48 protein-coding genes (1 of these 48 running past the window's edge) are annotated in these 57671 nt (G+C 52.0%); 20 read left to right on the forward strand and 28 right to left on the reverse strand.

Annotation, left to right across the window (positions count from 1 at the left end):
* Window positions 1–375: 375 nt before the first annotated feature.
* From MRY86_RS24735 to MRY86_RS24765, 7 genes are all read right to left on the reverse strand, one after another.
* Entirely contained in the window at window positions 376–2004 is a 1629-nt protein-coding gene (locus tag MRY86_RS24735) for a GldM family protein (protein ID WP_293567028.1), read from the reverse strand.
* Between the two features lie 48 nt (window positions 2005–2052).
* A complete protein-coding gene (locus MRY86_RS24740) occupies window positions 2053–2664 on the reverse strand; it encodes a gliding motility protein GldL (protein WP_293567029.1) in 612 nt (203 codons plus the stop codon).
* Between the two features lie 323 nt (window positions 2665–2987).
* The gene (locus MRY86_RS24745; protein WP_293567030.1) at window positions 2988–4229 is read right to left on the reverse strand and encodes an SUMF1/EgtB/PvdO family nonheme iron enzyme; all 1242 of its coding nucleotides are present in this window, start codon (window positions 4227–4229) and stop codon (window positions 2988–2990) included.
* Window positions 4230–4532: 303 nt separating this feature from the next.
* A complete protein-coding gene (locus MRY86_RS24750; RefSeq protein ID WP_293567031.1) occupies window positions 4533–5507 on the reverse strand; it encodes a type IX secretion system membrane protein PorP/SprF in 975 nt (324 codons plus the stop codon).
* A 26-nt stretch (window positions 5508–5533) separates the two neighbouring features.
* Window positions 5534–7585 carry a thioredoxin domain-containing protein gene (locus tag MRY86_RS24755; RefSeq protein WP_293567032.1) on the reverse strand — a complete coding sequence of 684 codons (2052 nt, stop codon included), beginning with the start codon at window positions 7583–7585 and terminating at the stop codon, window positions 5534–5536.
* A gap of 79 nt (window positions 7586–7664) precedes the next feature.
* Window positions 7665–8132, reverse strand: coding sequence for an ankyrin repeat domain-containing protein (locus tag MRY86_RS24760; protein WP_293567033.1), 468 nt, complete (start codon window positions 8130–8132; stop codon window positions 7665–7667).
* A gap of 119 nt (window positions 8133–8251) precedes the next feature.
* On the reverse strand, window positions 8252–8971 hold the full coding sequence (locus tag MRY86_RS24765) for a LexA family transcriptional regulator (RefSeq protein WP_293567034.1): 720 nt from the start codon (window positions 8969–8971) through the stop codon (window positions 8252–8254).
* Window positions 8972–9101: 130 nt separating this feature from the next.
* Between MRY86_RS24765 and MRY86_RS24770 the strand changes: the two genes are divergently transcribed.
* The 3 genes from MRY86_RS24770 (at window position 9102) to MRY86_RS24780 (ending at window position 13578) form a co-directional block, all read left to right on the forward strand.
* Window positions 9102–9899, forward strand: coding sequence for a glucosaminidase domain-containing protein (locus MRY86_RS24770; protein WP_293567035.1), 798 nt, complete (start codon window positions 9102–9104; stop codon window positions 9897–9899).
* A gap of 171 nt (window positions 9900–10070) precedes the next feature.
* On the forward strand, window positions 10071–12392 hold the full coding sequence (locus MRY86_RS24775; RefSeq protein WP_293572002.1) for an acyl-CoA dehydrogenase: 2322 nt from the start codon (window positions 10071–10073) through the stop codon (window positions 12390–12392).
* A 49-nt stretch (window positions 12393–12441) separates the two neighbouring features.
* Window positions 12442–13578, forward strand: coding sequence for a trypsin-like peptidase domain-containing protein (locus MRY86_RS24780; protein ID WP_293569211.1), 1137 nt, complete (start codon window positions 12442–12444; stop codon window positions 13576–13578).
* Window positions 13579–13582: 4 nt separating this feature from the next.
* Here MRY86_RS24780 and manA read toward each other — a convergent pair whose 3' ends face one another.
* Window positions 13583–14791, reverse strand: coding sequence for a mannose-6-phosphate isomerase, class I (manA, locus tag MRY86_RS24785; protein ID WP_293569213.1), 1209 nt, complete (start codon window positions 14789–14791; stop codon window positions 13583–13585).
* Window positions 14792–15428: 637 nt separating this feature from the next.
* On the opposite strand from manA, the gene MRY86_RS24790 reads away from it, so the two are divergent.
* A complete protein-coding gene (locus MRY86_RS24790; protein ID WP_293563057.1) occupies window positions 15429–15749 on the forward strand; it encodes a rhodanese-like domain-containing protein in 321 nt (106 codons plus the stop codon).
* 21 nt (window positions 15750–15770) lie between these two features.
* Here the strand turns inward: MRY86_RS24790 and MRY86_RS24795 are convergent, their stop codons facing one another.
* From MRY86_RS24795 to MRY86_RS24805, 3 genes are read right to left on the reverse strand one after another with little or no spacing between them, the layout of a single operon-like run.
* On the reverse strand, window positions 15771–17126 hold the full coding sequence (locus MRY86_RS24795) for a glycosyltransferase 87 family protein (protein ID WP_293563056.1): 1356 nt from the start codon (window positions 17124–17126) through the stop codon (window positions 15771–15773).
* A gap of 6 nt (window positions 17127–17132) precedes the next feature.
* Window positions 17133–18725, reverse strand: coding sequence for a cellulose synthase family protein (locus MRY86_RS24800; protein WP_293563055.1), 1593 nt, complete (start codon window positions 18723–18725; stop codon window positions 17133–17135).
* A gap of 26 nt (window positions 18726–18751) precedes the next feature.
* Complete coding sequence (locus tag MRY86_RS24805) at window positions 18752–19450, reverse strand: glycosyltransferase family 2 protein (protein WP_282779456.1); 699 nt, start codon at window positions 19448–19450, stop codon at window positions 18752–18754.
* A gap of 211 nt (window positions 19451–19661) precedes the next feature.
* On the opposite strand from MRY86_RS24805, the gene MRY86_RS24810 reads away from it, so the two are divergent.
* Both MRY86_RS24810 and hutH read left to right on the forward strand, forming a co-directional pair.
* The gene (locus MRY86_RS24810; RefSeq protein WP_293563054.1) at window positions 19662–21161 is read left to right on the forward strand and encodes a hypothetical protein; all 1500 of its coding nucleotides are present in this window, start codon (window positions 19662–19664) and stop codon (window positions 21159–21161) included.
* A 23-nt stretch (window positions 21162–21184) separates the two neighbouring features.
* On the forward strand, window positions 21185–22741 hold the full coding sequence (gene hutH, locus MRY86_RS24815; protein WP_293563053.1) for a histidine ammonia-lyase: 1557 nt from the start codon (window positions 21185–21187) through the stop codon (window positions 22739–22741).
* On the opposite strand, the gene MRY86_RS24820 is transcribed toward hutH, so the two are convergent.
* Window positions 22738–22980, reverse strand: a complete 243-nt coding sequence (locus MRY86_RS24820) for a hypothetical protein (protein ID WP_293563052.1) — start codon at window positions 22978–22980, stop codon at window positions 22738–22740. The two genes, hutH and MRY86_RS24820, sit on opposite strands and share 4 nt — an antisense overlap.
* Before the next feature lie 73 nt (window positions 22981–23053).
* Between MRY86_RS24820 and MRY86_RS24825 the strand changes: the two genes are divergently transcribed.
* Window positions 23054–23872 carry an SDR family oxidoreductase gene (locus MRY86_RS24825; protein ID WP_293563051.1) on the forward strand — a complete coding sequence of 273 codons (819 nt, stop codon included), beginning with the start codon at window positions 23054–23056 and terminating at the stop codon, window positions 23870–23872.
* Here the strand turns inward: MRY86_RS24825 and MRY86_RS24830 are convergent.
* From MRY86_RS24830 to MRY86_RS24845, 4 genes are all read right to left on the reverse strand, one after another.
* On the reverse strand, window positions 23869–25158 hold the full coding sequence (locus MRY86_RS24830; protein ID WP_293563050.1) for a serine hydrolase: 1290 nt from the start codon (window positions 25156–25158) through the stop codon (window positions 23869–23871). The two genes, MRY86_RS24825 and MRY86_RS24830, sit on opposite strands and share 4 nt — an antisense overlap.
* A gap of 195 nt (window positions 25159–25353) precedes the next feature.
* Entirely contained in the window at window positions 25354–25650 is a 297-nt protein-coding gene (locus tag MRY86_RS24835) for a type II toxin-antitoxin system RelE/ParE family toxin (protein WP_293563049.1), read from the reverse strand.
* Window positions 25651–25652: 2 nt separating this feature from the next.
* Window positions 25653–25889: a hypothetical protein gene (locus MRY86_RS24840; RefSeq protein ID WP_293572004.1), complete on the reverse strand. Its 237-nt coding sequence runs from the start codon at window positions 25887–25889 to the stop codon at window positions 25653–25655.
* A gap of 142 nt (window positions 25890–26031) precedes the next feature.
* Window positions 26032–26883 (reverse strand): DUF2911 domain-containing protein, encoded by an 852-nt coding sequence (locus tag MRY86_RS24845; RefSeq protein ID WP_293563047.1) that lies wholly within the window; start codon window positions 26881–26883, stop codon window positions 26032–26034.
* Between the two features lie 181 nt (window positions 26884–27064).
* Between MRY86_RS24845 and MRY86_RS24850 the strand changes: the two genes are divergently transcribed.
* A complete protein-coding gene (locus MRY86_RS24850) occupies window positions 27065–27427 on the forward strand; it encodes a methylglyoxal synthase (protein WP_363325357.1) in 363 nt (120 codons plus the stop codon).
* Between the two features lie 45 nt (window positions 27428–27472).
* Entirely contained in the window at window positions 27473–28915 is a 1443-nt protein-coding gene (locus tag MRY86_RS24855; protein WP_293563045.1) for a transporter substrate-binding domain-containing protein, read from the forward strand.
* Here MRY86_RS24855 and MRY86_RS24860 read toward each other — a convergent pair.
* The gene (locus MRY86_RS24860; RefSeq protein WP_293563044.1) at window positions 28912–32088 is read right to left on the reverse strand and encodes a PKD domain-containing protein; all 3177 of its coding nucleotides are present in this window, start codon (window positions 32086–32088) and stop codon (window positions 28912–28914) included. The two genes, MRY86_RS24855 and MRY86_RS24860, sit on opposite strands and share 4 nt — an antisense overlap.
* Window positions 32089–32177: 89 nt before the next feature.
* Between MRY86_RS24860 and MRY86_RS24865 the strand changes: the two genes are divergently transcribed.
* The 4 genes from MRY86_RS24865 (at window position 32178) to MRY86_RS24880 (ending at window position 35677) form a co-directional block, all read left to right on the forward strand.
* Window positions 32178–32936, forward strand: coding sequence for a DUF3667 domain-containing protein (locus tag MRY86_RS24865; RefSeq protein WP_293563043.1), 759 nt, complete (start codon window positions 32178–32180; stop codon window positions 32934–32936).
* Window positions 32937–32946: 10 nt separating this feature from the next.
* Window positions 32947–33522: a TIGR00730 family Rossman fold protein gene (locus MRY86_RS24870; RefSeq protein WP_293572006.1), complete on the forward strand. Its 576-nt coding sequence runs from the start codon at window positions 32947–32949 to the stop codon at window positions 33520–33522.
* A gap of 124 nt (window positions 33523–33646) precedes the next feature.
* Window positions 33647–34960: an adenosylhomocysteinase gene (gene ahcY, locus MRY86_RS24875; protein ID WP_293562974.1), complete on the forward strand. Its 1314-nt coding sequence runs from the start codon at window positions 33647–33649 to the stop codon at window positions 34958–34960.
* Window positions 34961–35065: 105 nt separating this feature from the next.
* Window positions 35066–35677: a HupE/UreJ family protein gene (locus MRY86_RS24880; protein WP_293562973.1), complete on the forward strand. Its 612-nt coding sequence runs from the start codon at window positions 35066–35068 to the stop codon at window positions 35675–35677.
* Here MRY86_RS24880 and hemC read toward each other — a convergent pair.
* The gene (gene hemC / locus MRY86_RS24885) at window positions 35674–36573 is read right to left on the reverse strand and encodes a hydroxymethylbilane synthase (RefSeq protein ID WP_293562972.1); all 900 of its coding nucleotides are present in this window, start codon (window positions 36571–36573) and stop codon (window positions 35674–35676) included. The genes MRY86_RS24880 and hemC overlap by 4 nt on opposite strands.
* Window positions 36574–36763: 190 nt before the next feature.
* On the opposite strand from hemC, the gene MRY86_RS24890 reads away from it, so the two are divergent.
* Window positions 36764–39667, forward strand: coding sequence for a malectin domain-containing carbohydrate-binding protein (locus MRY86_RS24890; protein ID WP_293562971.1), 2904 nt, complete (start codon window positions 36764–36766; stop codon window positions 39665–39667).
* Between the two features lie 120 nt (window positions 39668–39787).
* On the opposite strand, the gene MRY86_RS24895 is transcribed toward MRY86_RS24890, so the two are convergent.
* Together MRY86_RS24895 and MRY86_RS24900 are read right to left on the reverse strand one after the other, a co-directional pair.
* Window positions 39788–40852: an acyltransferase gene (locus MRY86_RS24895; RefSeq protein ID WP_293562970.1), complete on the reverse strand. Its 1065-nt coding sequence runs from the start codon at window positions 40850–40852 to the stop codon at window positions 39788–39790.
* Window positions 40853–40904: 52 nt separating this feature from the next.
* Entirely contained in the window at window positions 40905–42032 is a 1128-nt protein-coding gene (locus MRY86_RS24900; protein WP_293562969.1) for a hybrid sensor histidine kinase/response regulator, read from the reverse strand.
* A 144-nt stretch (window positions 42033–42176) separates the two neighbouring features.
* On the opposite strand from MRY86_RS24900, the gene MRY86_RS24905 reads away from it, so the two are divergent.
* On the forward strand, window positions 42177–42935 hold the full coding sequence (locus MRY86_RS24905; RefSeq protein WP_293562968.1) for a LytTR family DNA-binding domain-containing protein: 759 nt from the start codon (window positions 42177–42179) through the stop codon (window positions 42933–42935).
* A gap of 279 nt (window positions 42936–43214) precedes the next feature.
* Here the strand turns inward: MRY86_RS24905 and MRY86_RS24910 are convergent, their stop codons facing one another.
* A complete protein-coding gene (locus MRY86_RS24910; RefSeq protein ID WP_293562967.1) occupies window positions 43215–45383 on the reverse strand; it encodes a M56 family metallopeptidase in 2169 nt (722 codons plus the stop codon).
* 134 nt (window positions 45384–45517) lie between these two features.
* The gene (locus MRY86_RS24915) at window positions 45518–45919 is read right to left on the reverse strand and encodes a BlaI/MecI/CopY family transcriptional regulator (RefSeq protein WP_293562966.1); all 402 of its coding nucleotides are present in this window, start codon (window positions 45917–45919) and stop codon (window positions 45518–45520) included.
* 228 nt (window positions 45920–46147) lie between these two features.
* Here MRY86_RS24915 and MRY86_RS24920 point away from each other — a divergent pair, with 228 nt between their 5' ends.
* Window positions 46148–47083 carry a hypothetical protein gene (locus tag MRY86_RS24920; protein WP_293562965.1) on the forward strand — a complete coding sequence of 312 codons (936 nt, stop codon included), beginning with the start codon at window positions 46148–46150 and terminating at the stop codon, window positions 47081–47083.
* Between the two features lie 100 nt (window positions 47084–47183).
* Window positions 47184–47681, forward strand: coding sequence for a CesT family type III secretion system chaperone (locus tag MRY86_RS24925; RefSeq protein ID WP_293562964.1), 498 nt, complete (start codon window positions 47184–47186; stop codon window positions 47679–47681).
* A 23-nt stretch (window positions 47682–47704) separates the two neighbouring features.
* Here the strand turns inward: MRY86_RS24925 and MRY86_RS24930 are convergent, their stop codons facing one another.
* Genes MRY86_RS24930 through MRY86_RS24940 form a run of 3 tightly spaced genes read right to left on the reverse strand, consistent with a single transcriptional unit; the run spans window position 47705 to window position 51653 of the window.
* Window positions 47705–48775 (reverse strand): aromatic ring-hydroxylating dioxygenase subunit alpha, encoded by a 1071-nt coding sequence (locus MRY86_RS24930; protein WP_293562963.1) that lies wholly within the window; start codon window positions 48773–48775, stop codon window positions 47705–47707.
* A gap of 11 nt (window positions 48776–48786) precedes the next feature.
* Window positions 48787–49698, reverse strand: coding sequence for a gliding motility-associated C-terminal domain-containing protein (locus tag MRY86_RS24935; RefSeq protein ID WP_293562962.1), 912 nt, complete (start codon window positions 49696–49698; stop codon window positions 48787–48789).
* A gap of 50 nt (window positions 49699–49748) precedes the next feature.
* Window positions 49749–51653: a hypothetical protein gene (locus MRY86_RS24940; RefSeq protein ID WP_293562961.1), complete on the reverse strand. Its 1905-nt coding sequence runs from the start codon at window positions 51651–51653 to the stop codon at window positions 49749–49751.
* 288 nt (window positions 51654–51941) lie between these two features.
* Between MRY86_RS24940 and MRY86_RS24945 the strand changes: the two genes are divergently transcribed.
* The gene (locus tag MRY86_RS24945; RefSeq protein WP_293562960.1) at window positions 51942–53648 is read left to right on the forward strand and encodes a GMC family oxidoreductase; all 1707 of its coding nucleotides are present in this window, start codon (window positions 51942–51944) and stop codon (window positions 53646–53648) included.
* A 2-nt stretch (window positions 53649–53650) separates the two neighbouring features.
* Window positions 53651–54241: a gluconate 2-dehydrogenase subunit 3 family protein gene (locus tag MRY86_RS24950; protein ID WP_293562959.1), complete on the forward strand. Its 591-nt coding sequence runs from the start codon at window positions 53651–53653 to the stop codon at window positions 54239–54241.
* Window positions 54242–54290: 49 nt separating this feature from the next.
* Here the strand turns inward: MRY86_RS24950 and MRY86_RS24955 are convergent, their stop codons facing one another.
* Together MRY86_RS24955 and MRY86_RS24960 are read right to left on the reverse strand one after the other, a co-directional pair.
* Window positions 54291–54539: a GlsB/YeaQ/YmgE family stress response membrane protein gene (locus tag MRY86_RS24955; RefSeq protein WP_293562958.1), complete on the reverse strand. Its 249-nt coding sequence runs from the start codon at window positions 54537–54539 to the stop codon at window positions 54291–54293.
* A 22-nt stretch (window positions 54540–54561) separates the two neighbouring features.
* Complete coding sequence (locus MRY86_RS24960; RefSeq protein ID WP_293562957.1) at window positions 54562–55776, reverse strand: NAD(P)/FAD-dependent oxidoreductase; 1215 nt, start codon at window positions 55774–55776, stop codon at window positions 54562–54564.
* Between the two features lie 157 nt (window positions 55777–55933).
* On the opposite strand from MRY86_RS24960, the gene MRY86_RS24965 reads away from it, so the two are divergent.
* On the forward strand, window positions 55934–56464 hold the full coding sequence (locus MRY86_RS24965; protein WP_293562956.1) for a hypothetical protein: 531 nt from the start codon (window positions 55934–55936) through the stop codon (window positions 56462–56464).
* Window positions 56465–56466: 2 nt separating this feature from the next.
* Here MRY86_RS24965 and MRY86_RS24970 read toward each other — a convergent pair whose 3' ends face one another.
* A protein-coding gene (locus MRY86_RS24970) for an ATP-dependent DNA helicase (protein WP_293562955.1) crosses the window boundary here: on the reverse strand, window positions 56467–57671 show its 3' portion. 1957 nt of this gene lie beyond the right edge of the window; 1205 of the gene's 3162 nt are visible here — the last part of the coding sequence; the start codon falls outside the window, past its right edge — the gene reads right to left on this strand; the stop codon is at window positions 56467–56469.

A 57671-nucleotide genomic window follows, 5' to 3' on the forward strand; every position in this document is an offset into this window, starting at 1 on the left:
ATACGAAGTGGTTTGCGACATCGGAGCAAGCCACTTCCCAGCGTAAATGCTGACATTGAGTAGGTTTGCTGTGGCAAACCACTTAATCGTCAGTATAACCTGTTACAGTGGTGCGTTCTTGGGAATTATTCCGGCTAGATTGGATGTATAGTTTTCTGCTACGCACCAGCTTTTCCATGGCAAACCACTAAAAGCTTTTCTGTAATAGAACTAACGGCAATTGTACAACTGCTATTTTACAACCTTTGCAAAATAACAGAAATTCTTACCGCTCAGATTTTCAATATATTATCCCTCTCAGGCTGAGCTGACTACAGCCAGCTCTCCCGTTTGAAGAGCTGGCTGAAGCAGCTAAATTTTCGATAAGGTGAAACCTTATTTGATTTTAAATACCATTGAGTTGATCGGGCGGCCCACTTTATCACCAGGGCAGCGCGCCTTCACATCATCAAAGTAGTAAATATCGCCCGGCTTAGCCTGATTGACCAAACGGCGGGACTGATCGTTGTAGCGTGCACCGGCGTTGATCACTTCAACAGGGTCCTGACGGGAAGCCACATAAACCAGGGTGAAGCCCTGAATCTGACAAGTGGCATCAAAGTCGAAGTTATCTAGGAATGCGCCTACACCGCCTTGCGCTTTGAAGGTACCGTTACCCATGGTTCCGCCGCTAGACTTTGAAAGGCGGGCAACCGGATCAGGAATCTTCTTGACCCGGAAGTCGAAAGTAGTACTAGGCAGTCCACCGCCGGAAAGAATGATCTTTGCATCACCCGGCTTGTCCGCCGTTACAAGATACTTGCCATTCGCTCTGCTTGTCGCCCGGATAGAACAACCGGAAGCCCGAACATCAAGATCGTTGGAAGACACACCGGAGGCAGAAACAGATACCGGGTTATCCACACCGATGTAGAATACGTTCATTTTATCCGCAGAAACGGTTGCAGAACGGGTACCTACTTCATATTCGTAGATGCTTTCCCCTTCAGACACTTCTCCGGTCAGCGGGTTCCGGACTTCTACTTTCAGCTTCAGTTGCTTGTTACCTGTAGAAGTGGTGCGGGTAGTGTACTCCGCTTTTCCGCCTTCGCCTACAGAAACAGCACTGCCGTTAACGTAGATATTGATATCATCCGGATTGATCTGAGAACTGTAGGTACCTACAGAAATCTCTGCTTTGAAAGGATCGCCCTTGATCACATAGGCTTTCTCCGCCTGTACGACCGGGAAGAAAGAGTCAAACTCAACCACACGGCCACCGGCCAGCTCAGCCATACTGTTGATCAGTGCAGCTTCAGAGCTTTTCGCATCTGACTGCATTTGGCTCATGAGTGGAAGCACAGCAGCAAGCGGCATCTGACGGAATTTGAAGTCCGCCCAGCTCGTCTTGTCTTTGCTTTCCTTCCAGGTTTCGTCATCGATGCCAAATGGAAGGTTGTTGCCGATGTTCTCAATCCGGTTGTTAATTTCTGCTTCTTTCAAACCAAAAGCTTTGCCATGGTTGCGAAGCAGCTCCGTATAAATTTCAACGAGTTTATCCTTAGTCTTAAGGATCTCAGCCTTGAGTTCTTCCCCCCGGCCTTCGTCCACAAGCATACGGGTCGTGATATCTTTGTTTTTCTTACCCTTTGGGACCACCTTACCATAGCTTTCGGTGTAGTCATCATCATCCACTTCACCGTTTTGGTTACCGGCGGAGTCAATCAGATTATCCCGAAGATCATTGACATAGCTGTTGAAGCTGGAAATGGTTTCACGAACCTGATCTACGGCAGGTTCGATGGGGCGGTACTTGGCTTTGGACTCGTCGCTAAGCAGGCTTTTCAGCCCGCCCACTGTTTGCTCCAACTGAGATTCTACAGTGGCGATACTTTCTTTGTTACCGTCATCCAGTGTAAAGAAAGCATTCATTACCTCGGCCGATACGTTAAGGGCAAGTAGCGCAGTCAGCACCAGATACATGAGGTTGATCATGAGCTGCCGCGGTTCCTTAGGTATTGACATGCTATATAGCTTTTAGAAAATTCAAAAATAGGGATGCGTCAACTCAGATTATTTGCCAACGTTCGACATGGCAGAGATTACGTTGCCATACACGTTGTTCAGCTGTGCGTAAGTGCCATTTAGCTGTCCGATGTTCTGGTTGAGTGCGTTGAGCTGCTCCTTGTATTGCTTGGTGTCCTCCAGTGAGTCAGACAGGTCAGCCATTGCTTCGTTCAGCTTGGAGTAGAAGTTGCTCATGGTTTTGATCTGATCGCTCGTGCCAGAGAAGTCCACTTCCTGTAAAGCCTTTAATGACGATAAACTTTTGGACATGGTTTGCAATTCAGATAGCATACCTCCAAGCTGCTGCTCCACAACTTCGCCGTTCAGAGGAGCTGCTGCAGGAGTATTAGGAGTGCCGCCGGCAGTCAGCGGTGCAATATTTGAGCTGTAATCGCTCAGGCCTGGGTACAACTTGTCCCAGTAGTAGTCAGGCTCAGGGCCGATAAGACCGAGGAAAAGGAAAATAAATGCCTCAACGGACAGGCCGATGATCAACATTTCGGAAGCGCCTTCCCAGCTTTCCAGCTTAAAAAGTGCACCCATCAATACCACTGATGCACCGAGACCGATGATCAGGTTTTTAATGTACTTAAACCCTTTTGACTTCAAGAAACTCATCTTAGTTCTCTTTTAATAGTTTTGGTGATCTAAATTCTTAGCAAATTGGGAGATCGGTTTCTCCAAACTCTACCACATAATGCCCCGCTCCTGATTGGTTACAGGCTTCAATAATTTTTTTCGCTTTTTTTCCGAAAATCAAACCGGACATTAAATGAATGTAACACAAAGCGGATCACTCACTGACAGAACCAAGCTGAATCGTGAGAAAAGCTTTGATGTAATGGTGAGGTGAGTTAAAGATAGAGGAGATAACCAAAAAAGAAATTGGATGCATGCCTTTTATTCAAAGCATGCATCCAATATATATTATGGTGTTACCATTAGAAATCGTTCAGTGAACGGCCCAGGAAGGTCAGTGCACAACGGAATCCAATATAGGACTTCGTTGTATCTTGGTATTCCCAGTGGCGTGTGCCAGTCTGAAGGAAATGTGCAACGTCTTTCCAGGAACCACCGCGAATTACTTTACGCTTGTATGCTTCAGGGTCATCATCCTTTGCATCGTAGCGGATATCCGGGTTGAGGTCATGCAGGAAGGAATAAGCGTTGTCGTAGTATGCGGTTACGGTCCATTCCGCAACGTTTCCGCTCATATTGTACAGGCCGTAATCGTTAGGGAAGTAAGCATCTGCGCGCACCGTGTACTGACCACCGTCCTCAGGGTAGTTACCACGGCCAGGCTTGAAGTTGGCCAGCAGACAGCCTTTGGCATTACGTGTGTAGTACAAACCCCATGGGTACATCGCTACATCGTGGCCACCGCGTGCTGCGTACTCCCACTCGTGCTCGGTTGGCAGACGGAAATCTTCAGAGTTGATACCATCGCCCCGTGTCAACGCGTAAGTGTTCCACAGCTTGGTACGCCAGTAAGCGAAAGCATTCGCCATGTGCCAGTCCACACCTACTACAGGGTAGTCATCAAAGGCAGGGTGCCAGAAATAGTTCCGCGTCATTGGTTCATTATAAGAGTAGGAGAAGTCGCGGATCCAAACCAGTGTGTCCGGATAGACATTCACCTTACGGCGCTGAATGAAGGCATTGCGCGGAGAACGACCGTGGTCGTGTGCAGCCTTCTGCCAGTCATACCACTCATATTCAAATACCAGCTTGCTGGCATCGAGTTCTTTCTTACCAGCAAAACGGTCATCGCCCTGATAATACAAATCTTCCAGGGTTTCATCTTCCCAGTCGATTTCGTATTCCCAGTCGATCCGCTCTTCGCCGTCTTCGGTTTCGACGTAGTGGTCGAGGTAAGAGTGAGCTAATGAATCCCGGACCCAGTTTACAAACTGGCGGTATTCGTTATTGGTGATTTCGGTATCATCCATATAGAATCCCTGAATAGAGATGGCTTTCTGACGCTGCACGAAAGTATTACTTACGTCTTGGTCAGATGGGCCGATGTGCAACGTACCGGAGGGTACGTAAACCATTCCATATGGATTAATTCCTTTCCAGTCCGGGCGGTCTAATACACCTACCAGCTGGCCGTTTTCACTGCTGCCACAGGACGCGGCAACAAACACTAGTAAGACTAGTGAAAGCTTGATTAATTGTTTCATGTTAACACCCTTGTTTTCCTTCAGAATATATAATACGGTCTAATAAACGCAGTCGTAAATATAGGCTGTTTGCCTATCTTATCAAAAATTAATTTTTTTCTTTTCTGTTTCTGCCCACGAAAAGCCGGGCAGCTTACATTTTGAAATCAGCTTGTATAGCTGGCTGATGCCGCACAACGGACCAGAACAGGGGCAACTGTTGAACGGGTAAAATAAATCTTACCTTTTCTGTTGTACTCCGGGATTAAACCTGAATTCGGGGAAGCCGAAGGTACCATTAGGAACCAAACACTGCCCTAAATATTATAAGGAGCGCGGGTTGTAAATGATTTTTGGAGGCCGGCCAGTGCCCAGTGATTTGTTCAGGTTGTAACTGATCATGACTTCGTGCGAGCCGTTGCTCACCTGATTCAAGGTAGACAGTGTGAAATCGTAGGCATAACCGACTGTGATATTGTCACTCAGCTTAAAACCAACGATTGCCGCTACGGCATCAATCGAATTGCTGTCGTACCCTCTAAACGAAGCCCCTGCTATTATATTGTCGTTATAATGAAAAAGGGCAGCAATATCCGTTTGGGTCTGTACCAGGTCTGAACGCACCAACAGCGCCGGATGGAAGCTAATCATGGAGCTGAGGTCGAAGTGGCCTTCCGCATTAAAAAAGAAAGCCCGGGAAAGGCGGATACTTAGTGCGTCCCCCACCGGCGTAACCGGCTCGGTAAGGTTGCGAACGGCTAAACCGGCTTCAAACCGCTCCGTCAGCAGGTAAAGTCCTGCCCCGTAGGTGAGCGCACTGCCTGAGACTGCAGTGACCGGCAGAAGATCATCGTTATGAATTAGGATTCCATCGGAAGGAGAATAGTCGCCATCCGGAGTGCGGAGTGCGGCACCATCGAGGGTGCGCTGGGCATACCCCACGCTGCCGCCTGCAGAAAGGATGCCCCAGCGGCCCAGTTCCATTTGATAGTTATAGGACAAGGATCCGGTCGTGCGCTGCCGGGCTCCCAATTCGTCATTCTCCAGGTTCAACCCAAAGCCGCTTCTAATGACGCTTACCGGCAGATGAACGCCGATATTTTGGGTAACCGGATTGCCGGGCAGGCCTTGCCACTGCGACCGGTAGATGCCTGTAGCGACCAGGGAGTTTTCCATCCCCGCATAGGCGGGGTTCCAGTTAAATTTGTTCATCATGAACATGCTGTACTGAGCAGCCTGCTGAGACCAGCCCATGCCGGTAATCAGCGTAACCAGAAGTATTGTTAATAATTGCTTCATGCTTGCCGGGTTTGAAATTTTGATGATCATCCGTTGTTGTTCAGCAACTCAAGTGCTGCTTTTACAGTATCAACGGGGCGTTTACAGGCATATTTTTGGCATACATAAATATTGGTGTCACCACCAGTCCCTCTGCCAGCCAGCAAGGGCCAGTCTTCATTTGCTGTTGTGGATGCCATCACGACAGCATTCGGGATAAATGATTGTTGCAGATGTATGGCTTTAGCAGCAGCCTGTTGCCCTACTAAAGCTATTTCGTAATAGGGATAGCTTTGATATAGTAATGCGTTCGCCCAGCGACCGAAAGAATTAGGATACTGCTCTACTGAGGTTTTTACGCCCCGCAACATATCAACGGCCAACTGACTGAAAACTGGTTTACCAAGGAGCAACCCCAGTTTATGGAGGTTGTGTGCCATTGTAGAGTTGCCGGAAGGCGTTGCGCTATCGTAAAGTTCCCTTCGCCGAAGCGGGATATCTTCCTGCGACTGACCAGTAAAATAAAACAAATTATGCCCGGAATCAAGGAAGTGGTCCATCAGATACCCACATAAGTCTCCGGCTTGACGCAAAAGTGCTGTATCGAGATTGATTTGATAAACCTCGATGAGGGCTTCAATAAGAAGGGCGTAGTCGTCGAGAAAGGCATCATATTGTGCCAGCCCTTCCTTATAGGTATGGAAGAAGGAAACGCTATCGGGCTGCCGGAACTTTTCCAGTAAAAATTGAATATTGGTTACGGCTGTATTCAGAAAATCCTGCTCGCCAATTGCTGCATAGGCTTTGGCATAAGCTGTGGTCATCATGGCATTCCAGCTCAACAGAATTTTGTCGTCAAGCCCCGGGCGCACCCGCTGCTCCCGGGCATTGAACAGCCTCATTCGGCCGGCGGCGAGGGTAGCCTGCAATGCTTCCGGATCTTGTCCGCGAGCGGTGGAAAAATCAACATCAGAAACCGGCCGGTGCAAAATATTGGTGCCTTCCCAGTTGCCGCCCGGTGTGATATCGTAGAATGCGCAAAACACCTCAGCATCATCGCCCAGCAATTCTTGCACCTCCTCATAAGACCAAACATAAAACCTCCCCTCCTCCCCTTCTGAGTCTGCATCAAGTGCAGCGTAGAAACCACCTTCCGGACTGGTCATTTCTCGTTTGACCCAGCCCAACGTTTCCCGTAAGGTGGTTTCATAAAGTGGATTGGGCGTGTGCCTATGGGCATCCGCCAGCAACCCTGCGAGAAGGGCATTATCGTACAGCATCTTTTCGAAATGAGGCACCAGCCATTGCCGGTCAGTGGCGTAGCGGGCAAAACCGCCGCCAAGCTGATCATAAATACCGCCTCGTATCATTTGACTTAGTGAAAAATGAAGGTGCTGCAGCGGCGCTTCATCGCCTGAAAGGTAAGCGTATTCCAGTAAGTACCGGAGCCCCATCGTACCGGGGAACTTCGGTGCGCTGCCAAAGCCGCCGTATTTGCGATCAAACGATTGTGCCAGGTTTTCGTAAATGGCTTTGGGGCCACCCCTGGAGAAAAGTTTCTCCGAAGGAACATCCAAAAGGTCCTCTTTAAGAAATGTGGTGTCGCTTCCAGCCACAGAGTTCATCAGCCGACTGGCTTGCTTTTCCGCTTCCTCATACCGGTCATGAAAAGCATCTTTCATATACTGCAGGACCTGAATCCAGGAGGGTCGGTTGTGCATTGGCTGGGGAGGGTAGTAAGTGCCTGCGAAATAGGCTCTGCGGTCAGGCAGCAGGAAACAATTTAAGGGCCAGCCACCGCTTCCGTTTATCGCCTGGCAAACTTCCATGTAAATCTGATCGACATCAGGCCGTTCCTCACGATCCACTTTGATGTTGACGAAATGCTCATTCATGAAAGCGGCAATTTTTTCATCCTCGAAACTCTCCCGCTCCATTACGTGGCACCAATGGCAAGTACTGTAGCCTATGCTAACCAGGATTGGCTTGTTTTCCGCTTTGGCTTTTTCGAAGGCCTCTGGTTTCCAGGCATACCAATGGACAGGATTGTTAGCGTGTTGAAGAAGGTATGGGCTCGTTTCTTGCCGTAGTCGATTCATATATAAAGCGGTGCTTTATGGAAGAACGGGAAGGCAGCAGCTCTAGTTCACGGGCAATCCAATTCCAGTGAAGCCTAAATCAGGTCGATAAGATTTGGATAAGGTTTTCATTCCCCTGCATACGGGCATGATCGATAGGCGAATGCCCCTTGTGGTCTTTCACTACCGTATTCGCGCCGTGGGCCAGCAACAGGCGGGCGATATCAGTTTGCCCAAATGTAGCAGCGAACGTTAGTGCAGTGGCGCCGTTATGGTTTTGAATATTTACGTTAGCGCCATTGGATAGTAGCATTTTCACGATATCAGCGTGGCCTTTGTAGACCACTCCCATCAATGCTGTATTCCCGGAAGCATCTTGTGCGTTGATATTGGCACCTTTGTCCAGAAGCAATTTCGCAATAGCCTGATTCCCGGTATAAGTGGAAAGCACTAAAGGAGGGAAACCACGCTGATCAGGTGTATTTATCGATTCCGGGTTAGACTCCAGAGCAGCAACCACGCCCTCCAAGTCATTAGCCCGGATGGCATCGAACAATTTTTCGTTCATAGAGCGTCATGTGTAGTTGGTTCCTAAATCGCAGATTATCGCCAAGATAACGCCCGTTTCACCTGATTAGTTCTGTCGATTTTACGAAGCAGGGAAGCTTCGCAATCTATAAGCCATATTTAGGCAATAGCATAGGAGGTCAGCCGGCATTTGACCTTAAGGATTTGGCGGATTTCCTCTAGTTCCACGGTGTAGGGCTTGTACACATGGTCGTTATCAGAAATCAACCGCAGGCTGGTAATCCGGTCCCCTTCGCGGACCTGCTGAATTCGCTTGGCCACAACAGAATCCGTAACTACCACATAAACATGGTTATCCCGCAAGGGCTCCCCTCTTTCGATAGGGTCGCACACAACGAGGTCTCCGTTAGTGATGGTCGGCATCATGCTATCGCCCTGAATCTCAAAGGCGATTAGTTCTCCATCGAGGTTAGGGATAGAAAACTTGGTAAGGTTTTTCAGGTAGGAGGTGTCCTGATGCTCAAGTGCGTAGCCCGCCATCGCCTGCTCAGGGACCAGGGTGATATTGCTGCGGCTGCCCATCTGCCGCTCATTGATGGAGCGCACCGGAATTTCTCCCGGCAGGGTAACGCCATCGGCAAAAATATCATCCGCAATCCCAAAAAGGTAGTTCGCATCGACACCATAGGTTTCAAACAGCCGGTGCAGCTGATCGACGGTAATATTCCGCTGCCCTTTCAGAATACTGTTGATGACGTGATTATAAGTCCCTAAATGCTTGGCAATATCAGACTTGCCTTTGATCAAATTCAGGCGCTCCAGCTCATGGTAAACATCCTTAAACCGCTGATTCACAATATGGTCGGAAAAATCTGCCATTTTAAACGAAAATGTTTTAAAACAAACTTGCTTTTTAAAAACTTATTGTTTTATATTTGTAGCAAGAGATGAAACAATAACTCAATTTGTTGCGAAAGATACAAAACGTTTCGCAAAAAACCTAATTCATATGCCTACCTACCAACAACATAAGTATGCCGTGCGGGAGAAGGAGCAGACTGCCGCCCGACAGTCCCGTCAGGAAAAGGAGCTCAACCGTTCTGCCCGACCTGCCATTCATCTGCCGAGCCTACAGGAGCTCTTGCATAAGCTTGGCGTTGGCCTCCAAAAGCTATTTACCGCACTGCGGTTCCGTTTTCATCAGGCAACCGGCGGCACGCTGAGTGAGGTCCGCCTGCCGTGGTTCAAAATTGCGCTGGCCGCAATCGCCTTCTTTATCCTGACCCAGAAAAACATACAGTTTTCGATCAACATGAAGTCCCCGATGTCGGGTTTTTCTGACGACCGGGAAGCGGACGGGCAGGCCGAGCAGATGTCTCTGGCTCAGCCTGTATCTCTGAAAGCAGGTGCTGCCCAACTGCCTGCCTTGTCCAAAAACCAGGTGAAAGCCTACATAGAGCGCTTTAGCAAAGTTGCACAGGCAGAACAAGATAAATACGGTATACCTGCCAGCCTGAAAATGGCACAAGCAATATTGGAAAGCCATGCGGGGCTCAGCGAAGCAGCGAAATCCAGGCACAATCATTTTGGTGCTCCTTTGGCCAACCGCATTTTCGACAGCGCCTGGGAAAACTGGCGCGCCCACAGCCTGATGCTAGTCCGGTATTTCCCCGAATTAGCCGGGCAGCATGCATCAGCCGGAGAATGGGCTGCAGCATTGCAGCGGTCCGACCTGGTTAGTGACAAAAACTATGCAAAAAAAATAATGGCGGCCATTCACCAGTACCAACTGGACGAACTGGACTAGCCTAAGATCTCTCCTTAAGTGGTTTTCTCATGATTGAAGCAGGCCGCCCCAGTTGCGGGGCGGTCTTTTTTTTTGCCTGGAGGATCAAAGCGTGTTACCAGCTTCTTAATGCGCTCCTATCCAAAAACATGTTTTACTGGACAGTGTTATTACAGACAAATCCCGTTGCCCATGTCCACTTATTCCAGCTTCAATCTCAACTACGCGCCCGGCGTTCAGTCCCTTGTCCCCATTTTGTACACCGCCTGGGCTGACCATATCCTTACACCTACCGAAATAAAAACGCTTCGGCGGCTGGCAGAGGAAGCGCCTTTCCTTACTACGGAAGATAAAACGACACTGCTTCAATGGGGGCAGCCTACCCGCCCCCCTTCTCCTCATCTTTTCCGCTATTGGGAGGTGGAGCTGCAACGGGCAGCCGAGCAACTGCCCGCCGACAAGCCCCAAACCCTGGCGGAACTGGGTCTGTATATGGCCAAGCAGGCAAGCGAGCAACCTGAACGATGGGACTCACCGGAGATTTTACAATACCTCACGGAATTCGAAGCCGCCTTGGGGCAGGTCAGCCTCGATACACACCGGTTCATATTCAATCTGCCAGAGCCCGAGCCAGAGGGGCAGGCACCGGGTACTCCATCCCATCAGGACCTGAAAGCAGTACTTGATGGAGACTTCGGAGAAATCAGAGACCGGATGCGAACCTTCCTTTCAGACCCCGTTTTCCGGTACAAAGAATACAGCAATAAAAACATGCACCGGGAGCAAGTCCTGGAGTGGCTTCAAATGCTCTCAGAACAAGGATTTGGCGCACTCGCCTACCCATTTGCACAGGGTGGGCAGCACGATATGGGCACCTATGCTACCGTTTTCGAAATGCTGGGCTACCACGATCTTAGTCTTGCTATAAAATTTGGGGTGCAATTCGGGTTGTTCGGTGGAAGCGTACAGCAATTAGGTACCGCCCGACATCACGAGAAATACCTCGAAGCTATCGGCAAAGGGGAATTACTCGGGTGCTTTGCCATGACCGAAACCGGGCATGGCTCTAACGTGCGCGGACTGGAAACCACTATCACCTATGACGTTGAGAAGGAAGAGTTTGTAGTCCACTCTCCAAAGGAACAATCAGGAAAAGAGTACATCGGCAATGCCCTTCACGGTGAGCTGGCCACTGTTTTCGGGCAGCTGATTGTGAAGGGGGAAAGCCACGGCATCCACGCTGTTTTGGTCCCTTTACGGGACCAATCCGGCGCCACCCTTCCCGGTATACGGGTGGAGGATTGCGGCACCAAGCTGGGGCTCAACGGTGTAGACAATGGTCGCATTTGGTTCGATACAGTCCGCGTCCCCCGGACCAATCTGCTCAACCGATTCGGCGATGTATCCAAAGAGGGCCAGTACAGCAGCCCTATCGAAAGCCCCGCCCGCCGGTTTTTCACTATGCTCGGCACGCTTGTAGGCGGACGGGTATGTGTACCGCGGGCTGGCTTAAGCGCTGCCAAGTCGGGGCTAACGATAGCCATCAAGTACGCACTCAAACGCCGACAGTTTGCGCCCCGTCAGAACGAGCCGGAAACCTTGCTGCTCGACTATCCCAGCCATCAGCGCCGATTGATGCCAAAGCTTGCTAAAGCCTACGCCCTCCATTTTGCACTAATGGAACTGAGTAAGCGTTTCGTCGCTCACGAAGAAGAGGACATGCGGGAAATAGAAAGCCTGGCCGCCGGGCTGAAGTCCGCCGCCACCTGGTTTACTACCGAAACCTTACAGGAATGCCGGGAAGCCTGTGGGGGCAAAGGCTACCTTTGGGAGAACCGGATTGCTGACTTAAAGGCAGACACCGACATCTTCACTACCTTCGAAGGGGATAATACCGTACTGGCTCAACTCGTAGCCAAAGGGTTGCTGTCCAAGTTTAAAAAAGCCTTTAATGAGGAAGGCAACCTGGCTCTGCTGCGTTACGTTTCCAACCGGGTGACCACGGCGGTCACTGAGCAGAATCCCATCGCCGTACGCAACACCAGCCGCGGGCATCTGCTCAGCGAAGAATTCCACAGTAGTGCCTTCGATTTCAGGGAGAACCGGCTCACGGCTTCATTAGGGCAGCGGTTGCGAGGGCACATCAAATCCGGGGCATCCTCCTACGATGCAGCATTGAAGTGCCAACCCCATATGATTGCCCTGGCCGAAGCTTATGTGGACCGGGTTACGCTCAGGGCTTTTCAGCAAGCCCTAAAGCAGCCTATGCCGGAAACTGCACATAGTGCTTTTCGTACTTTATATCAGCTTTTTGCGTTGCATACCATAGAGTCCCACAAAGGCTGGTACCTGGAAAGCGATTATATGCTTGGTGTCAAGACTAAAGCCATCCGCAGGGAAGTGGACCGGCTTTGTGCAGAAGCCCGCACCTGGGCCAATGTTTATGTGGAGGCTTTCGCCATTCCCGATACACTCCTGGGAGCTGCCATTGTGCAATCCAAGGATAAATCATGAAAACCCTTATCTTGCTCCTCCCTAATCAGGAGCGAAAAAGCAGTCCCATATGAAATCAGTCATTCAAAATATTTTTATTGCCGTAGTTAGCGCTGCCTGCACGTTCATGTTCATGCAGCAGTTCTACCATCTGCCACAGCCGATGGCCCAGCCTGTCGCTACAGCGCAACCGGTATTAACCGGTCAGGAGCCTTCCGGGCCAATAGCCGCAAAGGAAGCGCCAATTAATCAGCGCCCCCGGGCTTGGGCAGAAGGGCCTATAGAGGACTTTGTTAGTACCTCCAAGCTGGTCACCTCAGCAGTTGTGAACATCAACACGCTAAGTGCCAGCGGGTACCGGGTTTCTTCCGGCTCCGGAGTGATCATAGCTACGGATGGCTACATCATCACCAACCATCATGTTGTGGAAGACGGAGCGACTTACGAAATCACCATGTATGATAAGCGCAAGCTGGAAGCAGAACTGATCGGGTCCGATCCCACCACTGACCTGGCGCTGCTAAAGGTAGATACCCGCGGCTTAAAGCCGGTATTGTATGGAGATTCCGACAAAGTGGAAGTCGGCCAATGGGTCCTGGCAGTAGGCAACCCCTTCAACCTTTCGTCCACGGTCACTGCCGGTATTGTGAGTGCTAAGGCACGCAATATAAATATCCTGCGGGGGTCTTACAGTATTGAGTCCTTTATTCAAACAGATGCCGTAGTCAATCCTGGCAACAGCGGAGGCGCACTAGTCAATGAAAAAGGCGAGCTCATCGGCATCAACACTGCCATCATCAGTGAGTCAGGTGGCTATGAAGGCTACTCTTTTGCTATTCCCGCTAATCTGGTCCGGAAAGTGGTTCGCGATATCCGCGAGTTTGGTGAAGTGCAGCGGGCAATCCTTGGCGTAGGCATTGCAGAAGTCACTGGCGAGATCGCTCAGCAGCAGGCGCTGCCCGGTGTTGCCGGTGTCTACATCAACAGTGTGAGCCAGGGGAGCAGCGCAGCGGAGGCAGGCATTCGGGAGGGCGATGTGATCATAACGATCAACAACGTCAAAACCAACTCCGTGCCCGAGCTACAGGAACAGATTGCCCTTTTCCGCCCTGGCGATAAAATCAGCCTGGAGTTTTACCGGCAGGGGCAGAAGTTCCGGCGGGACAACGTGGTGCTGCAAAGCCTATCAGAAGCTGGTAGCCGGTAAGGAATCAGCTACTGACTGGCACGAGTGCTTTGAATAATGTGGTGTACTCTTCTACATCAAGCTCATAGCTTGTCCCAGCAGGCACAAAGAAGGCTTCCCCCTGACTGAAAACCTGCCCATCGTTACCGGAGACAACCGTTCCTTCGGTGATGAGCACAATCTCTGCTGTCTTAGGAGGCTCAGGCTTGTACTTTCCGCTTTCCGGGAAATACACCCGGTTCAGCTGAAAGTCGGCTGCCGGTGTTTTATAGGCTACCTCAAAGCCATCAAGTGCCTCTCCCTCCAGCACTTCCGGTGTTACCGCATCAAACTTCAGGTGGCTCAGCAGCATAGGCACATCCACATGCTTGACCGTTAAGCCTCCCCGGAAGACGTTGTCTGAATTGGCCATGAGCTCCACATTGACGCCTTCCAGATAGGCGTGCGGTATGCCCGCGCCCTGAAAAATGCCTTTGCCCGGGGGTATATGCACGAGGTTGAACAAGTAAATGGAAAAAATGCCCCGGTCATAATCGCCATCTTCACCCCCATACTGCTCGAATGCCTGTTTAGCCCAAAAATCAGGATGCGCCTTATCTGTCAGATGGGCCTGCGACAAGCGGGACTGAAGGGGTTGCAACACCTCAGCTACCTGATCCTGTGACCACTCCATGATGGTTTTGTACAAACCATAAATACCCGATTCCTTCAATATGGGCTGCAATGGTGAAAAGGCTGGCTCCGATTCAAGTACAGCTGCAATCTCAGCTTCCGACCTGAACCCATGCAGCAGCCAAAAATCCGTTAGCGCTACCATGACTTCGGGCTTGTGGTTGTCGTCCTTAAAGTTGCGGTGATGCGCTGAAAGCGGGACCCCGGCTTCATTTTCTAAAGCAAAGCCCTTCTCCGCCTGCTCTTTGGTGGGGTGTGACTGAATAGACAGCATCTCCCGCACATCAAGGACTTTAAATAGAAACGGTAGCTGATCACCAAACTGCGACCGGGAAGCGCCCAGGGCCGAAGGGTGGGCAAGCAGCCAGTCACTTAACAAAACTTCTTCACCGCCATCGGTCAGCACTGCCGGGCCACGGTCGTGCACACCCATCCATAACTCTGCGAAGGGTTCCTGATCAGGGTTTTTCTGCTGAATCAATTCAGGAATATATTCATATCCGCCCCATGCGTAATGCTGTACGACTCCTTTAAGCGGATATAGCTTTTCGTTTTTCTTCATTTCGATGCCTTTACTATGATGGCTAAGATAAAAACTCCCTTCAGATAAACACCCGAAAGCTTCCTGTCTCTTAATGTAAAAACGAGGTAACCCACTGATCCCCTTCGATGCTATAAGGCTAATAAAGCACTGATCCACTGTCTATTTGCTGATGGAGGCGTCAAAAAACTAAAAAAGCAACTCATTTGTGACAACACAAAGTGCTAAAACCCATAAAAATAGAAAAATAAAATCACCACAAACCATTGAAAAACATAAAACTAAACAATAAAAAGAAACTCCAAAATGCAACATGCTGGATTAATTAAAGAATTCCCTTGAACTTTGTTGATGTCAAACAAAAGGCATTAGAAAGGTCTGTCCTCTTCTAATTTCTCCATCCTAAACAAACCACAACAACTAAGGCTGCTTATTGCATACTGGGCATGATGATTCAATCAAAGTCCGGAAAGTTTCTTTTTTCTGGGGATAACGATTCAACCCTTACTTTGAACAACCTCCTGACCAAACATTCTCTGACAACACAACTTCAGATAGCTCCTCCGGGAGCTTTCTGTGTTTTTGGACCAGCCGTTGTGACCCAAATCACTGATTAACCGCCCTCCTGCCTGCATCTTTGTAAAAAAACAACAAGACCATGTTTGGAGTATTCAATCAAATATTTGGAGGCGGTGCAGATGCCGTTGACGTGAAAGCTTTAATCGATCAGGGTGCCCTTCTTATTGACGTACGCACCCCGGCAGAGTTCAACAGCGGTGCCGCACCTGGCGCTAAGAACATTCCATTGCAGGAGCTGCAGCACCATATTGGCAAACTAAAGCAAACGGGCAAGCCTGTGGTGGCGTATTGTCGTTCCGGCAACCGCAGTGGGATGGCTGCCCAGATTCTGAATGAAAAAGGCATCGAGGCTTACAATGCAGGCAGCGTTGGGCAAGTACGCCAGATGCTGGCTAAGTAAAAGGAAAGAAAACGGTATGAATCAAAGAGCGGAGATAGGCGCAGCCTTGATCCGCTTTTTTTGTTGCCGCCACTCCCATAGCGCATAACCTGCAACAGCAGCGTACTCCAAAGCCACCAGCCATAGATGTTCCTGATATTCCGACCCTGCATAATTGGCATAGGTCAGCAGGATAAGACCTGACCAGAGTACCGGAAAGCGATAAGACGTAAAGGTGCAAAGCATCAACGGCAGAGCAACGTACCAGGGGTGTACGGTGGGGGTAAAAGCCAGGTATAGCAAAATTGCTGCCAGGCAATACTGCATCAGCCCGGGCAGGCCTAATGCTTCTCCTTTCAGGGAACGGAAACCCGCACGCAGGGCCATAAGGGTTACTCCAATGAATGTGCCCAATGCCAGTGCCGGCCCGATGATGGCGATCTGATTGTACCCCGTCCACTGAAAGCCCACCCAGCGCAACAGATAGTACACACTGGCATTGAACTCAAAACGCCGGAAGTACAGGTCGAGGCTGCTGCCAAATCCATTCAGGAAGGCTTCACCCAGCAGGGGCGCAAACACCAAAAGTAAAACTCCGCCCAAAAGGGCAAAATATTGCAGGCTGCGCTTCCAGCCCAAAACGGGGACCAGGAACATTAAGAATAACAGCGGCAACAACTTGGCAGCAACAGCCAGTCCCATCGCCACTGCGCTTGCCCACCACTTTTGCTGGTGCAGCCACCAGATACTTAGTACCAGAAAACCTATCATTACGCCTTCGAAATGCAAGTTTCCGATCGTTTCTATCAGAATTAAGGGGTTGAGCAAATACCAAAGCGACCGTTTGGGCGAAAGCCCCATCACCTCCAGCAGTCGTGGCAGGAGCACGATCGTGCCGATGTCTGACAGCAATAAAAACACCTTCATCAACAGCGTACTAACATAGATACTTTCCGGAGCCAGCCAGCAGGATATACCAAATACGGCTTGTGCCACCGGCGGATAAATGGTGAAATATTCCGGGGAATTGAGCTGTTTGAACAGGTCTTCTGTAAGGCCTTCAGGCGGATTGGGCAATGCCTGATAGTACGTGGGCAGATGCTCAAAAGGGTTAATGCCGTTGAGCAACAGCCGGCCATCCCAAATAAAGCGATAGACATCATCGGATAGCTGCGGCATAGCGGGCAGGATGATCAGACGGGCAGCCACTGCCAGACCAAGGTACCAGGCAATGGGTAGCCCTTCAGAAGGATAACACAACCACAGATAGCCCAGAAAAGCAGGCAGATAGAAAAGCAGGATTTCAAAAAAATCAGACTGCCCCGGGCCATAAGCCAACCCGGCAACCGATAGCAGCAACAGCCCGCTACCCAGCCCAAACCGCACCCGCTCAGACATAAAAACCTACTTTATGCTCAGGTGACGCAGGGTGTAGTAAAAAATAGCTCCATAGCCCAGCGCCAGCATAAAGTGGAAAACCAGGAATGTGGTATTCTGAATGTAAAACCCGCCCACTACTGCTCCGGCAAAGTATAGCGCCAGCAAACCTTCCATAACCGTAGTCCAGGTGATCTTTTTGCTAAGGTACTTATGCTTACGGAAGCTGTCGCGCATGGTTTTAATGTTGAACTTGGGCGTGCGCACAAATGGTGACTTTTTACCTCGGAATCCCTGCAGTACAGCCACGGTATTGTGCAGCGAGAGCCCCATCGACAAAGCCAGGAATAGGGGGAACAGGAAAATGAATTTAAACAGAGCTTTCCCGAACGAGTCCCTGTGCACGGGGGCCTGCACATTAGCTACATAGTAAATACCAATAACAGAAAGCAGCCCCACCAGGAAATAAGCAAAAAAGTTCTTGCTAAAGCCCAATTCAATCAGATCGCCCAAAAGGAACAACAGCGGCACGCTTGATACACCGGTGATAAACACAAACAGGAAGATGGAACTCGCCAGCAGGTGGCTGGTTGCATGTACTTTCTGATTCAGGGTAAGGGCAGTAGACCGCCATACCGCAGGCAGCATTTTCTTAGCCGTTTCCGCACCGCCCTTCATCCAGCGGAATTGCTGGGACTTCAGGCTGTTCATTTCCACCGGCAGCTCCGCCGGCGAGCCGATATGCTCCAGGAAGTGGATGCGCCAACCTTTCATTTGCGCCCGAATACTGAGGTCGAGATCTTCCGTCAGGGTGTCGGCCTCCCATCCACCAGCATGCTCGATCGTCTCCCGCCGCCAGACACCAGCCGTACCGTTGAACTGCAGCAGATAATCTCCAGACATGCGCCCCACCTGCTCTACGGTAAAGTGGACATTCAACTGCAGCGCCTGCAGGCGGGTAATCAGCGAATAATCCTGATTGATGTGTTCCCACCGGGTTTGCACCACACCTACTTCCGGATCCTGAAAATGAGGGATGGTTTGTTGCAGGAAATCTGGCCGGGGCAGAAAATCAGCGTCGAAAATGGCAATAAATTCGCCCTGAGCATACTCCATACCATCCCGTAGGGCGCCCGCCTTAAAGCCCTGCCGCTTTTCCCTTCGGATTTGCTCAATATTGAAGCCCTTCGCCCGTACAGCCTCCACCTTCTTGCGCACCACCTCGATGGTCTCATCTGTGGAGTCGTCCAAAATATGGATTTCAAAGCGGTCTTTAGGATAATCGAAAGCGGCCACGCTGTCGATCAAGCGCTCTATGACATACAGCTCGTTATAGATAGGCAGCTGCACGGTCACGAACGGCCAGTCCTCAGCGGCGGCAGCAGCCAGTACCAGGGTCTCCCCCTTGTCTTCTCCGTAGCGGCTGGCCCTGGCGCGTTTTAATTCGCCGTGTTGGTTAACCGTAAGGGGTTCCTGCGCGGCAGTTTGCGGTGCGGCGCCTCCTTTTTGGTACTTCTTGTAGTGATAAAGGAGGTTGAATTGCATCACACAGTAAACCGTGATGTAAAACAGCGCAATCGTATAAATAGCTAAAACCGAATAGGCGAGTATGGATATCATGCCCGAAACTTTAAGTTCACAGTTGGTTAAATCAATTTGAAAATGGTCCAAAGGATCTTATGGCCCGCAAGGATACTCCCTTTGACGGTACCTGAAACCTTTGAGACACCGATGCGGCGCCGGTATTGCACGGGTACTTCTGTAGACTTGAACTGTAGCTTTGCAGCTTTGACCTGCATCTCCACGGTCCAGCCAAAATTAGGGTCCCGCATATCCAGCTCCAGCAACCTGGCATATTTGATGGCTCGGAAAGGGCCTAAATCGGTAAATCGATAGTTGTAAATCAATCGGATGAGTGTGGTAGCCAGCCAGTTACCGAAAATCTGCTGGGGCTGCATGGACCCAGGCTCCAGGTCTCCGAGTGCCCGTGAGCCAATCACCAGATCGTAGTTTGATTCGATTATAGGCTGAACTACTTGTGGTAATTCTTCAGGATGATCAGAATAATCTGCATCGAGGAACACAACAATATCGGGCCGCTCTTGTTGAGGGCGGCGGGCAATATGTTCCATTCCTTTCAGGCAGGCATTGCCGTAGCCTTTTTGGGGCTGTAGCAAAACCGTAGCACCGCCGGCAGCAGCAACAGCCGCTGTATCGTCGGTACTGCCATTATTACATACAATCACTTCCCGGACCCACTCGTTGGGAATGTCTTGCAGTACTTTTCCTATAGAATCTTCCTCATTGAAAGCAGGAATGATGACGTCTATTACCGGTTTGCTCAATATTCACCCTGATTTGCGGCAAAGGTACAGCAAATATCATCAACTTAACTGTCCTCCCTGTAACATTTAATGGGTTGACACAGCCCTGGATTTCGGAATACCTGCACAAGCACAAAAAAGCACCAACATTTCTCTATTTTTGGGCCACTGTACAGAAATCATGGATTGCCCCGTTATTAGGAGGACAATCTTTAATGCATAATTTTGACCCATGAAGAACGTGCCCTACATCGTACTCGGGCTGTGCCTGAGCCTGGCTTTTTTCTCCTGCGACAACGAAGCGGATTTCCTGACTGGCGGCGAATTCGAACTGGAATTCTCTTTGGATACCCTGCGCTTTGATACCGTTTTCACGGAACTGGGCTCCGCTACGCGTTTCTTTAAGGTCTATAACCGCAGCAGCAATCCTGTGCTGATTGACGCAGTGGCTCTAACCGGGAACGAAGACGGCAAATTCCGTATGAACGTCAACGGCACCGCAGGCGACCGGGTGGAGCAGGTGGAAATCTGGGCCAATGACAGTATTTATGTCTTTGTGGAAGTGACTATCGATCCCGATGCCCCGCTCTCCATCAGCCCTTTTGTCATCGAAGACCAGGTGGTGTTTGAAACCGGCGAAAAACGCAGCAGCGTTCTACTGGAAGCCTGGGGGCAGAACGCCAACTACTTCCCCAGCCGCTTCAACCGGGGTGTGCCAACGCTGCTCACCTGCGACAACCAAACCATCGTATGGGACGACCCTAAACCCTATGTCATTTACGGACAGATTTTGATCGACAGCTGTGCGCTGGAAGTAGCTGCCGGCACACGGATTTATGTGCACGGCGGCATTGCTCAAAATGACCTCTTCGGCACCTTTAATGATGGCATCATCTACACCCTGGCCAATGGTCAGATTCATTTTAATGGCACAGCGGAGGACTCCATCGTCGTGCAGGGCGACCGCCTGGAGGAAGGCTTTGCAGAAGAGCCCGGTCAGTGGCAGGGCATCATTATCGGGCGGGGCTCCAAAGGCAATACGATGAGCTATACCACGGTCAAGAATTCCATATTTGGCGTCTATGTGGATTCTGTAGGGCAGCTGACCGCCCGTAATTCCCGTTTTTACAATACCAACAGCAGTGGCATCATTGGCTTCCACAGCCGCATTGACCTTGAAAATTGCCTGGTGTACAACAACTTCGCCAATTCCGTGCAGCTGGTCAACGGGGGCGACTACAACTTCGACTACTGCACGGTAGCCAGCTACGGTGTGGACGCCTCCGCCATGTCCCTGTCCAACTTTTTCTGCTACGACAGCCCCTTCACCTGTCAAGTGCGGAACGACTATCGCATCCGGGCCAACTTCCGCAACTGTATCTTCTTCGGTACCAGCCGGGATGAGCTGCAGTTTGCAGATGTGAGCGGGGGCAGTGTGCCGCAGCTCTTTCAGGTTCAATTTGAAAACTGCATCGTCAAAGTCGACCAACTGCTCGAACAGCAGGAAGGGCTGTATGCCAACTTCCTGGAATCTGATGCCTGTATCAACTGCATCAACGGGGAGCGGACAGACACCCTTTTTGCCGATCCTAATGGCGATGTTTACCTGCTGGATAGCCTGTCTATTGCGGAAGGCATGGCCCGCCCCCTGCCCGGCATTACTGCCGACCTTGTGGGTAATGAGCGGGACCCCGTTGCCCCTGACATCGGCTGCTTTGAATACCAATACTAAAACCGAAAATCCAAGCCCTAACCATGTCACCATTCTTGTACGGAAAGCATCATCTCACTGCCGGGCTGTCGCTCAGCATCAGCCGGCAGCATAAAACCGGGGAATTAGACCGGGCTCAGCGGGAAAAGGTAGCGGCTTCGGCTCAGATCGTCCGCAATTTTGCCAAAGGCAGTGATGCGGTCTATGGCATCAACACCGGCTTTGGCCCCCTGTGCAGCACCAAAATATCACCGGACGACACCGCGCAGTTGCAACACAATCTGCTCATGAGCCATAGCGTAGGCGTAGGTTCTCCCATTCCCCAACAGACCGCCAAACTCATGCTCATCCTCAAAGTGCATGCGCTGGCACAGGGGTTTTCGGGCATTTCCCTGCCTACCCTCGATCGCATCCTCTGGCATATTGAGCAAAATGTTATCCCGGTAGTACCCAGGCAGGGCTCTGTGGGGGCTTCGGGCGACTTGGCACCGCTTTCCCACCTGTTTTTGCCGCTCATCGGGCTGGGGCAGGTGCATTACAAAGGACAGGTGGTGCCTACACCGGAAATGCTGCAAAAAGAAGGGCTCGCTCCACTGCAACTGCAGCCCAAGGAAGGCCTCGCCCTGATCAACGGTACACAGTTCATCACCGCTTTTGGAGTGGAGGTAACCGACCGCCTACAAGCCTGCCTGAGCCAGGCTGACCTTATCGGTGGGATGATGATTGAAGGGCTGTTGGGCTCCGTTGCGCCTTTCCACCCGGAACTGCACAACATGCGCCCTTACAAAGGCAACCAACATGTGGCTGCGCGCATCCGGGCGCTACTGCAAGGCTCCGAAATCCTCAACTCCCACAGCCACTGCGACCGGGTGCAGGACCCCTATTCTCTGCGCTGCATACCACAGGTGCATGGGGCTTCCCGCAATGCCTGGCTGCACCTCCGGGAAACCCTGGAAATTGAGCTCAACTCCGTCACAGACAATCCGATCATCGTGAATGAAGAGCTCTCGATCAGCGGGGGCAATTTCCACGGGCAACCGATGGCCCTACCGTTGGACTATGCCTGCCTGGCGGCCTCGGAAGTTGGCAATGTTTCCGACCGGCGCTGCTATCTCTCTCTTACGGGCATAGATGGTGCCGTCCCCAAATTGCTGATGCAAGAGACCGGGACCAATTCCGGGTTTATGATCCTGCAATATACCGCCGCTGCCCTGGCGAGCGAGAACAAGAGCCTGTGCTTCCCGGCCAGCGCCGATAGTATTTCGACCTCCTTAGGGCAGGAAGACCACGTAAGTATGGGCTCCATTTCCGGCCGCAAAGCCCTACAGGTCGTGGGCAATCTGGAGCGGATACTGGGGATCGAACTCGTGTGCGCAGCTCAGGCTTTCGACTTCCGCCGGCCACTAAAGTCGAGCCCGCTGATGGAAAACCTGCATGCCCGGGTACGGGAAGAGATTGCATTTGCGGACAAGGACCGGGTATTCGCTACCGATCTGGATAAAGGGGCGGAGCTGGTTCGGGAGCGCGCGCTGATTGAGGTGGTGAAGCAGAGCAGTCAGGATATTGGTACTGAGTTTGAGGCTTTGTTTGAGTATTGTTAGCAGGCCTCAGGCAGCGGCTTACCATCTACCGAAACCAACCGATCGAGGCGGATTTCCAAGCCAGTGCTGAGGAGCATGTACTCCACCTTGCTGCGGATGTAGAGGTCTTTGATCACAGCCTCTGTGGTTTGAACCTGGCCGGAAGCATCCCAAAATTCAATATGGCAGGAACGCCGAAGCGTGGCACGGGCTTCCAGTTCGTCATAAAAATCACAGCTGATGGGTTGGTAGTGGTCCATTTTCGGGAAAGTTTTGAATAGAATAATAAGCTTTTCGGAAGCTAAATTGTTGCATACCCAAAACGATAAAACTTTGATTCAAACGATATCCATACTAGGCTGCGGCTGGCTGGGGCTCCCGCTCGGCCAAACCCTGGCGCAGGCGGGCTACACCGTAAAAGGCTCCACCACAACGAGTGACAAACTCCCTACGCTGACCGAAGCCGGCATCACCCCCTTTCTAATCAAAGTCGGCGACCAACTGGAAGGCGACAACCTGCGCGACTTCTTCCAAACCGATCTGCTTTTTGTGAATATCCCGCCCGGTGGGCGGCGCGACCCCGATGTGGAAGAAACGTACCCCCGGAAGGTCAAAGCCATTGTGGAAATGGCGATGCGGATGGAAGTGCCTGAGTTGGTTTTCGCTAGTTCCACGGGCGTGTATGGCAATGACAATACCACCCTGGACGAAAGCGCCGCCCTGAACCCTTCTACGGCCTCCGGTCGGGCCCTGGTGGTGATCGAACGGTATTTACAATTGCTGCGCGCGCCCCGGTCTACCGTTTTACGCATGGGCGGGTTGGTGGGCGGCAGCCGCAAGCCCGGCCGTTTCCTGGCAGGCAAAAAGGACATCCCCAACGGAGAAGCTCCCGTCAACCTGGTGCACCTGGACGACTGCATTGGGCTCATACAGTCACTGATTAAGCAGGAAGCCTTTGGGCACACCCTCAACGTAGTGGCCGACGGGCATCCAACAAGAGCCGCCTTTTACACCGCTCAGGCGGAAAAAGAGGGGTTGGAGCCGCCCACCTTCAAGGGGAACAAGGAGCTGGCGTACAAAATCATCAGCAATGAGCAGGCTAAAGCGCTGTTGGCGTACACTTTCCGGCACCCGGACCCGATGAAGTTTTAGTGGATGACAATTCGCTCCGTACCTGACAACCCTTTCGTTGTCCATATCCGCAGGAAGTAGATGCCGGGCACAAGACCGGCTACGTCCATGCGCTGATCCGCTACGTTGCGGACCACTACCCCACTGCTGTTCAATAGCTCTAAATGAGCAATATCCGCTTTGCCCATCACCCTAATTTCATCCGTCGTTGGGTTGGGAGCAATGGTCCAGTCGGGCTGGGGCTCAACTTCAGCGGCAGCAGTCAGGCACTCCATTTCCGACAACCGGGCCCACAGCTGATTGTCGAAGGAGGAAGCCGCGGCGACTACCGGGCCCGCGTTATTGCCCTGCCGCACGACGACCAGCCCTTCACTGGGAACCACGTAGATTTTCTGGTCGTTTTTGCCCAATGCGGCGTACATGTCGGCTGGTGCTTCGGGTACCATTGGACCATTCAGCACCAGTTGAGTAGCCGGCAGCATAAATGAAGGCTGCCCATTTAGCCACCACAAGTACCCATAGCTTTGGTTGAGGTCCTGAGAAGGGGTGATCATCGCGTTGAAATAGGCCGTATCGGTCATGACCGGTGTGCCGCCCCATTGCCCCTCTGCCAACATCAACAAGCCAAAGCGCGCCATATCCCGCGCCTTGCTGTAGTAGACATTGCCAAACCAGCCCCCCTTCATGCCGATCGCGTTGCCCAGACGCAGGCGGGTGTACAGGGTGAGGTTAACGCCAGTGGCGGCTTCCACCAATTCCTGGGTATAGCGGTAAGGGGAGTTATGGTAAGCCCAACGCGTACCCGCATCCACCAGGTACTGAAAGCAGGCAGGCTCGAAGCAGCTGTTGGTCGCATCATTCTCCACGGCATCGTCCAGCCCGGTGGTCATTGTGATTTGGTTGCGGATGGTGATAAGGGCTTCCTTCTCCGGCGGGCATTCTGTCCAGCCTGCTCCCATATAGTCCGAAACCGGGTCATTGATATCCAGATAGCCATCTTCCTGAGCCAGCCCTATGACGGCTGCCATCAGGCTTTTGCCGGCGGAGGCCCAGTACCATACCGAGTCTTGCTGAAAAGTGCCAAAATACCGTTCCAGCACGATTTTTCCGTCCTTGAGGATGATGAAGGCTTTCGAATCCCGGCTTTCCACGAAGGCCAGCAGGCTGTCGACTTTCTCCGGGCACCAGTTGAGGCTATCGGGTTGGAGGGTTGCCCATTCATCGCCCTCAGCAGGTGGGAAATAGATTGATTGGGCGAAAGCTGCATTTAGCAAGCTGAGCAGGAAAAGGGTATAAATCAGGCGCATAGGTTTTTTTTATGGCTTAGACGCTTGGGTATGGTAAGGGTTTAAATATGAAAGGCCCGGATGTGAGATTGTGAATTCTGGTCTGATACTCCTGCATCCTATCTTTAGTCTTTATGTCTCTTGTGTAGCAGATACGCATAGGAAATACCAAACAAGGTGCTTTGTTGCCTGGCTGGCAGCTCAGTGAGATAAGGGTCAGGGCCGCATATCATCTGGATTCTGGCGCGTATCAAAGATGTCCGTAATAAAAGGTGCTGAAACCAGGTAAATTAATTTGTAAAGCTTTGCTACAATAATGTATCGATGTCCCTGCCCCAATTCCTTCAGGTAATCTTCCTCCTGCCCAAGCTCAGGATTTTGGCTTAACAAAGCAGACTTCCGGCTAATTTCCTGCTTTAGCTTTGCGAAGTGAGACCGGTTGCCTTTCTTTTTGTAGTAATCGTCAATTTGGCTAAGCCGGCGCTGAGCTGGCTTTGTGATCCTTACTTTCATAATCAGTCTCCCAACTCCGCAAGCGCATCCTCTATGTCGACATGCTCCCCCTTTGCAATAGCTTGATTAGACTCCTCTGCCCGTGCTACCAGTTCTTTTTTTGTCATTGGCTTGAGCGCAGCTTCATAAGCACTTGCTTCATTGTCTTCTTTTACCCGAAGTAAGTGCTGTACGACCTCAGCGTCTTGTAGGCGTGCCAACCATTCGATAAGCTGTAACTTTTCTGCCTGTAAATTCATTCTAAGCCATTTTTCAATTATCAAAGATAACGGATTTATGAATTAATCCGTTCACGTAGCCAATTTTAGCCTCAATATACAAAAGCGGGGCGGCCTTCCCAACTGGAAAACCGCCCCGTTTAAGCTTAAAAAGGAGACAAAATTACTTGCTCCATTCTTCGATAGACGCTTTATTCATGCGCACGTAGTCGTCGTTGCCTGCCTCTTCAGCCAGCTTCATCGACATTTTAGCAGCTTCGATCGCGTCTGCTTTCTTACCCATATCCGCCAGGATGAGTGCCTTGCGGCGTACCTGCCAGAAACGTGGGCTGTCTACATCAGTAGCGATGGTAATCCACTCCAGCGCTTTGTCCAGGTCTTTGCCCATATCGTGGTAGTAAGAAGCCGCAGCGTAGTAATCATTAGGCGTAGGGCCTGCCATTACGCCATCAATTGAAGCCTGTACCTGCTTCTCCGTGTGCACTTCCACAGGGATTTTCACCATAGTTTTGTCCCATGCGAAAACGATATCTGCACCGTTCATCGTGATATTGTCCACTGTGAAACGCATTTGCTCGACCATTACCGGGCTTTTCTCCGGCTTAACAGAGACGGTTGCAGCAGGGTCTTTGTCTACATAGCTGCCCCAGCTTCCAGACTCGTATGGATAGAACATCAGCATCCACTCCTTAGCCATTGGCTTGCAGAGTACTGCGTATTCGCCCGCTTCCATTTCCTGGCCACCGACTACCACGTCCTTATCAAAGGCGAACTTGGTCGCTGCGTTGGCACCAAAGCGCCAAACTTTGCCGTAAGGTACCAGGCCGTCTTCTGCAAAAATGGTACGGCCTTTCACGCCAGGACGTGAATAGCTAATCTCAACTTCAGTCAATCCAACCATTTGCTCGATTTCTGCCGAAGGGCTGGGAGCAGGGGTTTGAATTTGTGCATTTACCTGCGGCACCATCAGGGCAACGAGTGCCAAAGCGAAAAGTGAGCTTAACAGTTTCTTCATTTTACTTGGTTTTAAGTTTAGAATTGTCAAAATTCGTGCACGAAAGTACGACTTTCGCAGCAACCAAAGAACAACGGGAACATAACTTAGTTGTGCTCCCGGAGACACATTAACCCTAAACCATTCAGAACGGCATACTACCTGCCTGCTGAATTATAAAGTATCCTCTTCGCTCATGAGTATGACAATAGCCATTATTGCCCACGACGGCAAAAAAGCGGAAATGGTCGCCTTTATCAAAGACCATGCCCCACTGTTCCGACAAAAGAACATCGACCTTATTGCCACCGGCACCACTGGCTCTCACCTGGAACGCGCCGGGCTGGAAGTGAATCGCATGGAAAGCGGCCCCATGGGCGGTGATGCACAAATTGCCAGCCGCCTGGTGGAAGGCAACGTGGATATGGTCATCTTTTTCCGGGACCCCCTTGGCAAGCACCCGCATGAGGTGGATGTCAATATGCTGATGCGCCTTTGTGATGTCCACAATATTCCGCTGGCGACCAATCATGCAGCTGCGATGCGCTTTGTGAAAACCTTATAATTTAAACCTTTGCAGTGCCAGCCCGTTTTGACACAAAACCCTGGCATGCAAAGATTTATATTTGCGATACTATTATCCTCTTTACTTTTCGCCGCCTGCTCACCCGAAGAGCAAGCGCAAGCAGTGGACCCCGACGCTGCATTTCCGATGGTAGACCGGGACCTGGAAAATATACAGGAGTCCGGTGTACTTAGAGCTATTACGGTCTATAGCGAAACCAGCTATTTCCTCTACCGGGGGCAGCCGATGGGGTTCGAGTATGAGCTGCTCACCCGCCTGGCAGACCATTTGGGCGTACGCCTGGAAATTGTGCCCGCCCACGACCTGGACGAGCTCATCAATATGCTCAACCGGGGGGAAGGGGACCTCATTGCTCACGGGCTAACCATCACCAAACCCAGAAAGCAGTACATTGACTTTACCAAATACCTTTACCTCACCAAACAGGTGCTGGTACAACGCAAACCCGAGGACTGGCGCAACTGGAAACTCCACGAAATAGAACGGACGCTGGTTTCTGACCCTATCGAACTGATTGAAGATACGGTTTCCGTTCGGCTGGCCTCTGCCTATCATGATCGTCTGAAAAACCTGGAGCAGGAAATTGGCGGTGATATCTACATCGATACCGTATCCGGGGATTTATCTACTGGCAGGATCATCAAAAAAGTCGTGGAAGGCGAGTTGGATTACACCGTTGCCGATGACAATATTGCGGAGATCAACAGTGCCTACTACCCTATTCTGGATGTTTCCACGCCGATCAGCTTTTCGCAACGTGCCGCCTGGGCAGTGCGCAAAAATGCCCCAAATTTGCGCCAAGCCCTCAACACCTGGATTGAAGAAATGCGGCAGAAGACCGATTACTATGTGATCTACAATAAGTACTTTGAGAATGAGCGTGCATTCCGGGCCCGCATCGAAAGCGATTTTTTTAGCGCAGCGGGCGGGAAAATCAGCCGGTACGACAGCGTTGTTAAGCAGTTTTCAGACTCCCTGAACTGGGACTGGCGCTTTCTAAGCGCTCTGATTTATCAGGAATCCCAGTTTAATCCATCAGCTACGTCCTGGGCCAAAGCCAAAGGATTGATGCAACTGATGCCGGCCACCGCGCGGGAGCTGGGCGTCTCAGACAGAACGAACCCTGAAGATAACCTTGAGGCGGGTACAGCCTACCTTCAGCAACTCTACAACCGTTGGGAAAGCATCCCAGACAGCATACAGCGGGTGAAGTTCACCCTGGCCTCCTACAATTGCGGCTATCAGCATGTCGTGGACGCTCAGGATTTGGCGGAGAAGTACGGCAAAGACCCAGGCGTCTGGGATGAACAGGTCGAGGTTTTTGTAAAACGCCTGTCCTATCCCAGGTACTACAATGACCCGGTAGTAGACTACGGCTACGTCCGCGGCATTGAGCCGGTCACCTATGTCGACCAGATTTTCGAGCGGTTTGAGCATTATCAGCAGCTGATCCCGGAAGAGTCCTAACGCAACAAAGTCACATCACCGTTGAGCTCTACCACTTCACCATTGGGCGTTTCCACGAAACACTGGTAGAAGTAGACTTCAATCGGTGCGTCCTGCCCGTTGAAGCGACCGTCCCAGCCCGTTTCCGGGTCGTCCGTTTCGAAAACAATACCGCCCCAGCGATTGAATACCCGGAGTTCAAAGCTGGCGGCCGGGCAATTGCGGAGCAGCTCAAAAGTATCGTTAGTGCCGTCTCCATTGGGTGAGAAGGCATTGGGCAAGGCGTAGGCACAACCGCCATCCGGCTCACAGAAACGTACTTCAAAGCTAAAATTATCGCTGTAGGTACAACCTGCCTCATCCACAGCCAGCAGCACCACGCTGTAGATCCCATTCTCTTCGAAAGTAGCCGATGGCATGGGCTCATCAGCGCTTCCAGCTACATCCAGACTCCAGTCGTAAATGACGATACTGTCCGGTCCGGAAGCAGAAAAGGTTGCATCATCTCCGAGGCAGACTACGCTGTCCCCTTCAATGACGAGTTCCGGACTATCCAGGCAGGGGTCAACCCCTTCGCATATTTCGATTTCAAAAGAGAGGCTCCCGGTCCGGGTACAGCCATTGGCGTCCACGGCAGTTAGTGCAGCCGTAAACAGCCCGGTTTCCTGAAATACGTTTTCCGGACTAGCTGCTGTACTGGAGGTCAGGTTCGAAAAAGCCCAGTCGTAGGTGACCAAATTGGCGCCACTGGCACTAAACATCAGGGTGGAATCCAGGCATAGCGGACCGGTCACATTCAATTGCAATTCCGGGAGCCCCTCGCAGGGGTCATCTCCACAATCCACCAGGTCATCCTCAATGGCGGCGGAGTAGATGCAGCCATTCACATCTGTTGCTTCCAGAAAAACGGTGCCTACGCCTGCTTCATCAAAAGTCACGGTGAAGGAAGGCTGGTCACCCGTCGCACCGTTGTTCGCACTCCAGGAGTAAGTGACCAAATCAGCAGAAGTCTGAGCCGTAAAGGTCAGGGGTTGCTGCAAACAATACTGGTCTGGTGGAATAATGGCAATAGAAGGCTGCCCAATGCAGGGGTTATCACTGCAATCCTGAATCTGCACCTCATTTTGCCCGATGTAAGAGCAGCCCTGCAGGCTGATAGCCTGGAAGGTTACGGTGTAGCTGCCGGGAGCCGGAAAGGCATACTCCAGCGCACTCAGGTTTTCAAAGGTCTGCCCGTCTACCGTCCAGGTGATCTCCAGGGGTGGGTCATTGATTAAGAATTCTGTGAGTGGAAAGACCAGGACGGAATCCACACAGGCAAAGCCTTCAAATTCCAAATCCACCAGCTCGGGCCCGCAGCCTCCGCAATCGAGCACCTCGAGTGTAGCGGTAGCCGTATATTCGCAATTGAGCTCGTCCCGCACGGTGACTGTGATGGTGTAAGTTCCGGATGCATTGAAGTTCACTTGCGGATTCAGCCCGGTAGTCTGCCCAATCCCCCCTAATTCCCAGGTGGCGCTTACCGCCTGTCCTTCAAAATCAATGCCCAATTGGGCCGGGCTGTTGGCACAAATTTCAGCAGGGGCCTGTATACTTAGGCTCAGATCATCCGGACAGGGGTCCTGTTCACAAAGCTGAATGGCCACCTCCAGCGTATCCGTGAAGGTGCCAGTGCTGGTTGTCAACGTGAGCACAACGGTAGAGGTGCCAATATCTCCGTAACTCATAGCAGGGTTATCCGCTACTGAGGCCTGCCCGTCTCCAAAATCCCAGTTGACCTCAGTGACATTCAGGCTGGTTTGATAACTCCACTGTAAGGTAGAGTCTACACAGAATACCCCTTCCACCTGGATATCAAGGCAAGCGTATTCCTCTTCCTCCACCTCGGTGTACCCGGCAAAGTAGGTATAGGCATCGGCAAAGCCAATACCATATACATAAGCCTGAAAAAGCTCAGGGCTGTTAAGTACGTGTTCGCCCGGACTTAAGCTTATTTGGCGATATACCTTGTTGGGGTCACCTAAATAACCCAGCCAGGCACCCGGAGGAAGAGGGCCTCCATCCAGCAGAATGTCATCCACTTCGTCTGCGTTCGCCACAATATTTACACTATGCTGGCTGAAGGGTACGTCACCGATTAAGTCATTAAACCGATCCAGGCTCTTAAAGCGGACTTCACGGGTTTTATACTCAGCAGGCCAAAGCCAAAGCATATTGGGGTCGCCCAGCCCTTGAGGCGTACAACCTCCATTTGTATTAAACTGCGCTACCGCTACCGGCCGGCTGGCAGAAATCACCCGTCCGGAATTGTAAGAATCATCATAAACCGTGTAGTACTCACCCTGATCAAGCATAGCTACCTGATTGCAGTCCACGAAAACCTCCGTGTTGTTTTCGGATGCAAGCACACGGATCACCTGATAGCCCTGGTTTTGGAGGGGAGTATGATAGTACAGCGTCCCCCATTTGTCTACCGGTACAGCCTGATCATACACGTGGCTGTCAGCCGGTTGCCCACAATCAATGATGTCTGCCTGTTTGGCACCGGAAAAGACCGCTATTGGCTGACCAGAGACACTTTGCACTCTGCTACCAGTCAGGTCTCCCACCGCCTGCACCTGATAGATCTGCCCGGCATTGAGCGTAATCGTGAAAGGCACACCGGGTGGGCGGAGCCCCAGGGTTAGGACAGCGGGCGTAATTTCGATCTCTGTTCCATCTTCAGTGCTGAGCACCACAAATGAAGAAGGGTCATTGCCTATATCGTCGGCATAACAAATAGGGAAATATTCGGTGCCCAGCTCCGGTTCGGGCAGCAGGTGCGTGGCTTCTGAAAAGTAGGCCCGGTAGTGTATGCCCGTAGCCCGTACTGGCACATCTGAGACAATACGAATACCGGTATTGCCTGTGATATCCGAGCCCTGAATGTAGTAGAGGGCAGGCGGCAGTTCCACTTCTTCGGTTCCTCCCGCGCTAACTGAAAAGGAGATGGAAAAGCCTGTTGCCGGAATTTGTATTTCACCGGTAGCGTCCTGATCTGCATGCAAAACGACGGCGAAGACAGGGTCATCGTTGAAGATCAGGTCAAGGTTCTCCATGTAAGCCAGCCAGAACGCGGTGCCGGTACTGGTCTGGGCTGTAAGGGAATAAGCACTCAGTGCAAGAACTGAGCATAGTACGAGCAGTCGTTTCATAAGTCGGGTCAATCTTGGTGGCAATAATCCAACGGCAAATAGCTGGTTTAGGTGCAAAAATCCTAAAATCACGCGCAAAAAAGCAGGATATGGCAAGATTACGGCAATTCGTGCAAAAGCCTTATTTTGATTCCAAAATTGCCCCTATGCCTCAGCCCGCACCGGAACGGATCACCATCCGCCACCTGATCAACGACTTGCTCCTTATTGCCAACCTGGAGAAAGGCTTTGGCTACACCGTCAAACAGCTGCTGTTGCGCCCGCGTAAGGCCGTACACGAATACCTTGAGGTCAACCGCAGGCGTATGATGAAGCCCTTTCCAATGCTGGTGCTGTTGGTGACGATAGCGACTTTCCTCTCGCTGCGCGTGCTGCCACTTGGGGAACCGCTCTGGCAGCATTTCAAAGAAGGTGGAGCAGCTGACCTTCTCCAACCCATAGTACAGGAATCTATTCGCCTGCTAACCATAGCCATGCAGAAGTACTTCAACATCCTCTTTGTCTTGTCGCTGCCCGGTCAGGCGATAGGCTCTTACCTTCTTTTTCGCAAGATCGGCTACAACTTTGCCGAGCATTTGGTAATCAATACCTACCTCTTCAATATCCAAACGCTACTTTATATTTTAATCGTCCCGTTCATCACTTGGAATGAAAACATTGCCGGTCCTATGCTCATTATCGGAATGTTCGGCTACTGGTTCTTTGCGTTAAAGCAGATTTTCCAGCCGGGTTGGTGGGCGTTGGTTTGGAAATCCACGGCAATTGCACTGGTGGGGCAGGCTGTGACCAACTTTTTAATACTCATCGCGTTTTTTGGGTATTGGGTTTACCAATCTATTATCTCATAAAAATCCAGGTATGAAATCAGCACTCGTTTTTTGCGGTGCAAACACAGGCAACCACCCGCTTTACGCAGAGACCGCCCGGGAGGTGGGGCAACAGCTGGCGCAGCGTGATATCCGCCTGATTTACGGTGCGGGCAAAGTTGGCCTTATGGGCGAAGTTGCAGAAGGTGCTTTGCAGGCCGGCGGCGAGGTCATAGGCGTTATCCCCTTCTTTTTGCGCAAAGCAGAAGTCTGCCATGAGGGGCTCAGCCATTTGTACGTTGTTGACAGCATGCACGAGCGCAAGATCAAAATGGCACAATTGTCTGATGCTGTTATCGTCTTGCCGGGCGGCTACGGCACCATGGATGAGGTATTTGAAATGCTCACCCTCGCGCAGGTCGGGCAGGGGCAGCACCCGGTTTGTTTCCTCAATGTCAACGGCTACTTTGATTTACTAATTCAGCAGTTAGACCATATGGAAGCAGAAGGCTTTTTAAAACCGGTGCACCGTCAACTAACAATGACCGCATCGAGCCTGCCTGAATTATTCGAAAAACTGGAACAATACGAAGCTCCACCAAAAGAAGGCAAATGGATAAAGCTGTAGTTTCTACAAATGCCTGACGCTCAAAATTGAATAAGGCCGGGAAATACTGTATTTTTGCGGCAAAATAGCAGCGAAGGTTTCTTCCCTGCGTGCATTTATTTTCACTATAAAAACCAATTCTTTAATGCAATCAGTAGATCAAAAGCTGAAATACAAAGTTAAGGATATCAACCTGGCGGACTGGGGCCGTAAGGAGATTGAACTGGCGGAAGCAGAAATGCCGGGCCTGATCGCCCTGCGCGAAAAGTACGGCGAATCCAAGCCACTCAAAGGCGCTCGTATTGCGGGCTGTCTTCACATGACGATTCAGACGGCCGTGCTGATCGAAACATTGGTCGAGCTGGGCGCGGATGTAACCTGGTCTTCCTGCAACATTTTCTCCACTCAAGACCACGCTGCTGCTGCTATTGCTGCTGCCGGCATTCCGGTATACGCCTGGAAAGGCCAAACGGATGAAGAATTCTGGTGGTGCATTGAGCAGACGCTGTTTGCATTTGAAGACGGGCAGCCCCTGAATATGATCCTCGACGATGGTGGCGACCTGACCAACACCGTTCTGGACAAGCACCCTGAACTGATTGAAGGCGTTCAGGGCCTGAGCGAAGAAACCACTACCGGCGTACACCGCCTGTATGAGCGTATGCGCAAAGGTACCCTGCCTATGCCGGCAATCAACGTGAACGACTCCGTAACGAAGTCCAAGTTTGACAACAAATACGGCTGTAAAGAATCTGCAGTGGATGCGATCCGCCGTGCCACCGACGTGATGATGGCGGGCAAGGTAGCTGCGGTTGCCGGTTATGGTGATGTGGGCAAAGGCACTGCTGCTTCCCTGCGTGGCGCTGGCTGCCGGGTGATCGTTAGCGAAATCGACCCGATCTGTGCCCTGCAGGCGGCTATGGACGGCTTCGAAGTGAAGCGCATGGAGAATGCCATTCCGCGTGCCGATATCATTGTGACGGCAACAGGCAACAAAGACATCATCAGCGAAAAGCACTTCAAGATGATGAAGGACAAGGCCATCGTTTGTAATATCGGCCACTTTGATAACGAGATTGATGTTGCCTACCTCAACCGTGAGCACGGCCACACCAAAACCGAGATCAAGCCACAAGTGGACAAGTACACTATCGACGGTAAGGATATCATCCTGCTGGCAGAAGGCCGCCTGGTCAACCTGGGCTGCGCTACCGGCCACCCTTCCTTCGTGATGTCCAACTCTTTCACTAATCAGGTACTGGCGCAAATCGAGCTGTGGACCAACGGTGATCAGTATGAGAACGAGGTGTACACCTTGCCTAAGCACCTCGACGAGGAGGTAGCCCGCCTGCACCTGGAAAAAATCGGTGCGGAGCTGGAAACCCTGCGCGAAGATCAGGCGGAGTACATTGGCGTAAAAGTGGAAGGCCCCTACAAGCCGGAATACTACCGCTATTAATGCAACCGGGCACTAAGCCCCTATGCTGACAACATAAAGCGCGCCGTTTCGGGGAATAAACCGGAGCGGCGCTTTATTTTTGCGCCGGACTAACCGCACTAACCTATGCAATCCGTTTTTCAGACTTATCTCCAACTGGGTTTTAGCCATATTTCTGACCTGGAAGGCTATGACCACATCCTGTTTATCGTAGCCCTTTGTGCCATTTACCAGCTCCGGGAATGGAAAAGTGTGGCCCTACTGGCTACGGCATTCACCATTGGGCATTCCATCACGCTGGCCCTTGCGGTGCTGGGGGTTATACCGGTCAATGCCGCCTGGATAGAGTTCCTGATTCCGGTAACCATCGCGCTAACGGCCATCTACAACGTTGTTGCCCACCGCAAAGCCGGCAGCAACCGGGTGTGGGACCGGACTATGAAAGTGAATTACGGATTTGCCGCCCTCTTTGGGCTCATCCACGGCATGGGGTTTTCCAATTTTTTGCGGTCCAGCCTGATGCCCGGGCAGGAAGATCAGCTCGTGACCCAGCTACTGGCTTTTAATATAGGCGTTGAGCTAGGCCAATTGGCAATTGTGGCGGTAGTACTAGCCCTCTCTGCGGTAGCCCTGCAACTCATGCGGGTCCGGCAACGGGAGTGGAACCTCTTCATTTCCGGGGGTGCCTTTGGTTTGGCGCTGGTCATGGCACTGGAGCGGGTGGGCGCGGTGCTTTAAGACTTATGCAAAGCCTCCACTACGCGCTCCGCCAACTGGTGTTTGGTGCTCTGGGAAAGCTGTACCCGCCTCAGGGGTGCATTCCACGCATCAGCGAGCGCTGCCCATACATGGTAGTTCCCGGCCGGGTCCTTCTCACAATAGACCCCCAATGGCATCTGACAGCCCCCGTCGAGCAGATTTAAAATCTTACGCTCAATATTGGTCAGCTCGGCGGTTTCCCTTTCGTGGATGTGTTTGAGCAGGCGGCGGGTGGGCTTGTCCTCCTCCCGTGTCTGCCAGGCGAGCACGCCCTGTGCAGGAGCCGGAATGAATTCCTTAGGGTTGAACTTCAGGATTTCCAGGTCTTCTGCTTCGATCTTCAGGCGGGTCATGCCGGCAGCAGCCAGCAGAATGGCGTCAAACTGCCCTTCCCGCAGCTTGTTGAGCCGGGTGGGAACGTTACCGCGTATGTCTTTGATCTCCACATCGGGCCGGAAATCCAAAATCTGCGCCTTGCGCCGGGCAGAGGAAGTACCGACCACTGCTTTCTCCGGCAGCCATAAGTCCTGAGCCTTATCCAGCTTTTCCTTACGGATGACCAGCCAGTCCGAAGGGTTTTCCCGGTAAGAAACGGCTGTGATGCAAAGGCCTTCCGGCGAATTGGTCGGCAGGTCTTTCATAGAGTGTACCGCCACGTCGATCTCATTGCGCAACAGCGCGTCCTCAATCTCCTTGGTGAAGAAGCCTTTGCCCTCCATTTTATCAAAGCTCAGGTGCTGAATGCGGTCCCCCTGCGTCTTTATGATGATCAGCTCAGATTCAATGCCTGCTTCTGAAAGGCGGTCTTGTGTGTGGTGGGCCTGCCAAAGGGCCAGCTTACTGCCCCGGGTGCCTATTCTTATTTTATCGCTCAAGATTTGCTGTGTTTTCTGCTTTTTGAAAGCCCCAAAGGTAAGCATTTTCACCCTTCCTGTCCACCGACTGGCTTTTAACAAGCTCAACCCTTACCTATCAATTCCTTCTCTGTCACAAATACTCCAAATAGCTTCATTCTTCATTTGGATTTCCGAGTACTTTTATACTATAGAAAAGCCCAAATAAACTATGCACAAAACGCTCACACTCCTTGTCGCACTCGCATTTTCTGTTCCCATTTTGGGACAACAGAGCAATTATTATATTGATGCACAAGCCCCTGTTTACTATACACCGGGCTCATTTGATACACCTCCCAGCCCCGGCGATACCATCTTTATTGCAAGCGACCGTACCAAAGCGCTGATCTTTAAGGATATTGAAGGCAGCTTTGAGCACCCCATTGTTGTCATCAACAACGGCGGGCAGGTGCAAATCAACACGACTTACGGCAGCGCTATTGATTTCCGGGACTGCAAGCACATTAAGCTTAGCGGACGGGGTACTGCTACAGACCACTATGGTTTCAAGCTGATCGCCTCCAACTGCGGTGTTGCCTTTTCGGGACTGTCTTCCCATTGTGAGATCGAATTTGTGGAAATCGATCACGATGGCTTCTTTGGCATCATGGCAAAAAAGGACTTTGGCGGCAATCCTCCCTACCCAATCCCCGTTTTTGAGCACCTGGTGATCCATGACAACCTTATAAAAAATGTCACAGAAGGGATGTATATCGGCGAGACCAAATCGCCTGGCATGGAGTTTAAGCACCTTCGGATCTTCAATAATATCACACAGAACACTGGCCGGGAAGGTATTCAGATCGCTAATGCCGTAGAGGATGTGGCGGTTTACAACAACTTCATCTGGAATGCTGGTGTAGACCACAAAAAATACCACGGCAAAAGCCTGCAAATCGGAGATAACAGTGTAGGGCGCTTTTACAATAACGTAATGATTGGAGCCTATGAGCACAGCTTCATTGCCCTGGGCTCCGGTGACATTGAGATCACCAACAACTACTGCGCGGACAGCGAAGGTGGCTATATTGACAACCGGACAATCTCCACTGAAGAAGCACCCATCCTCATTGAAGGCAATTACTTCTACAATATGCAGCTCGATTATGTGATCCGTAACCTTAACGAGATCAATCCTATTGAGCTCACAGATAACCAATGGTACGGCGGCGCCTCCACCGTGTTCTACAGGAACAATTCCGGAGCCTCTGCCAATTCCACGGAGACAGGCACGACTCAGGCGCCATTTACGGTCATTAGCAACCCGAACTTGTCTGTCCCCTACCCTCAGTTCCCGGCTCCGTATCAAAACATGGGCCCTCAGCCTGGTCTTTCCTTCACGATGAATTACCTGCCTAAGCTGGACCTCCCTGAAGAGTATATGGCAGACTGGAATAAAGCCGATACACTTGAGCTAAACGCTTACACCGCAGATGGCGATGGTATTCAGTACGACCTTTCCGGACTCCCTGCGTTCATACAGGTACAGGTTTTAGCCAATGGCAGCATCCGCCTGCTTTCCAACCCTACACCGGCCGACAAAGGCGTTTACCCCATCAAGGTGGTGCTTTCTGATAACTCACATGGCGATAAAACCCGCCTCGCGTTTGAGTATATCGTACGCAACCCCAACAACACCGCGCCCCGGATTGACTTCAGTGGCAATATTCAGTTGCTCACATTAACTCAGGACCGGATTGACGTGCCTATTACCGATGCGGAGGGCGATGAGATTATCGTTTCGGTCCTCAACATTCCGGCATTTATGGTCCTTGACAAGCATAACGGCCAGCATTATCTGGCAACCGATGTGCGCTACCGGCACGCAGGGAGTATCCACACGATCAAAATCATAGCGGATGACCAATTTGGCGGCGTAGATTCTGTGGAAGTGGATATCCACGTTTTCCACAAGCAAATTGCGACCGGCACTCCGGTTATTCGGGTGAACTGTGGTGGTCCTGAACTTATAGACTTCGATTTAACCTGGGAAGACGGGTATCATCAAATCACGCCATTTGAGATTACCACCACCCACCGTACGGGCAGCCACGGCTGGTCTGGCACCAATACCACCGGTGCACCGGATAACCTGTTTGGCCCGTTTGCCACACAAGGCTTCTCAGGCGATCAAATGTACTGGTCTATGCCGGTGGACGAGGGCACCTACGAGGTAAATCTATTCTTCGCAGAACGCTCGCACGACATTAATGATGAAGGCCCCATTGTCTTCGATATGCTATTGAACGGCAACCTGGCACTCGATAATTTCAGTATTTACGCTGAAGCTGGGCTCGCTGCCTTAAAGAAAACCTTCACTGTTTCTATCTTACAAGGTGAAACGATTGACCTTGAGTTCATCGGTATTCAAAACAAGCCTAAGATCAACGGGATAGAGATCGTTTATCTTTCCGGCGGCAATCAGGCTCCGGTTCTCCCACCACTTAGCAATCTCGATATCTGCACAGGGCTTGGGCAACAGCTGAGCATTCAGGCAACTGACCCGGACGCTGAGTCCATCAAATACCTGGTTTCCGGACTGCCTTCCTACGCAACGGCTACCTATCATGCGGATTCAGTGGTGATCGATTTTGCGCCGGCACCTGAGCATGCCGGAGAGGCGCACCTGATTACCCTATTTGCAATTGATGCCCGCAACACCGCAGCAGAAGGCGAACTTTTTGCCATCATCATCGACTGCAATGGCAATGCGCTGATCGAAGCCGGCCGGGACGAAGCCGTTGCTCAGCAGGACCTTGCGCGCACGGCTTCTACGCCCCGCAGCAACTTTGCGGTCCCTGCTTCTGCCACTGCAGGCGTTCAGGCTTATCCTAACCCGGCAGCAGGATGGCTCGCCGTTAACGTGGACAGCCCGGCGGAAGGAAACTACGCCATCGAGCTGATCGATGTGCAGGGCCGGGTACACAGCATTGCCCACACCAAAACAGAAGGTGGCCAGCATAAAATCACGATTACGCTCGACCGGGGCAACCTGCCAGCAGGCTTCTACTCCCTGCGTGCCGTATCTGACGAAGGCTGGGCATCTGCACCACAGGCTTTGATTTTGCAGTAGTAGTAAAAGAAAGATAAAGATTCCCCTTAAATACAAGAGCGATATGGAAAGCCTCCATATCGCTCATTCTTTTGGTAGGCCTTACCTGAAGCTACCCCTGTGTTTCCGGAAAATCGAAATCTACACCACCCTGCGGGTCATTGGTTTTGGAGTGGCGTCCACTTTCTTAGGAGGAGCATAGCTGCGCCCCAGGAAGAGCATGCGGGTCCAGCCCCAGCGGTCCAGAATTTTTTCAGCCAGGATCGGCGCAAACATACCTACTGCCAGAGAAAACAAAAAGATAGGGATGTCCTGAGAGATGCCCATACTCTTCAACACAATACGCCCGGCAGCCGTGCCAAAGGAGTGGAATAAGTAGATGGAGTAGGCAAAGCTGCCAAAGTAGATCAGCCAATCTATCTTCCACTTGAGGCGGAAAAACAGTATCGTGCCCGTCACACCGATCAGCAGTCCCATACCGCTTTTCTTATCCAGGTTGTACTGAATGATGTCAAACCATCCCAATTGCTGAATGGCCAGCCCAGCGAAAAAGACTACGGCCAACGCGCGGTTGAGCCATACATTGCCAAAGAACCCCTTAAAACGCTGTATGCCGACCCCAATCATGAAGAAAGGGAACAGGTATATCCCGCCTTTATAGCTCAGGTAATTGGGGGACGCTTCCGGGATCACTATATCCCTTACCAATAGCAAAGCAAAGGCTACTGCTGTCCAGATTGCCCAATGCCCAAACTTGTCCAACCGCTTAAACGCATCCAGCAGGCCTACCGCCAGAAATACCCAGAAAAGCGAGGGCAAATACCAGTAGAGCGTGTAGGGGAACACGTATATTTTCCAGATTTCAGCGAGGTTCCCGGTTTTATTGGTGCCCGGTACGATGTACTGTAACAGAAAGTAAGCCGTGCCCACAAAAACCATGGGGTACAAAATCCGCCTTACTTTTTTTGTGGTAAAGGCTTTGTACTTTTCCAAGGAGACCGGGCGCAGTGCGTATACCCAGCCGGAAATCACCGTGAACAAGGGCATCCTCAGGTACTCGAACGTAAAGTAAAGGTGCCTCCAGCCTGAATCATCGGCTACTTTCATGCCCCCATCGGAGCCGGAACCGATCACATGCCCCATTACCACCAGAATGATTGCGAAACCGCGAAGGGTTTCTACGGAGTAGTCTTTTTTTGTGCTCACTTTGTTTAATGTTTTATGCCTCCTGGATTTAAGGATATGCGGTTAGCATTTCTCAGGCCTTGGGCAAGGTAAATGCAAAAGTGGTGCCTTCACCGACGGTGCTTTCAACACTTATTTTTCCATTGTTTTTCTGAACAAAGTCCTGAACCAGCAGCAAGCCTAAGCCGCTGCCTCCTTCCTTGTTCGTGCCTTCCGTAGTGGTCTGCACATTGGGGTTGAAGATCTTGTCCAGGTTTTCCGGTGGTATACCCACGCCGGTGTCTGCCACTTTTATGACCACCTCATCACCGTCTTCCGCTGCGGTGACGGTGATCGCGCCACCGGTGGGCGTGAATTTTGTAGCGTTGGAAATCAGGTTGCGGACAATGGCGTTGAGCATGTGCAGATCAGCCATGACCCGCACATCTTCCGGGATGTTGAGGTCAAGCTGAATTTTTTTGTTATCCAGGTTGAGCTTCACCAGGCGGGCAATGCTTTCGATAGCGTCCCGCAACTCTATTTCCTCGGGAGTGACGATCAGGGCATCGCTCTGCGACTTGGCCCAGCCCAGCAGGTTTTCGAGCAGGTTGAGCCCCTCATCCGTTGACTGCAGCAGCTTGATGACGGTGTCTTTAAAATCCTCTTTCCGGGGATCGATCAGCCCCCGGTTGATAAAGTCGAGGCTCAGCTTAAGGGAACCAAGAGGCGAGCGTAAATCGTGTCCGATGATGGAAAACATGCGTGACTTCAGGCGATTAGCTGCAGCCAGGTCGGTAGCCTGCCGTTCTACCTTACGGCGGCTCGTCAGGAGATCAATATGGTTTTTGATACGGACCAGCAGTACCTTTTTATTGAAAGGCTTGGTCACATAATCCACTCCTCCCAGTTCGAAACCTTTGACAATATCCTCCGTCTGATCTAACGCTGTGATGAAAATAATGGGCAGGTTTTCATTAGCCGGGTCCTTTTTGATGCGCCGGCAGACTTCAAAACCGTCAATATCCGGCATCATGACATCGAGCAGCAGCAGGTCGGGCTGTTCGGCTTCCAGAGCCGCGATGCCGTCCTCCCCGTTAGAAGCGACAACGGTTTCATACCCGGCTTCATCGAGTATGAATTTCAGCAATTTTGTATTGAGGGGGCTATCGTCAACGATAAGTATCTTGGGCGCAAGATCAGTTTGCGCTTCGGTTGCCTTCATGGGGTGTATAGTTAAGCAAGTTTTTGTGCATAAGGACCTTCTTTAAGCAGGTGGCTTAAATTTGTTACAAATTACATAAATTCGTATGATCTTCAAAGTCTGGCTTAAATTTGCCAGCTCAACACTAAGCAACCTGCTCTTTTTATGAGATTCCTAATCGTAGAAGACGAATACCCCGCCGCCAAACGGCTCAGCCAGCTGATCCTGAAGATGAGGCCGGACACTGAAATATGCGGCACTTTGGACAGCGTGGAAAGTACCCTGCAATGGCTGAAGGATAACCCTGCTCCGGATCTGGCTTTTTTCGACATACAGCTGGGGGATGGGTTGAGCTTTGATATTTTCCAGCATTCGCCCTATATGGGGCCGGTGGTTTTCACCACTGCCTATGACCAGTATACCCTGAAGGCTTTCAAACAGGACAGCGTAGACTACCTGCTCAAGCCGATTGAAGAGGAAGAGCTGGCCGCCGCCCTGCAAAAATTTGACCGCCGGCAGCAGTCGCCCAATATGCTGTCCCCGGACGTCCTGCAATCCCTGGTTAACAGCCTGTCCCAACCCCAGTATCAGTCCCGGTTTATCATCAAGATCGGGCAACAGCTGAGCTACATTGCCACCGATGAAATCCAGTACTTTTATTCTGAAGACGGCATCGTTTTTGCGCAACTGGGAGGCAAAAAAAGGCATGCGCTGGACTATACACTGGATGCACTGGAGCCCCTGCTGGACCCCGCCTCTTTTTTCCGTTTAAACCGCAAAGTCATTGCGCATATACAATCCGTACATAAAGTAGCGCCTTTTTTCAATGGGCGCCTGCTGGTCACCCTTCGGCCCGCTGCTGATTTTGAGGTGACGGTCAGCCGGGACCGGGCTTCGGACTTTAAACGGTGGCTGGGGGCCTAAAAAAAACAGCCAGGCGATATACTGACGATTAAGTGGTTTGCGACAGCAAACCTACTTAATGCCTGCCTGCGTATTGGTACTTCGGCAGACAGGTCAGCATTTACGCTGCGAAGTGGCCTGCGCCTGCCCTGACAAGCTATGCTTCGTCAGTGGCCGATGTCGCAAATCCAAGATCCCAGACGATGAATGTCTGGATCAATGACCCGACATTCATCGTCGGTGACCATTTCGTATTGCGTATATCACCGGGCTGTTCCAAACAAACTATGCGCTAATTTCTTAAGATTTCTTATTGATCTCTACCTCATCCCCTTGCCCCAGGCGGGAACCGGTAGACCGCTCGTACAAATTCTTATACCGTTCAAAGACACCATCCGGCATGCGCTTGCCATTGATGCGCAGTTTGCCCTTGCCGCTGAGCTGGAATTTGTATTCCTCTGTACTTTCTATAAATCCGTCACGGAGCATTTGCTGCTCGATGGTTTGCTTCATGCTGCCCCCTCCGGACCGGGGAAAACGATAGTCTGCTCCACGAAGCTCCGGTGTGGTAAATACCTTGACCTCAGGGTGAGTCCCCCCAAGCCCAAAGCCGTCCATCTCTATTTCGACATCATCGAAGTCATAGGTTGTAAGCCCTTTTTTACGCAGTTCCTCAAATGCTCTCTGAGTAGATTCATGGGCTTCCTCCAGGATGATCTCCATTTCTTCCGTTGACCGGAGGCCTTTCAGCATCTCCTTGTCGCCCGTCCAATTGAAGTCAAAGTCAATATCCTTGTCTTTGCTATTTAGGAAGAATACATTCCGGTCTCCGTCCTCGATAACCAGGCTGTCCCCTACTTCGATAACTTTCTCATCAATGCGGATGACCTGCCTGCCGTCTTTTTGTTCAACGATCACTTCCATTGGCGCGCCATTACGCTCATCCTGTATTTCAATAATTACACTGCCATCATCGCGCTTTTCCGTGCGGACTTTTTTATCCGTGCTGCGCTCCAGGCGCAACAGGCGTGGCGCTTCCGGGGCGGCAGGGGGGCTTGGAGGCGTGGGGGGTGTTGGCGGTGCAGGGGGCGCTGGCGCATTGGGTACTCCCGGTGGTGCAGGGGGTGCCGGTGGTGCAGGGGGGACCGGAGGAGGCGGCATATCTGCAAGCATTTCCTCCACCAAACCTTCGTATTTTGGGAATTCAGCTTCCGGGATTTCCTTTCCGTCGATACTTAGTTTTGTGATTTTGCCATCTTGCAATTCCGCATCGACCGTGCGCCCGTTGTCCTCGGTTTGGAGCTGAATGATCTGACGAGGGAGGGTATCGGGTGCGGCCCAACGGGAGGCCAGTGTTGTCAGTGGCAACGGTGGTAATTCATCTAAAGCTTCCATTGCTGTACGCTCAGCAACTTCGGAACTGTTGTGTGCGTAAGAGAAAGAGAAGAACAACAAGGCAGCCAGCAATAAGCCGGTAGCGGTCATTTTTTCCATGGTGTACATTTTTTGTGGTGGTTGATTGAGGATGCGCCGTACGCGATGCAGCAGAAAAGGGCGCCCTTTCGAAGCCATGGCCATCGCCATTCTCGGATGCCGCTGGGCGGCTTCTTCAATTTTGACGAGGGCTCTTGCGTAGCCCAGGGCGTCATCACTAAGGCCTACTGCAATATCGTCACAGCAGTTTTCCCTTTCCATGCGTACGTAGGCGGATATCCACCAAACAGCCGGGTTGAAATAATACAGTGCCTCAATTATCGATTGCATGATATTGAGTAAATAGTCTTGCCGGTAAATATGCGCCAGCTCGTGGGCCAGTACCGCCTCCACCTGCGCCGGCGTCAGGGCATTGACCGTGCCTACCGGAATCAGAATTACGGGTTTCAGCCAGCCGATCACTACCGGAGATTGCACCAGTGCAGATTCAAGCAACTGCACCCTGCGGCGCAACCGGAGACGGCGCGAAAGGGCCTGCAGCTTGCCCTGCCAGGGCTCCCCCATCGGCCGGACAGACCGGTGCCGAAGGTGCTGCACATAACCCAGCCCGGCCAGCATGCGCAGCAAAAAGAACGCTACGCCTAATAACCAGGCAGCCACGATCAGCGGTAAATGCTGCTCGAAATACGCCCGTGCCTGTGCCCGCCAGAAAGCAAGGCCTTGCAGTGGGGCTGCTTCGGTATTCATTGACGGGGCAACGCCTTCAGCCATTGGAGCCGGAGCCGCGGCCAGACCATTCCCAGCGCCATCCGGCACCTCAAAATACAGGTAAAAGGTAGCTGCGGATACGGCGACTAGCAACATCAGTGCTCCAATAGCCAGCCCGTACCGGAAACGCGCGGTCCGGCGCTGCGCCAAAATCATCCCACCGGCTAAGCCCAAAGCGATGAGCATGCCCTGCCAAAGGGAGTGGACGACGGTCCAGCCGAGGGCGTAAACCAGAGGATCTGCAAGAAAGTCAAGTGTGGTAGACATAGTCGGGTGATTACTTTTTCTGCTCAGTAGTTTGACGGAAATAAACGATGCAATTTTTTTTAAGCTTCTCTAATATTTTCACACAACCTCCTCCTGGTCAGTTGTTGTGAAAATATTAGCGAATCAAAATTGCATCATTTATTTTTTCTCCGTCCTTCAGATTCCATTTCCTCTATCAGGGCTTTGATTTCGTCCAGCTCCGCCTCGGAGGCATTGTGGTTGCCCAAAGCCTGCATGACCAGTTTCATAGCCGAGCCTTTGAAGGTACGGTCTACAAATTGGGTGAGCAGGTTGTGTTGTGTTTCCGCTTCCGTTACCGCCGGGCTGTAGATGTGCGTGCGCTGCGAAGTATCACGGTCAGCCAGCCCCTTTTCTGCCATAATCTGCATGAGCTTAAGGGTGGTGGTGTACCCTACTTCCCGATCCTCATTCAATTGGTCATTGACAAAGCGCACGGTGGAGGGGCCATGTTCCCACAGCACCTGCAGGATTTCCAGCTCGGATTCAGTGGGCCGTATTTTCTTGGATTTACTCATAGTCGACAATTAAGCAGCTTTTTACGAAATGCTTCGTAGGCAAAGTTATACGAAGGGATTCGTAATTGCAAGTTTTAATACGAAAAATTTCGTAAATGCACCAGGCTGCTTTTTGGATTCTTACTAAACCCGTTTGAATTCAATGGCTTGCCAACTTATTACCCTACCTTTCGTTTTATAAAGAGCGCTTGCCGGAAGGTGAGGTTGCGTCCATCCAAATACAAATTCATGCGAATATTCAGATACTTGCTGCCCGTCTTACTACTTTGGGGCTGTGCCGATTCCTCCTCCACTGACACGGAAGCAGCCGCCACGGAGCCAACCGATACGATTGCCCCGGCCATTGCCCGTCAGGCACCACGCCCGGAGTGCCCGGATCCGGGAAAAGTACTGCCCGGCAACACCTACAACAGCCCTGCTCAGGAGCTCTACCTCGCCATCGTGGCCGACAGCACCACCTATGATGAAAAATTAGGCGACAGCCACCGCAAGCTGATCGTTTTCAATAGCAGCAATTGTGAGCGCCTTTTGGAACAAACCCTGCCCGTAGACCGCTCTGCTGATTTTCATTATCAGATCGCAGACATCAATTACAACAGCGCTGTGCAGCAACTCGCCATTAGGGGCACCACCCATTTTTTCCTGTTTGACCTGGAAGCGCGGCAGCTTAGTGGCCCTTTTCAGCCTCAGTTTAAGAGCGAGCGCTATGGGGTGGATGCCCAATCCGGCAACATTCAGCACCTGGAGATGTGGGAGTCTTACCTCATCGGTTATGTGCAGGATTATGGGGCTTTTGTTTTTCGCCTGGACGATGGGGAATCCCCCGGTCCGGTTTTCCCGGCTGCAGAGTATCAGGATGAAATAGAAGCTTACCATCAGGCCTTTCTCCTGCCTTCTGACCGGGGTACGCAGGTCCTTATGCCTTCCTATGACCGGCGCGACCGTTTATTCCGCATCAATCCGGTCTTTGAGCGCCCCATAGCGTTACAGCTCGGGGAAAGCCTGACCGAACAGGAGAACCGGTTCTTACTTCTGCGGGAAGACAGCAGCAACGAACGCGCCATCGTCATCGACCTTAAAAACCGGGAGCAGGCAGAGCTGCCCTCCGACATTCAGTGGAAAAGCGATGAAGATGTGCTCGACTGGATGAAGGTGATGCAGTAGCTCCCTGTTTCGTCTTGGGTTAGCGAAATGCCTGCTGTAGCTATTTTGTGAGCCCTGGCTTATGTTGTACATTAAAGTTTGCACCAAAAATACTTCGCGTATGCGACTGCTGCTGATTCTTTGCTTTTTCACGAGTACCCTTTCCCTGCCAGCTCAGGGCAAGATGAATTTGCGAAAGATGGAAAAGGCATTCCGCAAAGCAGAGATCAGCTACGAAGGCGACCCCGGTGCATGGCTGCTGTACACGCAGGACCATGTTCTGCTCGTCCTCTCAGATCAGGACAACAACCGCATGCGCATCTTCACCCCCATACTCGAAGCTGCCGATGCCTCGCCAAAACAACTCGAGAAAATGCTGCGCGCCAACTTCCACTCCGCCCTAGATGCCAAATACAGCATTCACGATGGTTTTGTGGTGAGTGTCTTTACACACCCCCTGAAAGAGCTTAGCCGGGAGCAGTTGCTCGATGCGATTGATCAGGTGATCACTTTGTCTAAAACCTTTGGCACGACTTACTCGAGTACGGACCTCCAATTCGGGCATCCGGAAGAAGAAAAACCCATCCAGGAAAAATCCAAACCTAACAAACGGACTTAGAGATGCCATGCTAGCACCTCTTATTAACCGCGCATCGCCTGATCTACCAATTGATGGAAATGGTGCACGCAGCGTTCCATTTTCGGTGAAAACCGCCCGCGCTTGTACAGGCGGGACTGAATCCCCTTCTGAACACTTTCCACAACCGCTTCGTCTTCCAGTTCGGTTTGGTCGATATTGTTGGCGGCACGGCTGAAGGCAGTGCCGGGGAAGGCATACGATCGGAACCGCACCCGTGTTTCTTTGATGGACAAAGGCTCCACCACATTGAGCGACAAGCCCCAGGGATAGAAATTGAACATCAGGTTGGGGAATAGGAAAAAATAGTAAGCATAGACCCGCCGGCCGTAGTCGGGGTGGCCTTCCGGCAAATCGAAAGCAGGCTCCTCCGGCTTAGCGATCCCAATTTGCAGGTTACACCAGTAAAAAGTTTCGTAATCATAGGCCCCGAAGTCCAGTGCGGTATTCAAAGCCGGGTGCACAAAAGGCACATGGAAGCCCTCCAGGTAATTATCGCAGTAAAGCGCCCAGTGTGCCTTCACCAGGTGGTCCCGACTCCCCTCTTCCATGAACTGCAGCTCATCCAGCGGCAAAAAACCTATCCGCTCCTGAATTGGGGCCACCGCCTCCCGGAAGTCTGCGTAGGGCTCCAGGCTCGTAAACAGCAGCCCCAGCCACTCTTCCAGCGGCAACGCCGGCAGGTGGTCTGCATTCGATGGAAAACCGGCGGCCTCTTCAAACGCAGGCATACTTTTGAAGGTCCCGTCGAGGCGGAAGCAGCGCCCGTGGTAGCCACAGCTCAGCTGACGCACCGGCCCGGGCGCTTCCACAATGATTTTACCTCGGTGGGTGCATACATTGGACAGGCAGCGCCGCCGCCCTTCGGCATCATTTGCGATGAGCAGTGGTTCGTCCAGCACTCCGGGCAGTAGGGTGAAGGGGTGCGCATAGCCCGCCACAGACAGGTCCGCTGCGTCTTCCACATAGTGCCAGGCTTTCGCCCAAATGCGGTCTGACGCCGCCTCAAACAATGCCGGGTCCCGGTAAAACCTGCCCTCCAGCGTATGGGCTTTCCGGATATCAGAGTCAATCATGTTCTTTAGATTTATCGGACCAGCATGATGCCGCCCTTTAGCGTTACCGCTTCCCCCTCGCTGTCGAGTACCTCAATGTAGTAAGTATAAAGGCCCGTATTCAGCGGTTCTCCGGCAGCGGTGCCATCCCAGTACGCTGCCCTGTCCTCCGATCCAAAACCTGAGACTTCGTAGAGCAGCCCGCCCCAGCGGTCAAAAATCTGGTACTGCACTACAAAGAAAGGCAGTCCGGAGAAGAGTTCAAAGCGGTCATTGCGGCCATCGCCGTTGGGCGAAAATGCCGAGGGGGCATAGATGGGGCAATCGGTAGCCAATGCTACGCTATCCATGCGGGTACAGCCTTCGGCATCAGTCAGCAGCAGCGATATCGAGCCTGCGGCCAGGTTGTCAAATACAGGCTCGTTCTGCTCCTGCTCATTCACCGTGTAGAAATAGGGCGGCGTGCCCCCGCTTCCGGCGAGGGTAAGCCGGGCATTAGGAGCTGCACACAGGGCTGGTTGGATATCCTGCACCCTCAGCCGCAAGGGCTCCGCGCCGGGCACTTCCACCGGTAGTATTTCTGAAATACACCCCGCCGAGTCCGCCACCGTCAGTTGATAGCGGCCAGCCGATAACCCGGTAAAAAGACCGCTGCCCTGGGGCAAACCGCTGTTGAGCTGAAATTGCAGCCCGCCGTTCCCACCGCTGCCCCTTACCTGTAGGGCACTCTCGCCTGGCCCACAGCCACGCACGAAATCCAGGGCGATTGACAAAGCCGGTACTTCGGCTATCGTGATCTCCTGTTCCGCTGTGCAACCTTCGCCATCCCGGGCTTCTACGGTGAATATTCCGGGGCTTAGCCCTTCAAAAACAGGGGCAGGCTGCCAGGGTCCCTGATCGACGCGAAACGCCAACCCTGTTCCGCTCCCTCCGCTGGCAGACACCGTAAGTGTACTGCTCCCCTCTCCGCAGGAAGCCGTGGAAATGCTGATGCTTAGGGGGCGCTTTCACCTATCGCTGCTGCTGCCTCCAGGGTACAGCCTTGGGCATCCTCCACGTTCAGAACGTAAGTACCGGCAGGCAGGCCTTCAAAAAAACCATTGTCCTGTGGGGTGCCGGGGTCCAGTTGATAAGTAAAAGGAGGGGTGCCGCTTGTCAATACGAATTCCAACCACCCGTTATCTTCTCCGCAGGTGGTATTCTGAACCAGCACCTCCTGCAACTGCGGGCCGTCTTCCAGGTCCTCTACTTCCACTTCAAAGCTTTCAGTACAGCCCACCTCGTTTCGTACCGTCACGGTGTAAGTACCGGCAGGCAGGGCGCTAAAGGCCGGGTTTTCGCCAAACGGGCCGCCATTCAGGCTGAAGGTAAGCCCACTGAAAGGGCCCGACCCGATGCTGACCGTACCTCCGTCATTGGTACAGCTGACCGGAGTGGTGCTGGCAGACAACGCAGGCAGAGGGGTGGCTTCCGGTACGTCAACTGTTTCAGTGGCTTCACAACCGGCGGCATCCACCACTGTAACGGTGAGCAGGCCACTGGGAATATTTGGAAAAAATGCATCAGACTGGAAAGCCATTCCGTCAATGCTGTAGGTATAGGGCGGAGTGCCGTTGAGTGCCGTAACCGTCAGGTTGACGCCAGATGCCTCACAGGGATCCACATCAAGCCCGGAAACCAGGGGTGCAGTACTGCTATCTATTTCCACTTCCACTGCATCCGCACAGCCCTGTGCATCAAGGATGGTGGCAAGGTAAGTGCCAGCGGGCAGGTTTTCGAATGTGGGCTCATTTTGAAAATCCTCCCCATTGATGCTGAAGGTGTAAGGCATTAGCCCGCCTTCTGCCACAATGGTCAGGCTGCCGTTGTCGGCTCCACAGGCTGTTCCTTGCGGGAAGACCTCCTGAATGACCGGTGCCTCCCCTTCCGTTTCCACTTCTGCTTCCACTTCCAGCGTGCAGCCAAAGCTGTCTTCCACCAAAATCGTGTAGATGCCAGGCAGCAAATTACTGAACACATTGGAGGATTGAAAAGCCTGCCCTTCGAGACTGTACATCAGCCCACCATTGCCTCCGGAAACCTCCACGGTGATGCTGCCTACAGGGTCGGCGCAATCAGCCGGTACGGTTTGTACTTCCTCCAATCCAAGAGGTGCAGCCGCCAGAAACTCCAGTTCGCTGGCTGCCCCGTAAATGACAACGCCTGCGTTACAGACCGGCGTCAGTTGCCCGTTATCAAAATCGATAGCAAAAATAGTGCCCTGCCCACTGTCATTGCTGGCATAGGTCACCGTATTTTCGCAGTCTTCCACGAAAGTGACCACCCCGAAAATGGAGCCGCCTACGTTAAAATTGAGAATGGGCGAACTGTTCCCGGGATTGTCAAGGTCAATCTCAATCATCTGATTGGAAGTCCCGGCCATCACCAACTGCCCGTTCACGAAAGTGAGGTCCCCTGCCGATCCATAGTCAGATTGCCCAAGAAAAGTGGCGGTATCGGTTGCCGGATTGTAGGTGTAGACATTCCCATTTGAACCCACGGTATAGATCAGTCCATTTTGGTCAGCTACCAGACTGGTGTAGAAAGAGAAGCCCCCCTGTGGGATGATGGTCATCAGGATAGTGGTGCCGGTATTCGGATTGACCCGGAACAAGCGCCCATCCGTAGAGATGCCCCATAACTGCCCGTCTGGGGTATAGGTAATATCTGCAAAACTGACGGAAGGCGGAGAAATGGCAGACAGGAAGTTGACCTCACAGTCACTGATGCCTACCGAGTACAGATTCTGATTTTCAGCGATGATGGTAAAGTCCTGCGAACGGGCTATGATAGGTTGCAAGAGTACGCACAGCCCTATCAGGAAAGCACGGAACAGGTTTGGGGCCAAGTTGGAGTTCATAATTTGAAACATCAGTAGTTGATAGGATGATATAGGTATTGCACGGGCAGCCAAATCAGAAAATCAGACAACAGTATAACGCTGTAAACTCGCAGTTCAGAGCCCTGACCACTGATTTAACGCTTTTTTTATTGATTCGCTTAGTGTCCAGGGCACAGTGCAGCTTCTTTTGATCGCCTTTAAACCGATGGCCCAATTATTGCGTTCTTCATCTGTTTTGAGCAATTATTTTTGGTATTTTCGCCAACTGCCTCAGAAAACCTCACTAAACAAACTAACAAGCAGCGCATGTACTTCAACAGCAAGGGCAAAGCCGACAACACCTATGATGCTATTGTCGTAGGCTCAGGTATCAGCGGTGGCTGGGCCGCCAAGGAACTTTGCGAGAAAGGCCTGAAGACCATCGTTCTGGAACGTGGGCGTATGGTACGTCATGGCGACTATCCTACTGCCATGATGGAAATCTGGGAGTTGCCCAACCGCAACAAGCTGACACAGGAGGAACTCAAGGACTACCCCAAACAGCAGCGCACCGGTTATACCATGGCCCCTTCCACCAGGCACTGGTGGGTCAAGGACACGGAGCACCCCTATACAGAAGAGAAGCGTTTTGACTGGATACGTGGGTATCACGTAGGCGGCCGCTCCATCATGTGGGGCAGGCATTCTTACCGGCTGAGCGATCTGGATTTTGAGGCCAACGCCAAAGACGGCTATGGTGTAGACTGGCCCATCCGCTACAAAGACCTGGCCCCCTGGTACGACCACGTGGAGCGCTTTGCAGGTATTCAGGGCACTGCCGAGGGGCTGCCGCACCTGCCGGACGGGCAATTTCAGCCCGGTATCCCCCTAAACTGCATTGAGGAACACCTCAAAGACAGCATGAAAGCCAACTTCGGCAGAACTTTGACCATCGGCCGTACGGCCAACCTCACCCAAGCCATTCACGGGCGGGGTGCCTGTCAGTTCCGCAACCGTTGTATCCGGGGCTGTCCATACGGGGCCTACTTCAGCAGTAATGCCGCTACCCTGCCGGCTGCGGAAGCCACCGGCAATATGACGCTGCGCCCAAATTCAGTGGTGCACTCCATTATTTACGATCCGCAAACGAAGAAAGCCAAAGGCGTGCGGGTGCTCGATGCGGAAACCGGAGAGGCGATGGAGTTCTATGCGAAGATCGTCTTCCTTTGTGCTTCTGCCTTGGGGTCCACGTTCATCCTGATGAACTCCGCCGATGAGTACAATCCCGATGGGCTGGGCAATAGTTCCGGGCAGCTCGGCCATAACCTGATGGACCACCACTTCCGGGCCGGCGCGCAGGGCATACACGATGACTATGGCGACCGGTATGATGAAGGGCGGCGCCCAACCGGCTTTTACATCCCGCGATTCCGCAACCTCGACAAGCATTCCGAGCGCAAGGACTATATCCGCGGCTTCGGTTATCAGGGAGGAGGCAGCCGCCAAAACTGGGTACGGGGCATCAAGGAAATGGAAAAAGGGCTGGGCGCGGATTACAAAGCACAACTCATTACACCAGGCCCCTGGCAGGTAGGCATGGGCGCATTTGGAGAGTGCCTGCCTTATTATGAAAACCACGTCAGGCTGAACAAGGAAGTTACCGACAAGCATGGGCTGCCTACTCTTACTATCGACTGTGAGTTTAAGGAAAACGAGCGCATCATGCGGCAGGATATGATGGACTCGGCAGCTGAAATGCTGGAGGCTGCAGGTTTCCGAAATGTCGAAACCTTTGATGCCGGTTCCTATCCGGGGCTGGGCATTCATGAGATGGGCACCGCACGCATGGGGCGCAATCCCAAAACCTCCGTCCTTAACGGCACCAATCAGGTGTGGGACTGCCCGAATGTTTTTGTGACCGATGGGGCCTGTATGACTTCCGCTGGTTGCCAAAATCCATCGCTGACCTACATGGCACTTACGGCACGGGCTGCCGATCATGCGGTGCAGGAACTCAAAAAAATGAACCTCTGATCATGGACAGAAGAGAAGCCATAAAAAGAACTGCTTTGCTGACCGGTGCGGCCCTGTCCGCTTCCACCATAACCGCTGTGCTTAATGGCTGTCAGGCAGAAGCCTCTACGGCAACCGGGTGGGCACCGAAGTTTTTTGACGCCCAACAGGCCGCCGCCCTTTCGGAAATTGCCGAGACCATACTACCCGCAACCGATACTCCGGGCGCTAAAGATGTGGGCGTTCCAGCATTCATCGACCAGCTTGCCGCTACCTGCCTGCCGGAAGAAGAGCAAATGTCCCTGCGCGATAGCATAGAGCAGATTGAGGTCCAAGCCCAGTCGAAATACAACAAAACCTTCACTGCCCTTCAACCGGAGGAACAGCTTGCCCTGCTCAATATTATAGATGCAGAAGCCCGCAGTGTAAAGACAGTAACGGATGATATGGGTGAGACGGCCTGGTCCGGCTTCCTTAAGCTCAAGCAACTCGTACTGCTTGGCTATTTCACCTCCGAAAAGGTAGGTACGGAAGTGACCGCTTTTCTGCCAATACCCGGACAATATAAGCCATGCATTCCCTATGAGGAAGGGCATCCGGCGTGGACGTATTAGATAGGTAGATAGCCGGAGCGGCACTTCAAGCGGACCGCTCCGGTTAAGGTCACTTCTTCAGTAGCCCTGCAATGAACAGCACAACTACCGAGCCTGCAGTGGCAGTGACAATGGTGTTGATGGTACCGGAGCTTGTGCCAATACTGATATCCAGAATACCAAACAGCCAGCTACCAACATAAGCGCCGATTATACCCAGCACAATATTGACAAGCAGGCCAAATCCGGCACCTTTCATGATTTTCCCGGCCAGCCAGCCGGCAATGGCGCCTACGATAATCGTGTACAGTAATCCCATGGTCTTTCGTCGTTTTGGTTAATCAATTGAGTTGTCCTGCGATATAGGCTGTCGTCCAGGCAGCCTGAAAGTTATAGCCTCCCGTGATTCCGTCAATATCCAGGACTTCACCCGCAAAATAAAGATTTTTGCAGGCTTTGCTTTGCATGGTCTTAAAATCGATGCTTTGAAGGCTCACGCCACCGCAGGTGACAAACTCTTCCTTGAAGGTAGTTTTGCCCCTTACCTGGTACACATCATTGGTGAGGAGATGGGTGAGCTTATGCAAGCCTTTTTTGCCGATTTCGCCCCACTTTTTGTCTTCCGGCAGCTCGGCTTTGGCTAGCAGATAGCTCCACAGGCGTTTGGGCAAAGCGTAGGGGCGCTCATTGTTTAGGCCTTTTTTGGGGTGCACGGCCATGATACTGCGCAAGTCGTCCGACACCTGTTCGGCATTCTGCTCGTTCGCCCAGTTGACCTGCACCCTGAAAACATAGCCTAACTCGCTCAGCGCACGTGCTCCAAAGGCCGAGAGTTTAAGAATAGCCGGCCCACTCATCCCCCAGTGGGTGATCAGCAAGGGGCCATCCGATTTCAGCTTGGTGCCCTGAATGCTGGCCTGCACTTCCTCAACTACTACGCCCATCAGCTCGGTGACCGGTTCTTCGGGCATATTGAAGGTAAAGAGGGAGGGTACCGGATCTTCGATTTGGTGCCCCAGGGCTTCCAGCCACTCCAGACCCTGCCGTTTTGGAGAGCCGCCGGTCGCAACAATGACCTTATCGAAAAAGGCAGGCGGATGTACCTCCTTAAGAAAATGCAGCTTCAGCCCCTCTCCCACCGGTTGCAGCTTTGCCACGCCAACGCCTGTCTCAATTTGTACCCCGAGCTGCCGGGCCTCCTTCAGGAAGCAGTCGATGATGCTCTGGGAATCCTGGGAAACCGGGAATACACAATTATCGGGCTGCGTCATGAGGGCCACACCCCGGCTCTCAAACCAGTCCATGGTATGCACAGTATTGAAGGTCCGGAAGGCTTTCTTCAGCTGTTTGCTGCCCCGGGGGTAAGCCCTCGACAGCTCGGCTATGGAGGTACAGCCATTGGTTACATTGCAACGCCCGCCCCCCGAGATTTTCACCTTGGAGAGTAGCTTACGCGACTTTTCAAAAAGGACAACAGCGGCATGCGGATGATTGCGCTTGGCCTCAATGGCTGCGAAAAAACCGGCGGCACCGCCACCAATAACGGCTACTTTCATGGCATACATTTGTGAATGCGATCAGCGCGAAGGTAGGCAATTGCAAAGATAATGTTACTTTTGCCACCGCTCTACACTAAAGCCAACCGGATTGCGTTTTAACTTGTCTATTAAGCGGGCTGACTATGCAGCCGCTTCTTGTTAATTAATTGTTCCAATGCAGTACACTAAGTATTTTTTTATTCTCCTGACCGCCATACTACTACACAATTGCAACAGCACCGATAGTGGCAGGCTGCAGTCGGAGCTTCAGCGCATCTACTCTGGCATTTCCGATGGCAACCTCGAAAAGGTCAATGAAAAGCTGGTCGCTGAGAATGCCCTCACGGACTATCCGCTGGCGAACAACGGCTCCGCCCGGGCTATTTACGGACAGGTACGGGTGATTGAAAGTACGCCAATTGGCAGTAAAGCGGAGCTGGTGGTGTATCAGGTAGAAGTGCACGAAAAGAACCGCCGGATCATCAACCGCCTTAACTCTGAAGGGTATAAGGCAATGGAAAAAGCCGGTCAGATCCGCTCCGTTGACAAGGAATCGGGTGTGGTGGTCTATGTGGAACGCAAAGTTGCCATCCGCATGAAAGGCCAAGAACCGCAGTACATTATTGATCCCCGGCCTGAAGTCATTAGCCGCCACTTCGATACCAAGGAGCAGGAAGTGAAGCAGCTAATCGCCCAGTACAGCTAAAATCAGCTCTCGTCATCAAGGGCCTCGATATCGGGTTGCGCGAAGGTATCGGGCACAATGTGTTCCCGCGCAAAATTACACCATGGACAGTCGGTTTCGCCGCACCCGGTAAAGAAGTCGTGATTCTGAATGGCCGAATACACTTCCTGCACTAACTTGCGCACGGTTGCAATGTCCCGGGGCTGATAACTGATGCTTGCTTCCGGCATAGCGCCTGTTTTGTCGGGCTCCAGATAGGAAATAGTGCCGGAGGTTACCGTGCGGGTATTGCCGGGATAGTTTTCGTAAAGCAATTTATAAAAGACCAACTGCCGCCAGTAGCTCCCGCCGTTGGGGTTTTTCTCAGTCGGACGGCGGAGCTTGCTCTTTTGCTGGCTGCCCGTTTTGAAATCCACTACCCGTGCCTGATCTGCATTGAGCTGAATAAGCTGATCAATGCTGCCCGTGACCGGCACACCATCAACTTCCACATTTCGGGGCCGGTATTCCATCAGGACATTTGTGGGCCAACTGCTGCGGTGCGCCTCAAAGTACTGCTGCAGGTTGTACCGTCCGGCTTCCAGCCTGCGCTCAAATTCCCGGCGGGCAAAAAAGCCACGGCGACGTTCCATTTCCTGCTCAAAGCCCTCGGTTAGGACCTCTACCGGTGGGAATTCCTGTTCCCGGTGGGTACGCATGCGTTCGAAATAGCGTTCCAGCGCATAGTGCATGGCGGTGCCATAGTGAGCCGCTTCGCGCATCAGGACCGGAGCGCGGAGGACATTCTCATAGTAGAACCCTAAGGGGCATTTGAGGTAGCGGTTGAGGGCGGAAACACTGAGCTGAAACCCTTCCAGTAAAGCTTCTATGGTGTCCCGATCAGGGGCAGGTACTGCGGGTGCCCGCTGCTCCATCAACCGCAGAGCCTCGGCTTCCAGCAACCTGTCTTTAGGCAGTTCCCGCTCGGTTACGGCTACCGCTCCCTGCTCCAGCAACTCATCCACGAAGCGGGCACGCGGTGTCGCTTTCCCATCCATATCCTGAGTAGCGTAAGACAAATGCAGGCGTTCCTGCGCCCGGGTGATGGCCACATAGAAGAGCCGGCGACGGGCTTCAAGCGGGTCTTCTTCTCCGGAGTAAGTGAGCGTATCGGGCAGTTTGAACCGGAAATTACTGCCCCTTGAGCTGGGCTCCCAGGGTTTTTGGGTCACATCCAGCAAAAAGACCT

Origin of the sequence: Phaeodactylibacter sp., assembly GCF_022763345.1 — a bacterium.
In the GTDB taxonomy this organism is placed as follows: domain Bacteria; phylum Bacteroidota; class Bacteroidia; order Chitinophagales; family Saprospiraceae; genus Phaeodactylibacter.

Bases quoted from the DNA above. Each gene is read 5' to 3' on its own strand.
- MRY86_RS24735 (WP_293567028.1), bottom strand. From the start codon at position 2,004: ATGTCAATACCTAAGGAACCGCGGCAGCTCATGATCAACCTCATGTAT.
- MRY86_RS24740 (WP_293567029.1), bottom strand. From the start codon at position 2,664: ATGAGTTTCTTGAAGTCAAAAGGGTTTAAGTACATTAAAAACCTGATC.
- MRY86_RS24745 (WP_293567030.1), bottom strand. From the start codon at position 4,229: ATGAAACAATTAATCAAGCTTTCACTAGTCTTACTAGTGTTTGTTGCC.
- MRY86_RS24750 (WP_293567031.1), bottom strand. From the start codon at position 5,507: ATGAAGCAATTATTAACAATACTTCTGGTTACGCTGATTACCGGCATG.
- MRY86_RS24755 (WP_293567032.1), bottom strand. From the start codon at position 7,585: ATGAATCGACTACGGCAAGAAACGAGCCCATACCTTCTTCAACACGCT.
- MRY86_RS24760 (WP_293567033.1), bottom strand. From the start codon at position 8,132: ATGAACGAAAAATTGTTCGATGCCATCCGGGCTAATGACTTGGAGGGC.
- MRY86_RS24765 (WP_293567034.1), bottom strand. From the start codon at position 8,971: ATGGCAGATTTTTCCGACCATATTGTGAATCAGCGGTTTAAGGATGTT.
- MRY86_RS24770 (WP_293567035.1), top strand. From the start codon at position 9,102: ATGCCTACCTACCAACAACATAAGTATGCCGTGCGGGAGAAGGAGCAG.
- MRY86_RS24775 (WP_293572002.1), top strand. From the start codon at position 10,071: ATGTCCACTTATTCCAGCTTCAATCTCAACTACGCGCCCGGCGTTCAG.
- MRY86_RS24780 (WP_293569211.1), top strand. From the start codon at position 12,442: ATGAAATCAGTCATTCAAAATATTTTTATTGCCGTAGTTAGCGCTGCC.
- manA (WP_293569213.1), bottom strand. From the start codon at position 14,791: ATGAAGAAAAACGAAAAGCTATATCCGCTTAAAGGAGTCGTACAGCAT.
- MRY86_RS24790 (WP_293563057.1), top strand. From the start codon at position 15,429: ATGTTTGGAGTATTCAATCAAATATTTGGAGGCGGTGCAGATGCCGTT.
- MRY86_RS24795 (WP_293563056.1), bottom strand. From the start codon at position 17,126: ATGTCTGAGCGGGTGCGGTTTGGGCTGGGTAGCGGGCTGTTGCTGCTA.
- MRY86_RS24800 (WP_293563055.1), bottom strand. From the start codon at position 18,725: ATGATATCCATACTCGCCTATTCGGTTTTAGCTATTTATACGATTGCG.
- MRY86_RS24810 (WP_293563054.1), top strand. From the start codon at position 19,662: ATGAAGAACGTGCCCTACATCGTACTCGGGCTGTGCCTGAGCCTGGCT.
- hutH (WP_293563053.1), top strand. From the start codon at position 21,185: ATGTCACCATTCTTGTACGGAAAGCATCATCTCACTGCCGGGCTGTCG.
- MRY86_RS24820 (WP_293563052.1), bottom strand. From the start codon at position 22,980: ATGGACCACTACCAACCCATCAGCTGTGATTTTTATGACGAACTGGAA.
- MRY86_RS24830 (WP_293563050.1), bottom strand. From the start codon at position 25,158: ATGCGCCTGATTTATACCCTTTTCCTGCTCAGCTTGCTAAATGCAGCT.
- MRY86_RS24835 (WP_293563049.1), bottom strand. From the start codon at position 25,650: ATGAAAGTAAGGATCACAAAGCCAGCTCAGCGCCGGCTTAGCCAAATT.
- MRY86_RS24840 (WP_293572004.1), bottom strand. From the start codon at position 25,889: ATGAATTTACAGGCAGAAAAGTTACAGCTTATCGAATGGTTGGCACGC.
- MRY86_RS24845 (WP_293563047.1), bottom strand. From the start codon at position 26,883: ATGAAGAAACTGTTAAGCTCACTTTTCGCTTTGGCACTCGTTGCCCTG.
- MRY86_RS24850 (WP_363325357.1), top strand. From the start codon at position 27,065: ATGACAATAGCCATTATTGCCCACGACGGCAAAAAAGCGGAAATGGTC.
- MRY86_RS24855 (WP_293563045.1), top strand. From the start codon at position 27,473: ATGCAAAGATTTATATTTGCGATACTATTATCCTCTTTACTTTTCGCC.
- MRY86_RS24860 (WP_293563044.1), bottom strand. From the start codon at position 32,088: ATGAAACGACTGCTCGTACTATGCTCAGTTCTTGCACTGAGTGCTTAT.
- MRY86_RS24865 (WP_293563043.1), top strand. From the start codon at position 32,178: ATGGCAAGATTACGGCAATTCGTGCAAAAGCCTTATTTTGATTCCAAA.
- MRY86_RS24870 (WP_293572006.1), top strand. From the start codon at position 32,947: ATGAAATCAGCACTCGTTTTTTGCGGTGCAAACACAGGCAACCACCCG.
- ahcY (WP_293562974.1), top strand. From the start codon at position 33,647: ATGCAATCAGTAGATCAAAAGCTGAAATACAAAGTTAAGGATATCAAC.
- MRY86_RS24880 (WP_293562973.1), top strand. From the start codon at position 35,066: ATGCAATCCGTTTTTCAGACTTATCTCCAACTGGGTTTTAGCCATATT.
- MRY86_RS24890 (WP_293562971.1), top strand. From the start codon at position 36,764: ATGCACAAAACGCTCACACTCCTTGTCGCACTCGCATTTTCTGTTCCC.
- MRY86_RS24900 (WP_293562969.1), bottom strand. From the start codon at position 42,032: ATGAAGGCAACCGAAGCGCAAACTGATCTTGCGCCCAAGATACTTATC.
- MRY86_RS24905 (WP_293562968.1), top strand. From the start codon at position 42,177: ATGAGATTCCTAATCGTAGAAGACGAATACCCCGCCGCCAAACGGCTC.
- MRY86_RS24910 (WP_293562967.1), bottom strand. From the start codon at position 45,383: ATGTCTACCACACTTGACTTTCTTGCAGATCCTCTGGTTTACGCCCTC.
- MRY86_RS24915 (WP_293562966.1), bottom strand. From the start codon at position 45,919: ATGAGTAAATCCAAGAAAATACGGCCCACTGAATCCGAGCTGGAAATC.
- MRY86_RS24920 (WP_293562965.1), top strand. From the start codon at position 46,148: ATGCGAATATTCAGATACTTGCTGCCCGTCTTACTACTTTGGGGCTGT.
- MRY86_RS24925 (WP_293562964.1), top strand. From the start codon at position 47,184: ATGCGACTGCTGCTGATTCTTTGCTTTTTCACGAGTACCCTTTCCCTG.
- MRY86_RS24930 (WP_293562963.1), bottom strand. From the start codon at position 48,775: ATGATTGACTCTGATATCCGGAAAGCCCATACGCTGGAGGGCAGGTTT.
- MRY86_RS24940 (WP_293562961.1), bottom strand. From the start codon at position 51,653: ATGAACTCCAACTTGGCCCCAAACCTGTTCCGTGCTTTCCTGATAGGG.
- MRY86_RS24945 (WP_293562960.1), top strand. From the start codon at position 51,942: ATGTACTTCAACAGCAAGGGCAAAGCCGACAACACCTATGATGCTATT.
- MRY86_RS24950 (WP_293562959.1), top strand. From the start codon at position 53,651: ATGGACAGAAGAGAAGCCATAAAAAGAACTGCTTTGCTGACCGGTGCG.
- MRY86_RS24955 (WP_293562958.1), bottom strand. From the start codon at position 54,539: ATGGGATTACTGTACACGATTATCGTAGGCGCCATTGCCGGCTGGCTG.
- MRY86_RS24960 (WP_293562957.1), bottom strand. From the start codon at position 55,776: ATGAAAGTAGCCGTTATTGGTGGCGGTGCCGCCGGTTTTTTCGCAGCC.
- MRY86_RS24965 (WP_293562956.1), top strand. From the start codon at position 55,934: ATGCAGTACACTAAGTATTTTTTTATTCTCCTGACCGCCATACTACTA.